This window comes from Caballeronia sp. LZ001 (assembly GCF_031450875.1).
In the GTDB taxonomy this organism is placed as follows: domain Bacteria; phylum Pseudomonadota; class Gammaproteobacteria; order Burkholderiales; family Burkholderiaceae; genus Caballeronia.
This window is the reverse complement of record NZ_JARTVX010000004.1, coordinates 5,359,219-5,415,434: the sequence shown is the minus strand read 5'-3', so window position 1 is coordinate 5,415,434 and position 56,216 is coordinate 5,359,219. Positions and strand designations below refer to the sequence as shown.

At 62.5% G+C, this 56,216-nt stretch carries 54 protein-coding genes, 1 tRNA gene and 3 pseudogenes (2 of these 58 only partly in view); 23 read left to right on the top strand and 35 right to left on the bottom strand.

All coding sequences use genetic code 11. The features are described from left to right. The 6 genes and pseudogenes from tnpC (P9292_RS36520) to tnpC (P9292_RS36495) all read right to left on the bottom strand — a co-directional run. Positions 1-942: the 5' portion of an IS66 family transposase gene (gene tnpC / locus P9292_RS36520; protein ID WP_309963958.1), read on the bottom strand. Its footprint begins 639 nt before the window's first position; 942 of the gene's 1,581 nt are visible here — the first part of the coding sequence; it begins with the start codon at positions 940-942; its stop codon lies off the left edge, out of view. Positions 943-973: 31 nt separating this feature from the next. Next, positions 974-1,327 carry an IS66 family insertion sequence element accessory protein TnpB gene (gene tnpB, locus P9292_RS36515; RefSeq protein WP_045463971.1) on the bottom strand — a complete coding sequence of 118 codons (354 nt, stop codon included), beginning with the start codon at positions 1,325-1,327 and terminating at the stop codon, positions 974-976. After that, the gene (locus P9292_RS36510) at positions 1,303-1,824 is read right to left on the bottom strand and encodes a transposase (RefSeq protein ID WP_309963956.1); all 522 of its coding nucleotides are present in this window, start codon (positions 1,822-1,824) and stop codon (positions 1,303-1,305) included. The genes tnpB (P9292_RS36515) and P9292_RS36510 overlap by 25 nt, the downstream gene beginning before the upstream one ends. Before the next feature lie 52 nt (positions 1,825-1,876). Next, positions 1,877-3,246 (bottom strand): IS3 family transposase gene (locus P9292_RS36505; RefSeq protein ID WP_309957764.1). Its coding sequence is split into 2 segments (ribosomal slippage): positions 1,877-2,769 and positions 2,769-3,246, totalling 1,371 coding nucleotides; the frame shifts between segments, so codons are not numbered across the junction. 237 nt (positions 3,247-3,483) lie between these two features. Then, positions 3,484-4,081: pseudogene (locus tag P9292_RS36500) on the bottom strand (plasmid pRiA4b ORF-3 family protein). A gap of 11 nt (positions 4,082-4,092) precedes the next feature. Further along, positions 4,093-4,656: pseudogene (tnpC, locus tag P9292_RS36495) on the bottom strand (IS66 family transposase); the annotation flags it as partial. Between the two features lie 870 nt (positions 4,657-5,526). On the opposite strand from tnpC (P9292_RS36495), the gene P9292_RS36490 reads away from it, so the two are divergent. The 3 genes from P9292_RS36490 to P9292_RS36480 are packed head-to-tail and all read left to right on the top strand — an operon-like array spanning position 5,527 to position 8,677. Beyond that, on the top strand, positions 5,527-6,696 hold the full coding sequence (locus tag P9292_RS36490; RefSeq protein ID WP_309963125.1) for a tyrosine-type recombinase/integrase: 1,170 nt from the start codon (positions 5,527-5,529) through the stop codon (positions 6,694-6,696). After that, positions 6,693-7,664 carry a tyrosine-type recombinase/integrase gene (locus P9292_RS36485; protein WP_309963127.1) on the top strand — a complete coding sequence of 324 codons (972 nt, stop codon included), beginning with the start codon at positions 6,693-6,695 and terminating at the stop codon, positions 7,662-7,664. Before P9292_RS36490 ends, P9292_RS36485 begins: the two co-directional genes overlap by 4 nt. Beyond that, positions 7,661-8,677 (top strand): site-specific integrase, encoded by a 1,017-nt coding sequence (locus P9292_RS36480; protein ID WP_309963129.1) that lies wholly within the window; start codon positions 7,661-7,663, stop codon positions 8,675-8,677. Before P9292_RS36485 ends, P9292_RS36480 begins: the two co-directional genes overlap by 4 nt. A 53-nt stretch (positions 8,678-8,730) precedes the next feature. On the opposite strand, the gene tnpC (P9292_RS36475) is transcribed toward P9292_RS36480, so the two are convergent. The 9 genes from tnpC (P9292_RS36475) to P9292_RS36435 form a co-directional block, all read right to left on the bottom strand. Next, positions 8,731-9,756, bottom strand: coding sequence for an IS66 family transposase (tnpC, locus tag P9292_RS36475; protein ID WP_309963954.1), 1,026 nt, complete (start codon positions 9,754-9,756; stop codon positions 8,731-8,733). 51 nt (positions 9,757-9,807) lie between these two features. Then, entirely contained in the window at positions 9,808-10,155 is a 348-nt protein-coding gene (gene tnpB, locus P9292_RS36470) for an IS66 family insertion sequence element accessory protein TnpB (RefSeq protein ID WP_080404084.1), read from the bottom strand. Continuing rightward, on the bottom strand, positions 10,152-10,571 hold the full coding sequence (tnpA, locus tag P9292_RS36465) for an IS66-like element accessory protein TnpA (RefSeq protein ID WP_309963950.1): 420 nt from the start codon (positions 10,569-10,571) through the stop codon (positions 10,152-10,154). Before tnpA ends, tnpB (P9292_RS36470) begins: the two co-directional genes overlap by 4 nt. A 530-nt stretch (positions 10,572-11,101) precedes the next feature. Next, positions 11,102-11,710, bottom strand: a complete 609-nt coding sequence (locus P9292_RS36460; RefSeq protein WP_309963947.1) for a hypothetical protein — start codon at positions 11,708-11,710, stop codon at positions 11,102-11,104. A 384-nt stretch (positions 11,711-12,094) separates the two neighbouring features. Then, a tRNA-Pro gene (locus P9292_RS36455) sits at positions 12,095-12,171 on the bottom strand. Positions 12,172-12,260: 89 nt separating this feature from the next. Beyond that, on the bottom strand, positions 12,261-12,677 hold the full coding sequence (locus tag P9292_RS36450) for a hypothetical protein (protein ID WP_244827712.1): 417 nt from the start codon (positions 12,675-12,677) through the stop codon (positions 12,261-12,263). Positions 12,678-12,860: 183 nt separating this feature from the next. After that, positions 12,861-13,757 carry a LysR family transcriptional regulator gene (locus tag P9292_RS36445; RefSeq protein WP_250508904.1) on the bottom strand — a complete coding sequence of 299 codons (897 nt, stop codon included), beginning with the start codon at positions 13,755-13,757 and terminating at the stop codon, positions 12,861-12,863. A gap of 125 nt (positions 13,758-13,882) precedes the next feature. Further along, positions 13,883-14,806, bottom strand: a complete 924-nt coding sequence (locus tag P9292_RS36440; RefSeq protein WP_309963945.1) for a LysR family transcriptional regulator — start codon at positions 14,804-14,806, stop codon at positions 13,883-13,885. Between the two features lie 75 nt (positions 14,807-14,881). Next, positions 14,882-15,694 carry an IclR family transcriptional regulator gene (locus tag P9292_RS36435; protein ID WP_309963943.1) on the bottom strand — a complete coding sequence of 271 codons (813 nt, stop codon included), beginning with the start codon at positions 15,692-15,694 and terminating at the stop codon, positions 14,882-14,884. A 220-nt stretch (positions 15,695-15,914) separates the two neighbouring features. Between P9292_RS36435 and P9292_RS36430 the strand changes: the two genes are divergently transcribed. The 6 genes from P9292_RS36430 to pcaC are packed head-to-tail and all read left to right on the top strand — an operon-like array spanning position 15,915 to position 21,092. After that, positions 15,915-16,619, top strand: coding sequence for a 3-oxoacid CoA-transferase subunit A (locus P9292_RS36430; RefSeq protein ID WP_244827716.1), 705 nt, complete (start codon positions 15,915-15,917; stop codon positions 16,617-16,619). Positions 16,620-16,631: 12 nt separating this feature from the next. Continuing rightward, positions 16,632-17,288: a 3-oxoacid CoA-transferase subunit B gene (locus P9292_RS36425; RefSeq protein ID WP_244827717.1), complete on the top strand. Its 657-nt coding sequence runs from the start codon at positions 16,632-16,634 to the stop codon at positions 17,286-17,288. Between the two features lie 33 nt (positions 17,289-17,321). Further along, positions 17,322-18,524 carry a 3-oxoadipyl-CoA thiolase gene (pcaF, locus tag P9292_RS36420; protein ID WP_309963941.1) on the top strand — a complete coding sequence of 401 codons (1,203 nt, stop codon included), beginning with the start codon at positions 17,322-17,324 and terminating at the stop codon, positions 18,522-18,524. Between the two features lie 4 nt (positions 18,525-18,528). Continuing rightward, the gene (locus tag P9292_RS36415; protein WP_309963939.1) at positions 18,529-19,887 is read left to right on the top strand and encodes a 3-carboxy-cis,cis-muconate cycloisomerase; all 1,359 of its coding nucleotides are present in this window, start codon (positions 18,529-18,531) and stop codon (positions 19,885-19,887) included. Positions 19,888-19,914: 27 nt separating this feature from the next. Beyond that, positions 19,915-20,709, top strand: a complete 795-nt coding sequence (pcaD, locus tag P9292_RS36410; RefSeq protein WP_309963937.1) for a 3-oxoadipate enol-lactonase — start codon at positions 19,915-19,917, stop codon at positions 20,707-20,709. Further along, positions 20,706-21,092 (top strand): 4-carboxymuconolactone decarboxylase, encoded by a 387-nt coding sequence (gene pcaC / locus P9292_RS36405; protein WP_244827721.1) that lies wholly within the window; start codon positions 20,706-20,708, stop codon positions 21,090-21,092. Before pcaD ends, pcaC begins: the two co-directional genes overlap by 4 nt. Positions 21,093-21,157: 65 nt before the next feature. Here pcaC and P9292_RS36400 read toward each other — a convergent pair whose 3' ends face one another. The 3 genes from P9292_RS36400 to P9292_RS36390 all read right to left on the bottom strand — a co-directional run bounded on the left by P9292_RS36400 (position 21,158) and on the right by P9292_RS36390 (position 23,424). Next, on the bottom strand, positions 21,158-22,477 hold the full coding sequence (locus tag P9292_RS36400) for a DUF3443 domain-containing protein (protein WP_309963936.1): 1,320 nt from the start codon (positions 22,475-22,477) through the stop codon (positions 21,158-21,160). Positions 22,478-22,491: 14 nt separating this feature from the next. After that, positions 22,492-22,965 carry a DUF2844 domain-containing protein gene (locus tag P9292_RS36395; RefSeq protein ID WP_244827723.1) on the bottom strand — a complete coding sequence of 158 codons (474 nt, stop codon included), beginning with the start codon at positions 22,963-22,965 and terminating at the stop codon, positions 22,492-22,494. Positions 22,966-23,106: 141 nt separating this feature from the next. Next, positions 23,107-23,424 carry a hypothetical protein gene (locus P9292_RS36390; protein ID WP_309963932.1) on the bottom strand — a complete coding sequence of 106 codons (318 nt, stop codon included), beginning with the start codon at positions 23,422-23,424 and terminating at the stop codon, positions 23,107-23,109. On the opposite strand from P9292_RS36390, the gene bamC reads away from it, so the two are divergent. Both bamC and P9292_RS36380 read left to right on the top strand, forming a co-directional pair. Next, positions 23,423-24,616 carry an outer membrane protein assembly factor BamC gene (bamC, locus tag P9292_RS36385; protein WP_244827724.1) on the top strand — a complete coding sequence of 398 codons (1,194 nt, stop codon included), beginning with the start codon at positions 23,423-23,425 and terminating at the stop codon, positions 24,614-24,616. The two genes, P9292_RS36390 and bamC, sit on opposite strands and share 2 nt — an antisense overlap. Positions 24,617-25,073: 457 nt before the next feature. Next, a complete protein-coding gene (locus tag P9292_RS36380; RefSeq protein ID WP_244827725.1) occupies positions 25,074-25,364 on the top strand; it encodes a putative quinol monooxygenase in 291 nt (96 codons plus the stop codon). A 39-nt stretch (positions 25,365-25,403) separates the two neighbouring features. Here the strand turns inward: P9292_RS36380 and P9292_RS36375 are convergent, their stop codons facing one another. The 3 genes from P9292_RS36375 to P9292_RS36365 all read right to left on the bottom strand — a co-directional run bounded on the left by P9292_RS36375 (position 25,404) and on the right by P9292_RS36365 (position 28,272). After that, positions 25,404-25,664, bottom strand: coding sequence for a DNA-binding protein (locus tag P9292_RS36375; RefSeq protein ID WP_244828011.1), 261 nt, complete (start codon positions 25,662-25,664; stop codon positions 25,404-25,406). A 168-nt stretch (positions 25,665-25,832) separates the two neighbouring features. Next, positions 25,833-27,449, bottom strand: coding sequence for a malate synthase A (gene aceB, locus P9292_RS36370; protein WP_309963929.1), 1,617 nt, complete (start codon positions 27,447-27,449; stop codon positions 25,833-25,835). 55 nt (positions 27,450-27,504) lie between these two features. Continuing rightward, the gene (locus P9292_RS36365) at positions 27,505-28,272 is read right to left on the bottom strand and encodes a haloacid dehalogenase type II (protein WP_250492253.1); all 768 of its coding nucleotides are present in this window, start codon (positions 28,270-28,272) and stop codon (positions 27,505-27,507) included. 138 nt (positions 28,273-28,410) lie between these two features. On the opposite strand from P9292_RS36365, the gene P9292_RS36360 reads away from it, so the two are divergent. After that, positions 28,411-29,313 carry a LysR family transcriptional regulator gene (locus P9292_RS36360; RefSeq protein WP_309963926.1) on the top strand — a complete coding sequence of 301 codons (903 nt, stop codon included), beginning with the start codon at positions 28,411-28,413 and terminating at the stop codon, positions 29,311-29,313. 67 nt (positions 29,314-29,380) lie between these two features. Beyond that, positions 29,381-29,815: a universal stress protein gene (locus tag P9292_RS36355; protein WP_244827729.1), complete on the top strand. Its 435-nt coding sequence runs from the start codon at positions 29,381-29,383 to the stop codon at positions 29,813-29,815. Between the two features lie 85 nt (positions 29,816-29,900). On the opposite strand, the pseudogene aceA reads toward P9292_RS36355, so the two are convergent. From aceA to P9292_RS36340, 3 genes and pseudogenes are all read right to left on the bottom strand, one after another. Further along, positions 29,901-31,209: pseudogene (gene aceA, locus P9292_RS36350) on the bottom strand (isocitrate lyase). A gap of 385 nt (positions 31,210-31,594) precedes the next feature. Beyond that, complete coding sequence (locus P9292_RS36345) at positions 31,595-33,241, bottom strand: DEAD/DEAH box helicase (protein ID WP_250464456.1); 1,647 nt, start codon at positions 33,239-33,241, stop codon at positions 31,595-31,597. A 467-nt stretch (positions 33,242-33,708) separates the two neighbouring features. Then, a complete protein-coding gene (locus tag P9292_RS36340; protein WP_244827732.1) occupies positions 33,709-33,978 on the bottom strand; it encodes an acyl-CoA-binding protein in 270 nt (89 codons plus the stop codon). A gap of 175 nt (positions 33,979-34,153) precedes the next feature. On the opposite strand from P9292_RS36340, the gene tsaB reads away from it, so the two are divergent. From tsaB to P9292_RS36320, 4 genes are read left to right on the top strand one after another with little or no spacing between them, the layout of a single operon-like run. Then, on the top strand, positions 34,154-34,939 hold the full coding sequence (gene tsaB / locus P9292_RS36335) for a tRNA (adenosine(37)-N6)-threonylcarbamoyltransferase complex dimerization subunit type 1 TsaB (RefSeq protein WP_309963922.1): 786 nt from the start codon (positions 34,154-34,156) through the stop codon (positions 34,937-34,939). Then, complete coding sequence (gene rimI / locus P9292_RS36330) at positions 34,936-35,430, top strand: ribosomal protein S18-alanine N-acetyltransferase (protein WP_244827734.1); 495 nt, start codon at positions 34,936-34,938, stop codon at positions 35,428-35,430. The genes tsaB and rimI overlap by 4 nt, the downstream gene beginning before the upstream one ends. Beyond that, the gene (locus P9292_RS36325; RefSeq protein WP_309963920.1) at positions 35,417-36,574 is read left to right on the top strand and encodes a uracil-DNA glycosylase family protein; all 1,158 of its coding nucleotides are present in this window, start codon (positions 35,417-35,419) and stop codon (positions 36,572-36,574) included. Before rimI ends, P9292_RS36325 begins: the two co-directional genes overlap by 14 nt. After that, positions 36,574-37,866 (top strand): DUF1853 family protein, encoded by a 1,293-nt coding sequence (locus P9292_RS36320; RefSeq protein WP_309963918.1) that lies wholly within the window; start codon positions 36,574-36,576, stop codon positions 37,864-37,866. Before P9292_RS36325 ends, P9292_RS36320 begins: the two co-directional genes overlap by 1 nt. A 23-nt stretch (positions 37,867-37,889) precedes the next feature. Here the strand turns inward: P9292_RS36320 and thiD are convergent, their stop codons facing one another. Genes thiD through lplT form a run of 4 tightly spaced genes read right to left on the bottom strand, consistent with a single transcriptional unit; the run spans position 37,890 to position 41,543 of the window. Then, positions 37,890-38,702: a bifunctional hydroxymethylpyrimidine kinase/phosphomethylpyrimidine kinase gene (gene thiD, locus P9292_RS36315; protein ID WP_250464463.1), complete on the bottom strand. Its 813-nt coding sequence runs from the start codon at positions 38,700-38,702 to the stop codon at positions 37,890-37,892. Between the two features lie 16 nt (positions 38,703-38,718). Then, positions 38,719-39,360 carry a thiamine phosphate synthase gene (gene thiE / locus P9292_RS36310; RefSeq protein WP_309963916.1) on the bottom strand — a complete coding sequence of 214 codons (642 nt, stop codon included), beginning with the start codon at positions 39,358-39,360 and terminating at the stop codon, positions 38,719-38,721. Positions 39,361-39,371: 11 nt separating this feature from the next. Continuing rightward, positions 39,372-40,187, bottom strand: coding sequence for a hydroxyethylthiazole kinase (gene thiM / locus P9292_RS36305; protein ID WP_309963914.1), 816 nt, complete (start codon positions 40,185-40,187; stop codon positions 39,372-39,374). A 48-nt stretch (positions 40,188-40,235) separates the two neighbouring features. Then, on the bottom strand, positions 40,236-41,543 hold the full coding sequence (gene lplT / locus P9292_RS36300) for a lysophospholipid transporter LplT (RefSeq protein WP_244827740.1): 1,308 nt from the start codon (positions 41,541-41,543) through the stop codon (positions 40,236-40,238). 294 nt (positions 41,544-41,837) lie between these two features. On the opposite strand from lplT, the gene alr reads away from it, so the two are divergent. From alr to P9292_RS36285, 3 genes are all read left to right on the top strand, one after another. After that, on the top strand, positions 41,838-42,908 hold the full coding sequence (gene alr / locus P9292_RS36295; RefSeq protein WP_244827741.1) for an alanine racemase: 1,071 nt from the start codon (positions 41,838-41,840) through the stop codon (positions 42,906-42,908). 42 nt (positions 42,909-42,950) lie between these two features. Continuing rightward, a complete protein-coding gene (gene radA / locus P9292_RS36290) occupies positions 42,951-44,339 on the top strand; it encodes a DNA repair protein RadA (protein WP_244827742.1) in 1,389 nt (462 codons plus the stop codon). A gap of 170 nt (positions 44,340-44,509) precedes the next feature. Next, on the top strand, positions 44,510-44,773 hold the full coding sequence (locus tag P9292_RS36285) for a DUF2866 domain-containing protein (RefSeq protein ID WP_244827743.1): 264 nt from the start codon (positions 44,510-44,512) through the stop codon (positions 44,771-44,773). A gap of 153 nt (positions 44,774-44,926) precedes the next feature. Here the strand turns inward: P9292_RS36285 and P9292_RS36280 are convergent, their stop codons facing one another. After that, positions 44,927-46,867: an ATP-binding cassette domain-containing protein gene (locus tag P9292_RS36280; RefSeq protein WP_309963913.1), complete on the bottom strand. Its 1,941-nt coding sequence runs from the start codon at positions 46,865-46,867 to the stop codon at positions 44,927-44,929. 144 nt (positions 46,868-47,011) lie between these two features. Between P9292_RS36280 and P9292_RS36275 the strand changes: the two genes are divergently transcribed. Then, positions 47,012-47,503 carry a glutathione peroxidase gene (locus P9292_RS36275; RefSeq protein WP_309843113.1) on the top strand — a complete coding sequence of 164 codons (492 nt, stop codon included), beginning with the start codon at positions 47,012-47,014 and terminating at the stop codon, positions 47,501-47,503. 4 nt (positions 47,504-47,507) lie between these two features. Here P9292_RS36275 and cls read toward each other — a convergent pair whose 3' ends face one another. From cls to dapC, 6 genes are all read right to left on the bottom strand, one after another. Beyond that, positions 47,508-49,022, bottom strand: coding sequence for a cardiolipin synthase (gene cls / locus P9292_RS36270; RefSeq protein WP_250492264.1), 1,515 nt, complete (start codon positions 49,020-49,022; stop codon positions 47,508-47,510). Between the two features lie 150 nt (positions 49,023-49,172). Beyond that, positions 49,173-50,060 (bottom strand): 50S ribosomal protein L3 N(5)-glutamine methyltransferase, encoded by an 888-nt coding sequence (gene prmB / locus P9292_RS36265; protein WP_309963910.1) that lies wholly within the window; start codon positions 50,058-50,060, stop codon positions 49,173-49,175. A 31-nt stretch (positions 50,061-50,091) separates the two neighbouring features. Next, positions 50,092-51,231 carry a succinyl-diaminopimelate desuccinylase gene (gene dapE / locus P9292_RS36260; RefSeq protein WP_250508921.1) on the bottom strand — a complete coding sequence of 380 codons (1,140 nt, stop codon included), beginning with the start codon at positions 51,229-51,231 and terminating at the stop codon, positions 50,092-50,094. A gap of 95 nt (positions 51,232-51,326) precedes the next feature. After that, positions 51,327-51,686, bottom strand: coding sequence for an ArsC family reductase (locus P9292_RS36255; RefSeq protein ID WP_370652105.1), 360 nt, complete (start codon positions 51,684-51,686; stop codon positions 51,327-51,329). 2 nt (positions 51,687-51,688) lie between these two features. Continuing rightward, the gene (dapD, locus tag P9292_RS36250) at positions 51,689-52,516 is read right to left on the bottom strand and encodes a 2,3,4,5-tetrahydropyridine-2,6-dicarboxylate N-succinyltransferase (RefSeq protein WP_309963907.1); all 828 of its coding nucleotides are present in this window, start codon (positions 52,514-52,516) and stop codon (positions 51,689-51,691) included. A gap of 43 nt (positions 52,517-52,559) precedes the next feature. Then, positions 52,560-53,810, bottom strand: a complete 1,251-nt coding sequence (dapC, locus tag P9292_RS36245; protein ID WP_309963905.1) for a succinyldiaminopimelate transaminase — start codon at positions 53,808-53,810, stop codon at positions 52,560-52,562. Positions 53,811-54,089: 279 nt separating this feature from the next. Here dapC and P9292_RS36240 point away from each other — a divergent pair, with 279 nt between their 5' ends. Together P9292_RS36240 and smc are read left to right on the top strand one after the other, a co-directional pair. Continuing rightward, positions 54,090-55,049 carry a DMT family transporter gene (locus P9292_RS36240; RefSeq protein ID WP_250525741.1) on the top strand — a complete coding sequence of 320 codons (960 nt, stop codon included), beginning with the start codon at positions 54,090-54,092 and terminating at the stop codon, positions 55,047-55,049. Between the two features lie 135 nt (positions 55,050-55,184). Continuing rightward, positions 55,185-56,216, top strand: the beginning of a protein-coding gene (gene smc / locus P9292_RS36235) for a chromosome segregation protein SMC (protein WP_309963903.1). Its footprint extends 2,484 nt past the window's final position; only the first 1,032 of its 3,516 coding nucleotides appear in the window; it begins with the start codon at positions 55,185-55,187; the stop codon falls past the right edge of the window.

The following is a 56,216-nucleotide window of genomic DNA, read 5'->3' as shown; positions in this document are numbered from 1 at the left end:
AACCGCGCCCTTGCGAATCCCCGTGAACAGCTTGTCGGCCAGCTTGGCGCCACGTCCGGGCGTATAGCTGAAGCAGCGGATGGGGATGCCTGAATTGGTCATCTGCGCCCAGAGGTAGCTCTTCGTTTGCGGCTTGCGCCCTTTCTCTTTCAGTACCTGGAAAGTTGTTTCGTCGCAGTAGATCAGCTCTGCCTCGAGCAACGCATCGCGCATCAAGTTGATCACGGGCTGGGTCGCGAGGCCAACGCGAACCATGCTGGCGGCGATCGTGTTTGACGAGATGTCGCCGCCGAAGCGACACAGCAAACCAGCCTGACGATACAGCGGCATGCCGAACTGATACTTGCCGGTCGCGATCCATGCAAGCGCCGATTCGCTCAACAGTCCGCGCGCGATGATGCGCGGCGGCGCCGGCGTGACCTTGATCCCGAGGTCACAGCAAGGGCACGCATATTTGACGCGCTGGTGTTGGATCACCCGAAGCTGCTCGGGGATCACATCAAGCTGCTCACTGATCTCCGCGCCTATCTCGACGAGCGCGTGCCCATCGTTCGTGCAGAAGCGTTCGGCTTCAGGCAGTTCGTGTCGAACGACCTCGCGCGGCAGATTCGGATCTAGCGGCTTGCGATGACCGCGCTTCTTGCGCTTGTGCGCGGCGACTGTCGTCTCCGGCGTGTCTTCCTGCGCGGGCGCGCTGTTCGCGCCGAGCGTCTCGGCTTCGTTGAACAGGCTAGGTTGATCAGAATCTCGTGCTTCACTCTTGGCGCCGAACAGTTCGCGACGATAAGCTCGGAGGCGCTCCTCGGCGAGATCGCGCTCGGCCGTCACGAGCCGCAAGGCGCCACGTAATGCCTCCTGTTCTTCTCGCAATGCACGCGCAGCATCGCGCTCGGCGAGCAACGCCTTCAGGTCCTCGGCGGTGATCGTGACGTTGATCGGCATGGCGGGTTAGACCCGCACGCCGTCTCACTGTTCAGCTCACGCGATGATATTCCTGCTTCGGATGCCGTCGAATCGCGGTGATGTCATCGCCGTCGAGTAGCGCGTGCAGCACGTTGGTGGTCATCGTCACGATCTCAGCCTTGTTGTCGGGCCAAATGAAGTGGCTTCTCTCCAATCGCTTTATGAGAAGCCAGAAACCACTGCCATCCCAGCCAAGGATTTTTATCCGATCGCGACGCCGGTTTCCGAAGATGTATAGCGAAGTGTCCATCGGATTCAGGCGCATCGACTGCTCGACGAGAATCGACAGGCTATTCATGCCGTAGCGGAAATCAACGGGATCGCGGTGCAGATAGACCTTCAGATCGTCGTCGAACCGGAACACGGCATCCTCCCCAGGATCTGAACCACGGTCGTCAATTCGTCGATGGTCGCGATTGCCCCGCCGAGTTCAAGCTCGACGCCGTTCGACAGACGCACATGCAAGGCAAGTGTCATCGATGGCGGTGTGGACGGTTGTGTCGGCGACGCTGAAACGACCGACACGAACGCAGACGGCTTTACCGCGACGGGGACGGGTTGGCGCGACCCTGGCAAATCGACGGCCACGTCATTAATCGACTCGTCGGGCTGAGGCGGGTTGTAATCGTCGTTGCCATGTTGCGACGCTGGCGAAATGCCTTTCTCGCGCTCCACCAGGTACTTCGCGATCCACTTGCGCAGCAGATTGGCGTTGATGCCGTGCTGCTGAGCCAGACCGGCGACTGATACTCCGGGACGGAGTGCTGCCTCAATCAAGGCGCGTTTACTTTTTTCGTCATAGCGGCGACGGCCATCGCTGCTGCGACGCACTACTGCCAACTCTGAGTTCATGCCAGTCATAGGTGTCCACCTCAAGATTGAAGTGACCCCCGAAAGTTGGACGGTGTGACAGCTATGCTGTTGCGAGCAGAGACCGGTATGCGACCGGGCTCACGCCTCCTAGCTTCATCTTGATACGTTTGTGATTGTAGTAGTGAATGTAGTTTTTCAGTCCGGCGTGGAGTTCATCAACGTCTCGAAACTTGTTTAGGTGGAAGAATTCTGACTTTAGTGTGCCAAAGAAGCTTTCCATCGCCGCGTTGTCGAGGCAATTGCCCCGGCGCGACATGCTTTGTTTGACAGAATGCTTGTCCAAAGCCTTCCGATAGACCGGCATTCGGTATTGCCAGCCTTGATCCGAGTGGAGTATGGGTCTGTCGTTCGGTCCGAGGCGCGCGAACGCTCTCTTGAGCATGGTCCCGACCATGTCGAACAGAGGTCGTCGGGCTATCTCGAAAGCGATAACCTCGGCGTTGTACAGGTCGAGAACGGGCGAGAGATACAGCTTCTCGCCACCGACATTGAACTCGGTGACGTCAGTTACCCATTTGTCGTTCGGACGCTTCGCATCGAATCGCCGTTCAAGAATGTTCGGTGCCGCAAGGCCCACCTCGCCTCTGAATGCACGGTACTTTTTCAACCGGACGTACGACTTCAGCCGAAGTTCACCCATCAGGCGCTGAATTGTCTTGTGGTTGATCTTGGTGCCTTCTTGCCGTATCACGGCAGTGATGCGGCGATAGCCATACCGCCCCTTATGCTCGTCAAAGATCGAGCGAATCCGGACCTTCAGGCTTGCATACTTGTCGGCAATCCCGAGCGCCTTCTTCTGATAGTAGAAGGTACTCCGTGCCAGGCCCGCCACCTTGAGCAAGCCAGCGAGTGGATATTGTTGCCTTAGTTCAAGCACGATTCGCGCTTTTACTGCTGCGCTTCTTGCTTCTTCGCTTGAACTAAGGCGTCGAGTTTTTTTAGGTATGCGTTCTCCATTCGAAGATGGTCCAGTTCTGCCAGCAACTCTTTGCGGCTAGGGGAGCTGCCATCATATGACTTCGGCTGAGGCTTTTTAGTTGACGGCTTTTTCATTCTTGGGCGGCGCACGGAAGCGTACGGCGACAAGCCGGCCATGCCGCCTTCGTCGTATGCGTGTTCCCAGTTGCCAATGATGTTGAAATTTCGGATGTCAAAGAGGGCTGCAACTTGGCGGTAGGACAATTCGTCATCTCGCATACGTTGCAAAACCGATAGCTTGAATTCTAAGCTATAGGTCGCTCTACGCTTCTCCTGCACACCTTCAGCGCCATGTACGCGGTAAAGCGCTGCCCATCTACGCAGCGATTCTACGTTGATGCCATGACGTCGCGCGACGACCTTGAGCCCGTGATGGCCAGCGCAATAATCCTTAACGGCAGCGAGCTTCGCTTGTTCTGTATATTTTCCCAAGACATTCCCCAAAGATAGGTGCAACCTTCGGGGGTCAGTTCAAGATAGGTGGACACCTATGGTCCTCGCTACTGTCGCTCACTGCCAGACGTCGAAGATGGACCGCTTACTAACAAGCGACGTATTGCACCGTCACGCGCTTCCGCAAATGCAGCCTTGCTAGGATAGGAGCTGTAAGTATGATGGGCCAGTAAATTCGTAATGTTCGTAAGCGTCAATCTGAGGCCGTCTTGACGATCAGAACTTGAGCTCTGAGAGCCGCTGATTCGTTAGCACGAGATCGAAGGCGGCGGGATCGAAACTGCCGCCACACCACTCGAGGAAGTGGTCGTGCTCCTCGTGCATCGGATCGGTGATCGCCTCGAGGAAGTCGGCATATCCTGGCACTCCACCGACGTCTTCCGGTGGACACGCATTCTGCCCGTCCAAGCACAGCGGCCGGCGCATGTCTGGATCAGGCACCAGCGCCTTCTCGACTTTGATCCGATGCTGCCAGTTGTCACCGTAGTCGTAGATGTAGGTAAATGACTTTAGGCCGCCCAGCGCCTTCGCCAGCGTGACCCGTGCTTCATTGAGCATCGGTAGATCGCTCTGGAATCCGAAGTCATCAGGTTCACCATAGTTGGTTTCGCCGAAGACGAACTCGTGCAGGTGACCGCCTTCCCAGCCCATGGCCAGTTGCAGCATGACATGCAGTTTGCCCAGCCGGATCGAGCCGGGAACGATGATTCGTCGCCAGATGGCCAGGCTTGATGTACTTCAGCTCAACGCGCAGTACGTAATCGGGCACTGGCGCCTTGACCAAGCGCACGGCAGGTTTGCGGGGCTGGACCATCGGATTGATTGTCAGGCGGCTTGCTGCTCGATGTGTGCAGCCGGCATCAGGCGCCACGGCAGCAACTCGTCGATGCGGTTGATGGGATGATCGGCGATGCGCTCAAACACCGTGCGCAGGTAGGCAAACGGCTCGATGCCGTTCAGGCGCGCCGTACCGATCAGACTATAGATCACCGCCGCGCTCTGGCCACCGCCGTCGGAGCCTGCGAACAGATAATTGCGCCTGCCGAGAACCAGCGGCCTGATCGCGCGTTCCGCCGTATTGTTGTCCACCTCGACGCGCCCGTCTTCGCAATAGCGTATGAGTGCATGCCAGTGCCCCAGCGAGTATCTAATCGCCTTCGCCAGCCCAGACTTCGCCGATACCTGTGACAGCGTGTGTTCAAACCAAGCCTTCAGTTCAGCGAGCAATGGAGCCGAGTGCAGCTGGCGCGCAGACAGGCGCACGTCCGGTGTCTGGCCGCGAACCTCGCGTTCAACGGCATATAGCGCCCCGATGCGGCGCAGTGCTTCCTCGGCAATTGGTGAGCTATCCAACTTGTACAGCTCGTAGAACTTGCGCCGCGCATGCGCCTTATGCCGAACTCGGCATAAGGCTCATTATCTCGAGTTGGGTTTTATGCGGCGAAACGGTTGTGCTGCAGCGAGCGGATTCAGTCAGAGCCGCGTAGCACTCGGCATAATATTCGTTGCGACGCGATGCGAACATGGCGTCCAAACGGAGGCGAGTGCAAGCATGCAAATTCCGCTGCGAACGCAATCCAGCGCCGAGAGATATATCGCCAGGCGTGAATGGGTCACGGCACGTCTGGAACGTTGTCCGTTACACCCCACAGGCGGATGCGGTTTTGCTCGCCATGGCACCTACCGCCGCGTGACGCCAGCGGGGATGCGCATTGCGCGGTGGTACTGTCCTCTGGTAGGCAAGACCTTTAGCCTTCTGCCCGATTTTCTCGCTGCAAGGTTTCCAGGGCTACTCGATTCAATCGATGCAGTCGTTGCAAGCGCGTCAAGCATGCGAAGTGTAGAGGCAGCAGCCGATGCGTTGCGATCGGACGACGTGAGTTTGTCAGCGGCCGCACGCTGGTTGCGCCGCCGTCTATGGGCAGTTCAAGCAGCGTTACGTGGGCTCGATCTCCTACCCCGGGCAACAACGCTCGGCACCAGGCGACAGAAGCCGGCCGGCGTATGTGATTCGCTGTTCGAACTGCGGCGTGCGCTTGCTCACCATACCCTCAACAATCTGCCGGCCCCGCTGGGCTTTCTGCCATCGCGGCGGAATGCTTCGTGCCTCAGCGCCGGCGTCCAACAAGAGATGGGGCATGACAGCAGCCGGGGACGAATTTACGCTGGATCGGGTAACAGCGAGGGTGCCGAATGCGACATCAATCTGCCGATCCGCCCCCATTCGACACATCTCCGACGACGACGGAGATCGTTCGCGTGTGGCACGACGACCGTTCTGTAGGCGACGGCGCTGGCAGACTGTACCTTTGGTGGATCCGGCGCTTCAGGGGATATTGCGAGCAGCGTGGGCTTGACGAGCGCGCTGAGCTGACTCGCGACGGTGCGCGTCGATTCTTTGACTGGTACGCTCGCAGGCACAGCGTCAGCCCTGACAGAGCCGCAATCTCCGGGACGGCTTTGTACGCGCTCAATCGGGTCTATTACGTGCTGGGAAGGGATCCGCCGCCGTGGCGTATCCAACCACCTTCTGCTCGACCGGCCACTGCGTTGCTACGCGCGTATGCGGACTATCTCATAGCGCATCGCGGTAACCCGATGGTGACCGTGCACAAGCGGCTGACGCACATAGGCTATTTTCTCCAACACCTGCGTGTCCTTGACCGAACCTGGCGTTCGATGACGCTTGTCGACGTTGACGCATTCCTGGTCGACTGTAGCCGTCGATATGCGCGTACCACTACGGCCGATATCGCCGGCAGTATTCGGTCCTTTTCCCGTTTTCTATTCGCCACCGGGCGCAGCTCGCGCAACCTCGCCGATTCGGTAATCGCTCCCGTCCAGCCACGATATGAGCGGCCACGCCGAGCCCTGCCATGGGAGGACGTCCAGCATTTACTGGCAGCGGTGGATCAATCAAATCCGCATGGCCTGCGCGACTACGCCATGCTGCTGATGATGGTGACCTATGGATTCGGAGCCGGTGAACTGATCCGGCTGCGACTGGACGATATCAACTGGACTTCGTCGTCGTTACAGGTTACGCGTCCCAAGACTGGCGCGGTCTTTACTCTGCCGCTTCTGCCGGTGGTCGCGAGGGCGCTGGTCCGCTATCTTCGCGGCGGAAGGCCCCCACATACCACAACCCGATATCTGTTCGTCCAGTTGAAGCTGCCGTTCGCGCCGCTCACGGGATCCTCAGCCGTCTGGCACGTCATCGCCAAACATGCGGCCGCAGCCGGGCTGACGGCGCAGTATCTCGGTAGTCACGTCCTGCGGTACTCTCACGCTGCTCGCCAGATCGACCTGGGAGCAGATCCGCGAATCATTTCAGAGATTCTCGGCCATCGCGACCCGGACTCCTTATCGGCATATGTGCGTATCGCAACGGAGACCTTGCGCGACGTCTCGCTTCCGGTCCCATCATGAGAACGCTCGTGACAGCAGCCGGTTTGGCACACGACGCTGCGAAGTTTCTGCGGTTTCGCCGGGCCATGGGCGTGCAATATTTGCGCGGCGAATTCGTGCTCAACGGTTTCGTCCAATTCGTCGCTGAACAATGGGGGTGGAGAGCCGACGTCGCCCTCGATGAGGCCATTGGGCGATGGCTCTCGCGTAAGACCGGGCGTAAGCCGGTCACGGTGGGGCTGGAATTCGGGGTAGTGCGCCAGCTATGTCTGTACCGACGTCGAGAGGATCCTTCCGGATATGTGCCCGAGCACGCGCTCGCGCCGGTCAAGGAATCGCACTATATCCCCTACATCTTCTCGCGCGATGAAGTGACGAGAATGTTGCAGGTGGCGAGCAGCCATCGTGGTCGATGGATCTGGGCACGGATGCTGCGCACGTTGATGCTGGTGCTGTACTGTACCGGCCTGCGACTGGGAGAAGCGGTACGCTTGCGTATGGAAGACGTAGATCTAAGGCGCGGTACATTCCTGATTCCACATAGCAAGGGACGATCGCGTATCGTTCCGTTTCGCCCCGACCTCGCGCAGGAGTTGCGTCAATACCTTCATGCGCGTCACGAGATTCTCGAGCGCCTCGGCGTTAGCGAGCCGCGAGCATTGTTTATTCGGCTCGACGGTACGCCACTCACCGTGAAGTCCGCGTCTGATGCGCTCCGCCGATTACTTCGTCAGTTGTCGATGAAGCCACCGGCAGGCAGAGTCGGCGCCAGACCTTACGAGTTTCGCCACGCCTTTGCCGTCCACCGTCTCACGGCATGGGCCGAAGCCAGAGTCGATATGCACGCGAAGCTCCCGTGGTTGTCGGCGTATCTCGGTCACCAAGATGTCCTCGGTACCGAGGTGTACCTGAAGGCGACGCCACAACTTCTCCAACTCGCCAGTCAACGATTCCGGCGTCATCTGCGCAGCGCGGGGCCAGTCGAATGAAGACCGTACCGTCAGCCGCGTTGTTCACGCGCGTCGAATCATTCTTTACCGACAACCTGCAGCACATGCGAGGCGCCAGCGAGCATACCGTGCATGCCTATCGCGACGCGCTGAAGCTGTTCTTTGAATTCGTCGCCGCGAACAAGCGATGCAGTCTTTCGGGAATTGCCCTTGACGACATGACCGCAGAGACCGTTAGCCAGTTCCTGCTTCATCTGGAGATGGATCGCTCGAACTCCGCAGCGACGCGCAATTGCCGGCGATCTGCTATTCGAAGCTTCTTCCGACACCTGCTGCGTACCGATATCGTGCACTCGCAACAGTATGCTCGAGCGCTTGCAATTCCGGCGAAGAAGGTGCGGCATCGCCCGGCGACCTATCTGGAAGCTGACGAGGTTCGCGCAATTCTCGCCAGACCCAACCCAGCAACGGTTGAGGGCGGTCGCGACTACGCGTTATTGCTGTTTCTCTACAATACCGGTGCGCGCGTTAGCGAAGCAGCGGACCTTTGCTGGAGCGACTTGCAACTGACTGCACCTCGGCTGGTTTGCTTGCATGGTAAAGGCCGAAAGGATCGACTCTTGCCGCTTTGGCGCGATACGGTCAATGCACTGCACCGTCTGCGGATGAACGCTCAACCAGATCGGCAGCAGCATGTCTTTCTCAACCGCCGGGGCGAAGCATTGAGTCGCGATGGAATCGCCTACATCCTGCGCCGACATGTACAAGGGGCTACGCAGGCTTTGCCCACGCTCGACCGGAAGCGCATTACACCGCATGTCCTGCGCCATAGCTGCGCCGTCGCGCTATTGCAATCCGGCACAGACATCACTGTAATTCGCGACTACCTTGGCCACGCGAGCATCGCAACGACAGGACGCTACGTTTCGACAAACCTCCAGATGAAACGTGACGCACTGGAAACCTTCTGGCAGCATGCCGGGATTCGGCCAGTCCGTGCAAAGGCATGGAAGCCTACACCGGACCTTCTGGCATTTCTGGACTCCCTTTGACTGACAGGATTTATGTAGTGTCCAGCGATGCACAGCCACTGTCGGTGCAACGTTCACGGCGTCAGAATCCACATAAAACTCGACTCGGGATAATGCGCCCAGCACCCGGCCTCGATGACTGTGCCGTCACGATACAGCGCGTAATACCCGCTGAAGGCATCCGCCTGCAGGATTCCTGTGTAGCCCGCCAGATGTTCCCGAGGTCGCTCACCTTTGCGGTCGGGTGAGTACCTGTACCAGACTGCTGGTGGCGCGCGGCTCCCTGCCGGGCGGTCATCCCGCACATAGGTCCACAGGCGCGCGGTGCGTGTCTTGCCACGCCCCGGCTCCAGCACCGGCACGGGCGTGTCGTCGGTATGGATCTTGTCTGCGGCGCGTACATAACCACCGAGTGCGTCGGACAGGGGTTGCAGCAGCGCCGCTGCTTCACGCACCCACGAAGCCAGTGTTGCCCGGTCCAGTTCGATGCCCGCGCGGCGATAGATACCGGCCTGCCGGTATAGCGGCATATGGTCAGCATACTTCGCGACGACGACCTGCGCGAGCAGCCCCGCACCCGCCATCGAGCGTGCTATCGGCCGCGAAGGTGCAGGCGCCTGTACTACTGCTGCACAGCGCGGGCAGCTCAGCTTCGGACGGACGTGACGCAGTACCTTGAAGTAGCCGGGCACATAGTCGAGCACCTCCGAGACGTCTTCACCGAGCGCACGCATCTGTTTGCCGCATTCCGGGCATCCGCAGTTTGACGGCGCATGCACAACCGTTTCGCGGGGAAGATGGAGGGGGAAGTGCCGTGACTTGCGGCGCAGCGGAACGACGTTCGTTGTGGCCGATGTATCCGCAGTCGCGTCGGCGTCAGGTACCTTCGCCGGTGCGGTCATATCTGGTTCATGAACAGGCAGCTCACCGAGCGCGAGCTGCAGCTGGTCCATCAGTTCTGTCATGCGCTCCGATGAGCGGCCATACTGCCATCGCTTCAGTCGCGAGATCTCGGCCAGCAACTGCGCGATGGTCTCGTCGCGCGAGGCGACGATGCGCTTGAGAGCGGCGATGTCATCGGGCAGATGGCTGGCTGGCATGCATGCCAGTGTAAATGAAGGCCACGCGCTTGTGGGCTCCCGCACCATGCCTTATGCCGCGTGTGTCGGCTGCCACGTCCGCTCGGGGTGCCGCCAGTCAATCCCTTCGAGCAGCATCGACAGTTGGGCGGCTGACAGATGGACTGTTCCCGAGTCCGCCTGCGGCCACACGAAGCGTCCACGCTCGAGTCGTTTCGCGTACAGGTTCATGCCGTCGCCGCTCCACCATAAAATCTTGATGAGGTCACCGCGACGCCCGCGAAACAGGAAGATGTGCCCCGAGAAGGGATCACGACCGAGTGCTGACTGCACCAGCGCGGCAAGTCCATCCATGCCGCGGCGCATATCGGTAACGCCCGCTGCCAGCCATACGCGGGTACCGCTGGGCGGAGCAATCATCCCGGCATCAGGCAGCGCAGCACGAGGCGCAACTGCACTGGATCGACCATACCCGTGACGCGCACACGGGCACCGTTCAGCTCGATCTCAATGCCCGACGCTGCCGGTACGCTCTCGCGATGTGGCTCGACAGGCTGTAGAGCGAGCGATGCCGGCTCTGCGGTCTCGCCGGTCGGTGCATCATGTAGCGCTACGGGCAGCAACACCGCTGTGCTGTGCGCCACTCCTTCAAACAGGCCCGCCCGCAGTTGCCGGCGCCACTTGAACACCATATTCGGATTCAGTCCGTGCGCCTGCGAGAGCTTGGCCACCGAAATACCCGGCTCGCACGCCGCGACGGCAACTTGCCGCCGGTACTCTGGTGTGTAATTCGGTCTGCCCTTGCGGTTCGATGATCGCGCATTCCGTGTGTCCAAAGTAGTCCCCATCACTTGAAGTAACGGACATTACTTTGGACACCGGCTTCAGCTCTGTCCATGCGGCCACGGAATGACGCTTACTAATGTTCAGCTTGTGTCGAATGTGCGATTTCAAACTTCTTCCATTATGCAGTCGCGAACCAGGCGGTTCCTGGCCGCTCGCAGATATGATGGTGACGTCGATACGCAGGGGAAACTAATTCCAATGCCGGAGTTGCACGCAAGAGCACGCCTATACGCCTCTAGGAGACTCTCAAGCGCGCTAGGCGACGCTGCTCGCACAGATCTACTCGCGCTGCTCACGACCCTCCATGCCGACAACCCGGTGCAGGCCAAGGAAGTGCCGGGACCGACCCGGGTCGTGGATAACTCCTGCCTGTATTTCAAGCCAGAGACGCCGACCGACGCTGATGTTCAGGCCATGTCCCGTGGCTTTTCTCGACCAGGTGAGCGCGAATTTGAAAATGGGAATCGCCCATTGCGGCTGGCAGATCGGTACATCATCGCGGTAGACAAAACTGGCTCGATCAAAGGCGCACGATCGACCTATATGCAGTCCAGCCGCCGGCGAAGAAGGACGCGAACGAACCGACGCCCAACGCGATCGACGCCCATTGAAGAGCCATTCCCCATTTCATCCAGTAAGGCGCAGGGTTTTGCTCGGCGGCATTTGCGTAGCAAGCCTGGGATAAATATCTGGCAGCCGTCGACACGCCCGACAATCCTGCACCAATCATGAAAATGAAAAGGGCGCCCCCGACTGATGTCAGAAGCGTCGTTCTCACTGGTTCGCGCAAGTTGGTAAGCGCGTTGCCAACGAATGCTAGCATCGCAACAGCGGCGCCTCCATTTAGCAAGGTAGCGGATTTAAGAGCTGTTTGGCCTGCCTCAACCACCGCTTTGAACATCTCTATAGTCATGCCCGACCGAGCGACTAGCTGGGTTTTCCAAATCTCCAACTGATGCTGCGCCTGCGCCTCCGAGATCGGGGCATTGCTAGACTCTCGTTCCTGAGTCGTTTTAAGCAAGCCGTCGAGATACATCTGCATACTTTGAACCGGCATTGCGGAGTTTCCGGTTTGCGCAAATTCATCAACAGCAGCCTTGATCTGTCCGACTACCTCAGAAGCTTTCATCGTCATGCTCTGAAAAGTTTTCTGTTCTTAACGGAGAAACTTGTGCGCCATCGTCATGCCCTGTCGCACGCGCCCAGAACGCACATCCGTATTCTAGCCGCGCAGTCACCTGCGTTCCTCTACCTCGCACGCAGACCGCGTGCTGTCCCTTCGCCACCTCACCGCCCCAGTGCTCGCACTTGCGGCAGTGACGGGTGTCCTTACCGCTCTTAAACAGGCCCGTGCGTCGCCGTCCAAATACTGTGTGGATGAACAGTATGGCACTCCGCAATCGGTTTGAGTATTAGGCGCGCCTAATAAATTGCCTAAAATTCACTGTATTTACGTACAGGTAGCAGACATGAAAAAAACCCGCGAAAGCCTAAGCTATCGCGGGTTTTAATCTGGTCGGGGCGAGAGGATTTGAACCTCCGACCACCTGCACCCCATGCAGGTACGCTACCAGGCTGCGCTACGCCCCGAAAGAGCGAAAGTATATCAGAGCGAAACGAATAGTAGAACTGCTTCGACGAAATTCGTGTTCGGACTCGTCGAATCTACTCGAAAATGCTCACAGCCTGAGTTCAGACTGCGTGTAAGGGGAAGTCTTGATCGAAACAGGCGCGTCATTGTTACGCAGCGTCGGCACGCGCCGCTTGCGCGCAAGCGCTGCGCGCTGACGCTTGCGAAAGCGCTGTGCCAACAACGCCGACACGACACAAGGAATCAGGTAACTCAGCACGCGTTCGCTCCACTTGCTCCGCGTTGCGATGCTTTCATACTGCGTGTGATCATGAAAACTCGCGGACGCAAAGACCATCGTCAGTACGAAGTCGAGAGCCATTGCCAGAAAGCAGAAGATGAAGAACACGAGTGCGCCATTCCACAGCAGCTTGCCGTGACTTGCGTTGATCGTGCGGCAGACGAACATCACCGCGCACAGAAGCAAGAGGTTGAACAACAAGGGGAGCCAGGGAAAGAAGTCCATGTGCGCTAAGCCAATGATGATGCGTGAAAGAGCCAGCCTCCGCAGCGGCGATCGTCACAATCCGTGATAACCAGATCGTGGAAGGCCAAACCGGGAATTGGGCGCGATATTCACACACGGCAAGCAGCGCTTGAATACGAGTATTCTTAATCTACGACTAATCCGAATTCTGTCGTGATTCGGTCACTTCCTTGGTTCTTGATCGCTCAGCGAGTCCGACAAGAAATCGATGAAGGTTCTGACCTTCGTCGTCATGTACTTGCGGCTCGTGTACACCGCATACACCGACGGCGCGAACGCTTCGTAGCCCGGCAGCACGCGCAGCAAGTTGCCCGCGCCCAGTTCGGGATCGACGATCCACGCCGGCAGATACGCCATGCCCATCCCGGCGCGCACGAGCTGGAGCGCCATCGACGTATCGTTGGTCTTCAGCACCGGCTGATTCCTGACCGTGAACGCGCCGTCCGCGCCCGTCAGCGTAACCGTCTCGATATTGGTGTAAGTCGGCAGCACGACGCGATGCCGCGCCATGTCGTTGGGATGCCGCACCGGCCCATGCCGTTCGATATACGCAGGCGATGCCGCCAGCACGAACGGCATCCGGCACAACGGCCGTACGATGAGCGAGGGCGACGGCTCGGACGTCGCGCGCAAGGCCATGTCGTAGCCTTCCTCGACCAGATCGACGAAGCGGTTCTCAAGACGCAGATCGACGAGCACATCCGGATAACGCGCCTGATAAGCCACCAGCAAATCCGCGAACTTACGATTGGCGAACCAGCCCGGCGCGGTCACCTTGAGCACGCCATGCGGCTGCGCCGTCTGCGTGCCGACCGCGGCTTCTGCCGCGCGCAGGATATCGAGCGCCTCGCTGCACTGTTCGTAATAAACGTTGCCGGCTTCGGTCAGGCTGAGATGCCGCGTCGTTCGATTCAGCAACCGCACGTTCAAATGGCGTTCGAGGTTGGCGACGTGTTTGCTCGTCATCGCGGTCGAGATGTCTAGCCGTTCGGCCGCCTTCACGAAACTCCCGGCTTCGACGACCTCGCGGAATACGCGAAGACTGGTGAGCGCATCCATCGATCATTTCCTTCGAGGAAACAAAACGCCAATGTTAGCCGGATTTATCCGCGGATGAGGGCCACTCGGACGCAAGCCGGAGCGGGCGTCTTAAACATCGCCGCACGTCGAGGAAAAGCTGCCCGTCACTTCGGCCATTCGTCGAGTGCGTCGTTGAAGAGCGAGGCGACGACGCCGCGCAGCCAGCTCGTGCGTGGATCGTTATGAAACTTGCGATGCCAATGCTGCCGCAGATCGAACCTCGGCAGCGCGAGCGGCGGCTCGGCGAGCGTGATCGACGCGTGTTCGGCCACATACGCGAAGCCGATCGCATGCGGCACCGTCGCGATGAGATCCGTGCGCGACAAAATGAACGGCAAGCTCATGAAGTGCGGCGTCTCCAGCACGGCGCGGCGCCGCACGCGTTCCTTGTCGAGATGATTTTCGAGGATCTCCTGACTGCGTCCCTCGGCGCGCACGACCGCATGGCCGCATGCGCAGAAGCGTTCGAGCGTGAGAGGCTCGTGCGCGAAGGGATGATCGCGCCGCATGAGACAGATGAACCGGTGCGAAAAGAGCCGCTGCTGGAAGAAGTTGTTGCCGCGCAGATCGGGAAAATAGCCGACCGCCAGATCGATCGAGCCGGCTTCGAGTCCGCGCTCGACATCGCCGTGTGAAGCCGACACAGACCGCAGATTCGCTTGCGGCGCCTCGGTTGCGAACGCCTGCAACAAGCGCGGCAGAAAGACGATCTCGCCGACATCCGACAGCGCTATCGAGAACGTGTCGGTGCTCGACGAGGGATCGAAGTGCTGCGTATCGAGCAAACCGCGTTCGATCCGCCCGAGCGCCTCGCGCGCCGCCGGCACGAGCGCCAGGGCGCGCGGCGTCGGTTCCATGCCGCGCGAGGTCCGCACGAACAGCGGGTCGTTGAAATATTCGCGCAACCGTCCGAGCGCCGTCGACACGCGCGGCTGACTCACGCCGAGCCGCTCGGCGGCGCGGCTCACGTTGCGCGTCTCCTCTATCGCGACGAGGAACGGGATCAGATTCAGGTCGAGGTCGGTCATGCGGCCGTCGTTATCGTCCGGCGATATAGTGCGTCATGCGGCATTCGCCTCGCGGATAATGGAGTGTCTCGCGGATCATCCACGCCGCGCAACCATGTCCGACACGCGCTGCGCCGCTTCCTGCAGCGGCGTCAGGAACGACTTCACCATTTGCTTCGCGCTCTTGCGCTGCGCGTTGCCGGAGAGGTTCAGCGCGGCGATCACGCGGCCTTGCCGGTCGCGAATGGGCGCCGATAGCGAGATCAATCCTTCTTCCAGTTCTTGATCGACGATAGCCCAGCCCTGGCGCCGCACGAGCGCGATCGATTCCCTGAGCGCAGTCTTGTCGACGATGGTGTGCGGCGTGCGCGCGACGAGTTCGCTGGCATCGAGTGCTTCGTCGAGTTGCGCGTCGTCGAGCGCGGCGAAAAGCACGCGGCCCATCGACGTGCAGAACGCGGGCAGACGGCTGCCGATCGACAGATTTTGCGTGATGATCTTGTGGGTCGGCACGCGCAGCACGTAGACGATCTCCGCGCCGTTCAACACCGCCGCCGAGCAGCTTTCGTGAACTTGCGCGACGAGTTCTTCCATGACCGGCTCGGCGAGATTCCAGAACGGCATCGACGTGAGATAGGCGAAGCCCAGGTCGAGTATCTTCGGTGTGAGCTGGAAGAGGCGGCCGTCGGCTTCGACATAACCGAGCGTCTGCAACGTAAGGAGAATGCGCCTTGCGCCCGCGCGCGTTAAGCCGGTCGCGGCGGCGACATCGGTGAGCGTTTGCGCCGGGCGGTTCGCGTCGAACGAGCGGATGACCGAGAGCCCGCGCGCGAACGATTGCACGTAGGCGTCGCCGGGACGCGCGGGGTTATCGGATGAATCCGCGTCGGCATTCGTTGGAGTGGACATATTGAAAGCGTGAAGACCCGTACAAACCCGCACTTCGCGCATGCTTCGTTGACACGACAAAGAACCGGGGACTAACATGCCAATGTTCGCTTAACGAATCCATGTTCGCATATCGAACATTTCGAAGCAAGCTTGTCGGCGCACAGGTAAACCCCGAGATGCGTTTGCTTCAAGCAGCCGCTGACACGCAAGTCGGTTCGACACAGGAGAAAGTACGGCAATGATCAACAAGATTTTCGACTCGCTCGCGTCGGCGGTGGCGGATGTGCAGGACGGCGCGACCATCATGATCGGCGGTTTCGGCACGGCGGGCATGCCCTCGGAACTGATCGACGCGCTCATCGAACAGGGCGCGCGCAATCTCACCATCGTCAACAACAACGCGGGCAATGGCGACACGGGTCTCGCCGCCTTGCTGAAGGCGAAGCGCGTCAGCAAGATCATCTGTTCGTTTCCGCGTCAGACCGACTCGCACGTCTTCGACGCGCTCTACCGCGCGGGCGAAATCGAACTCGAACTCGTGCCGCAGGGTAATCTCGCGGAGCGCATTCGAGCGGCGGGCGCGGGCATCGGCGGATTCTTCACGCCGACCGGCTACGGCACGAAGCTCGCCGAAGGCAAGGAAACTCGCGTGATCGACGGCAAGCACTACGTGCTCGAAGCGCCGCTACACGCCGACTTCGCGCTCGTGAAGGCCTATAAGGGCGACCGCTGGGGCAATCTGGTCTATCGTAAGACGGCGCGCAACTTCGGGCCGATCATGGCGAGCGCCGCGAAGACCGCCATCGTGCAGGTGTCGAAGGTCGTGCCGCTCGGCGAGCTTGACCCCGAGAACATCGTGACGCCGGGCATCTTCGTGCAACGTGTGGTCGAAGTGCCGCAGGCGGTGCATGCCGCCGAACTCGAAGCTGAACTTGCATCCTGAAGGATCGAAGCCATGAAGAAACTTTCCCGTGACGAAATGGCCCGCCGCGTGGCCGCGGACATTCCCGAAGGCGCGTATGTGAACCTCGGTATCGGCGTGCCGACGCTCGTCGCCAATCATCTCGCGGCGGATCGCGAAATCTTCCTCCATAGCGAAAACGGCCTGCTCGGCATGGGTCCCGCGCCCGCGAAGGGCGAAGAGGACGACGAACTCATCAACGCCGGCAAGCAGCACGTCACGCTCTTGACGGGCGGCGCGTTCTTCCATCACGCCGATTCCTTCGCGATGATGCGCGGCGGCCATCTCGACTTCTGCGTGCTCGGCGCGTTCCAGGTCTCGGCGACGGGCGACCTCGCCAATTGGCACACCGGCGCACCCGATGCGATTCCCGCCGTCGGCGGCGCAATGGACCTGGCCATCGGCGCCAAGCAGGTGTACGTGATGATGGAACTGCTCACGAAGCAAGGCGAGAGCAAGCTCGTGGCCGAGTGTTCTTATCCGGTGACGGGCGTACAGTGCGTGGATCGCGTGTATACGGACCTCGCCGTGTTCGACGTGACGCCGGAAGGCTTTGTCGTGCGCGAGATGGTGGAAGGTCTGTCGTTCGACGAACTGCAAAAGCTGGCCCAGGTGCCGCTGCAATACGTGCCGCTGTCCGAGGCTGCATAAACGCTTCGCCTGAGAGATAACTGGAGTTGACCGATGAAAGAAGCTTTCGTATGTGATGCCATCCGCACGCCGATCGGCCGTTACGGCGGTTCGCTGTCTTCCGTGCGTGCCGACGACCTGGGCGCCGTGCCGCTGCGCGCGCTCGTCGAACGCAACAAGGAAGTGGACTGGGAAGCCGTCGAGGAAGTGATCTACGGCTGCGCGAATCAGGCGGGCGAAGACAATCGCAACGTCGCGCGCATGTCGGCGTTGCTTGCGGGCTTGCCCGTGGGCACGCCCGGTTCGACGGTGAACCGCCTGTGCGGTTCGGGCATGGATGCGGTCGGCATCGCGGCGCGCGCCATCAAGTCGGGCGAGGCGAGCCTTTTGATCGCGGGCGGCGTCGAGAGCATGAGCCGTGCGCCGTTCGTGATGGGCAAGGCGACGAGCGCGTTCTCGCGTCAGGCCGAGATTCACGACACGACCATCGGCTGGCGCTTCGTCAATCCGCTGATGAAGAAGCTCTATGGCGTCGACTCGATGCCCGAAACCGCCGAGAACGTCGCCGACGACTACAAGGTGAGCCGCGCCGATCAGGACGCGTTCGCGCTGCGCAGTCAGCAGAGGGCATCGCACGCGCAGAAGGACGGCACGCTCGCGCAGGAAATCACGCCGGTCAGCATCGCGCAGAAGAAGGGCGACGCGCTCGTCGTGTCGCAGGACGAGCATCCGCGTGAGACGAGTCTCGAAACGCTCGCGAAGCTGAAGGGCGTGGTGCGTCCGGACGGCTCGGTGACGGCGGGCAACGCGTCGGGCGTGAACGATGGCGCCGTCGCCATGCTGATCGCCGACGAAGAAAGCGCGAAGCGTCATGGCCTCACGCCGCGCGCGCGCATTCTCGGCATCGCGACCGCGGGTGTCGAACCGCGCGTGATGGGTATCGGACCGGCGCCCGCATCGCAGAAGCTGTTGGCGCGCCTTGGCATGACGATCGACCAGTTCGATGTGATCGAACTGAACGAAGCCTTCGCCTCGCAAGGGCTCGCCGTGCTGCGCATGCTCGGCATTGCCGACGACGATCCTCGCGTCAACCCGAACGGCGGTGCGATCGCGCTTGGACATCCGCTCGGCGCGTCCGGCGCGCGGCTCGTGACGACCGCGAGCTATCAGTTGCAGCGCACGGGCGGGCGCTTCGCGCTCTGCACCATGTGCATCGGCGTGGGCCAGGGCATTGCGATGGTCATCGAGCGTGTCTAAGGACATGTTCGCCTCGACCGGTCGTCTCACGGATCTCATCTGCGGCAACGAGGCCGCCAACGCGCTATGGTCGGCGCGCGCGACGGTGCAGGCCATGCTCGATGTCGAAGCGGCGCTCGCGCGTGCGTCGGCGGAGCATGGCGTGATTCCGGCGAGCGCGGTCGATGCGATCGTCGCCGGGTGCAATGCCGACAACCTCGACGCCGGCGCGTTGATGACCGGCGCGGCCGCCGGCGGCAATCTCGCGATTCCGCTCGTCAAGCAATTGACCGCCGTGGTGAAGGCCGGCGACGCCGAGGCCGCGAAGTACGTGCATTGGGGCGCGACGAGTCAGGACATCATCGACACGGGCGTCATGCTGCAACTGCGCGCCGCATTCGAACTGATCGATGCCGATCTGCGCGAACTCGCGGCATCGCTCGCGCAGCAAGCGCAGAAGCATCACGCGACGCCGATGATCGGCCGCACATGGTTGCAACAGGCGCTGCCAATCACGCTCGGTCTCAAGTTCGCGCAATGGCTGGATGCGGTGACGCGTCATCGCGGGCGTCTGTACGAACTGAAATCGCGCGTGTTCGTGCTGCAATTCGGCGGCGCGGCGGGCACGCTGGCGAGTCTGCGCGACAAGGCCTTGCCGGTGGCGCAGTCGCTCGCCGATGAACTTCAGCTCGCCCTGCCCGCGCTGCCTTGGCATACGCAACGCGATCGCATCGCGGAGGCGGCGGCGTTTCTCGGCATGCTCACGGGCACGCTTGGCAAGATCGCGCGCGACATCTCGCTCATGATGCAGACCGAACTCGGCGAACTGGCCGAGCCGGCCGCGGCAGGCAAGGGCGGGTCGTCCACCATGCCGCACAAGCGCAATCCCGTGGGTTGCGCGGCGGTGCTGACTGCCGCGACGCGCGCGCCCAATCTCGTCGCGACGATTTTCGCGGGCATGGTGCAGGAACACGAACGCGCGCTCGGCGGCTGGCAGGCGGAATGGGAAGCGCTGCCCGATCTCGCGCGGCTTACGGCGGGCGCGTTGTCGAATATCAAGGGCATCGTGCCGGGTCTCGAAGTGAACGTCGCGCGGCTCGCGCGGAATCTCGACGCGACCAACGGTCTCGTGCTCGGCGAAGCGGTCATGCTCGCGCTCGGCGACGCCATCGGCCGGCTGGATGCGCACAAGCTCGTCGAGCAGTCGTCGAAGGCGGCGGTGGCAAGCGGCCAGTCTCTCTTCGAAGTGCTCGCCGCGAACGAAACCGTCACGCAGCATCTTTCGCAACAACAGTTGAAATCCTTGCTCGATCCGGCGAATTACGCCGGTCAGGCACAGGCCTTCGTCGACGCCGCGCTCGAGCTTCATCGCGCGAACGCGTGAGCGCACAAGATTCAGGAGCGATACAGCATGCCCCTTGCCGCTATCAACGGTACCCGGATTCACTATCGAGTCGATGCCCGCGCGGGCCATGACGCCCCGTGGCTCGTGCTGTCGAATTCGCTCGGCGCCGATGTCTCCATGTGGACGCCGCAAGTCGAAGCGTTCGCCGAGCACTACCGCGTGGTGCGTTACGACACGCGCGGCCACGGCCATTCGGACGCGCCAGCGGGGCCGTACACCGTCGATCAGTTGATCGGCGATGTCGTCGGGCTGCTCGATCATCTCGGTATCGAACGCGCGCATTACTGCGGTCTGTCGATGGGCGGACTCACGGGCATCGGGCTCGCCGCGCGTCATCCCGAACGTTTCTCGCGCGTGGTGCTGTCGAACACGGCGGCGCTCATCGGCTCGGATGCGGTGTGGACGCCGCGCGCCGCGAAAGCGCGTGAAGCAGGCGGCATGCCGTCGCTGACCGACGCCGTGATCGCGCGCTGGTTCACTGCGCCGTTCATCGAGCGCGAACAGCTCGTGCTCGCCAACATCCGCGATGTCTTCCGGCATACGGAGGGCGAAGGCTACGCGTCGAATTGCGAAGCGATCCGCGACGCCGACCTGCGCGCCGAAGCGAAGACCATCGCGCTGCCGGTGCTCGTGATCGCAGGCACGCACGATCTGTCGACGACAGCCGAGCAGGGCCGCGAACTGGCGGGTTATATCGAAGGCGCGCGCTACGTCGAACTGGACGCGGCGCATTTGTCGAACATCGAGAAGCGCGACGATTACACGCGCGCCGTGCTCGACTTTCTCGGAGAACAACCATGACTGATGACGAACGTTACGAAGCCGGCATGAAGGTGCGCCGCGCGGTGCTGTCCGATGCGCACGTGGACCGCTCGCTTGCCAACCGCACCGATCTCACCACGGATTTCCAGAACTTCATCACGCGCTATGCGTGGGGCGAAATCTGGACGCGCGATGGCTTGCCGCGTCATACGCGCAGCCTTCTCACCATCGCGATGATGGTCGCGCTCAATCGTGGCGAGGAACTCGCGTTGCATCTGCGCGCCGCGAAGAACAACGGCGTGACGCAGGACGAGATCAAGGAAGTGCTGTTGCAGACGGCCGTGTATTGCGGCGTGCCGGCCGCGAACTCAGCGTTCCATCTGGCGCAGAAGATCTTCGAGGAAGAGGCGCAGAAGAAGTAAGTAGCTTTCCGCCTGTTGCGGCATGTCAAGCCGAGGGCCGTTCATCGCGAACGGCCCTCGGCTTTTCAGAACGCGTAATACGGCCCGTTTCCTGCGGGCGTCGCGCGTCCTTCGAGCGCCGTGAACACGCGTCTCCCAAAGAAGAATGGCAAGCCCCAGTCGAAGTATCCGCTCGACGGTCCGGCGAGATTGCTGAACGCGAAATTGCCGCTTGCGATCAACGTGGTCGATTGCGCGACGCTGAACGAGACGTCGGTCGTGATGCCGCTCGTCGAACGCACGGTCGCGCTCAAGGCTTGCGTCGCCGCCGGGCAATACCACGCGCCGCATGTCGTGATGCTCGTCGAAGGGAAGAACAACCCATTCGATCCGCTGTCGATGAAGCTCGTCCCATACTGACTGCCGCCGAAGCTCGTCGACACATAGCCGGAAGACGAACTCGATTTCAACACCGTCGCCGAGCCAAGCAGATTGTTCGCCTGCGTACCGATGCCGAAGGTCATCGTCCCCGTGACCGCGGATGCGCCTGCGGCTGGAATGGCGGGGAGTTCGATCAGCACGCCGTTGTTGTCGGCGGCGAAATTGGCGACCGGATTGGTCACCTGCTGCGCAACCGGCAAGCTGCTCGCCGTGCAACCGCCGCCCGCGTTGCAGGTGTAGTACCAGCGTGGCATGGCGGAGGCGGCGCAGCCCGCGCCGCAATCGGCGGTGAACGGACCGACGCCGAGAATGCCGTTGCCGCGCAGCTTCGATGCGTCGAGCATCGGCAGGCCGGACTGTGCGCAATCGGCGGGCGCCGTGGGCGTCGATGCATCGGCGATCAACTGCACGGAGGTTGCCCCCGCGACTTGGCCGGCGAGCCGCACATCGGCGGTGCGCACGGCGCCCCATGTGTAGCCGGTGCCAAACACCGAGCATTCGGCGACGATCCCGTTCGAACCGCTTGCCGCGACGAGCGGCAGCGCGATTTGCGAGTTCAGTGCCGACGCCAGCACGCGCAGCCCGTGCGAGCCGGTATCGACCTGGATGTTGTCGATGGTCTGGCAAGTATTCGTGCCCGGCACGCAGATAGTGACGCTCGTCTGCAGCATGTTGCGCGTGCGAGTTGGCGTGCTGGTGACGGTGATGGTCTGCACGTTCGGCGTGGTCGATTGCACAACGGTGGTGGAGTCGGCGCTCGGTGCGGATGCCGCGCTGGCGCTGCTGGCGGCGCTTGCCGCGGCCGGGACGCTTGCCGTGCCCGGCGCGCTGGCCGTCGCGGGCGCGCTGGCTTGTGCAGGTGCCGCGGGTGCCGGCGTGGCGCTGTCGGAACCGCCGCCACCGCCGCATGCGGTCAAGGCCAGTGCGGTGACGATAAGAAGCGTGAGATGCGTGCGAATAGGCATGCGTGCCTCCAACGTCATTGAATATCGGCGGTGGATACGCCAACTGGAAGCGCGCTCACGAGCCATGCGCGGCCACTGAACTCACGCAGCCGCACGTGATTTTCGACGACGAGATCGCCATTCGCGATGCGCGTCGCGTGCAGACCGGCATCGCCCGACGAAGCGTTCGCGCCGTCCTTGAAGCGCTGAAAGTACGCGCCGAGCAGCGCTTCGGTGTCGGGCATGGCCGGTCCGCGCCAGGAGATTGCGTACACGGCGCCGCTGGCCGCGACGTATTCGCGCACGACGATGCCGTTCGCGTCCGTCGTTTCGACGTAATCGAGCAGGCCGTGCGTCGATCGATGCGCGACGACACCTGGCGAAAATACGGCGCTGCGCGCTATCGCGCCGAGTTGCGCTTGTGCAGGCGCGGCCATCGATCCGCCGAGCGCGATGCAGGCCGCCGCGAGGTAATGAGGATTTCTTAGCGTATGTCTTGGCGTAGTCACGTGTTCCTCTCTCAGTTTCACTCAGATAAGTCTTAATTTTGAGAGCGATTCTAGAGGGAAGAAGGGGATGGGCGATACCGTCGCCCGAGGCACTCGAAAGCCGCGAAAAGCCTTCGAAAGACGGGCGTGGTGCCTTGAAAATCAGTACGTTACGAAGCTCGAAAAGCCAAATCGCCTATTTTTGAGACTGTCATAAATTGTCATTTCGAGGCGAAGACGTTTTAATGGCTTGGGTGCATCCATGCCTTTTGACCGCAACAAAAGCGCATTCGCTGCCGATGGCGAATTGCCAACAAATCTCAGCGACAAAAGAGCAGCCAGTTTCCGTGGATCAATATCGCGACGAGCGTCGCAGAAAACGAAACCAGCCTCTTTTTGCCAGAGACACCGCCAGACCGGTAAAATGCTGGGTTGATCCACGGAAGAACCCGTGGCGTTGCGGAAGGACTTTCCAGACATGACAGATTTTCGTGTAACCAGGCGGGTTGCTGCGGTCGTCGCAGTGGCAGGAATCGTGGCGGGTTGCGGCACGTCTTCACCTAACGCGATCAACTACAAGAGCGATCAGCGCTCCAAGCAGGAAACCCTCGCGAATCCGCCGAACCTGCTCGACGAAGCCGTCGATCAGCGTTCGCTGCCGCCACAGGGCGGGCAGACATCCCTTTCCGATCTGCAGCAAGTCCAGAAGGTCGCACCCACCGCGCCCACGGTGGTGCCGCCGATCACGGGCATGCGCATTCAGCGCGATGGCGCCGAGCGCTGGCTCGTCGTCGACGACCGCGCGCCCGATCAGGTCTGGCCGCAGATCCGCCGGTTCTGGCAAGAGCAGGGCTTCTTGCTCGTCGTCGATCAACGCGATAAAGGCGTGATGGAAACCGACTGGAACGAAACGCATCCGCAAATTTCAGATGGCCTGATTCGCGACACGCTCTCCAAGGCCACGGGCAATTCCTATGTCACGGCCGAGCGCAACAAATACCGCACGCGTCTCGAAGCGGCGCCCAACGGCGGCACGTACGTGTTCATCAGCCAGAAGGGCATGCGTGAAGCGTTGACCGGCGTAAACAACGACACGAGCCAGTGGCAGGCGCGTCCGAACGACCCCGCGCTCGAAAACGAATACCTGCGCCGTTTGATGACTTCGCTTACCAACGCGGACACGCGTCAAGCGGGCGGCACGTCTTTGCCGGGCGCGACCGCCGCGGCGGCGAGCGCCAAGGCTGGCGACAAGAAGGCTGCATCGGTTGCCGCGCAGAACGCGGCCAACGCAGGCAACAGCCCCATTCGCAACGAAGCCGTACCCGAAGCCACGACATCGGAGCTGACCCTGCCCGAAGCTTACGACCGCGCGTGGCTGCGCGTGGGCATCGCGCTGGATCGGGCGAACTTCACCGTGGACGATCGCGACCGTGGGCGTGGCGTCTACTACGTGCGCTACGTCGATCCGAACGACAAGACATCGGCCGAGCAGGGCTTTTGGAGCCAAGTGTTCCACGGCCGCAAGGAAATGGTCGCGAAGCAATATCAGGTCAACGTGCGCGCGGTTACCGAACAGCAAACACGCGTAGCAATCGTCGACGACAAAGGTCAACTCGATTCGTCGCCGCAAGCGCGTCAGATCATGGCCTTGTTGGCCGGTCAGATCGGCTGATCATCGCGTTCGCAGCCTTCGGGCTGTCATCGTGTGCAAACCGCCTCGTTATCGAGGCGGTTTTTTTTCGTCAACCTTTCTCGGCGCGACAAGTTAAGCCGATAGCGAAAAAATCGGTCGTGCGATTGAACGCATATGCGAGCGTTCCGCGCTTATTGCGCAGAGGATTCTTTCTATCGCGCTATGTGCGCAAAAGCTTATAGAAAACGACCGAGTGGACAGTACATTACGTCATCGGCGAACACGGTACAGCGAAGCGCCGGTACAGGACAAACGAATAATGGTTCGCGTTCTCGCGAACCCCGATGGCCCCGTCGCCTATCCTCGTAGGGCGACGGTTTTTACCCGCGTTTCATTCGGAACGCGGGTTTTTTCTTTGTGGATCGAAAACGGCAAAGTGCGCCGCGCGCGGTTATGCTTCGCGTTCCATCCCAACATTGAAACGAGGAGAACACTTATGTCGGAAGTCGCAGTCGTCGCTATTTTTGTCGCGAAGCCAGGCAAGGAAGAGGAACTCAGGAAAGTGCTCGAAGCGAATGTGGAGCCGACTCGCAAGGAACGCGGCGCGTTGCAATACGACTTGCATCGCGATGTGAAGGAACCGCGCCGCTTCATCTTCGTCGAGCGTTGGGAAAGCGAAGAGGCACTCGCCGAGCACGGCAAGTCCGCGCATATCCAGGCGTTTCGCGCCAAGTCGCCGGAACTGGCCGAGCACGGCGAGGTTCACGTCGCAGGCAAGATTCTCTGAACTGCGGCGTGAATGAACGGCGCGGATGCCGTTGGGTCGTTAGTGCGTTTCGTGCGGGACGTCGAGGATCAGAATGATGGTCCAGTCCGCATCGCCGTCGTGATGATATTGACGCTCGGCCACGATAAACGGTTGCTGCTTGCCTGACGGCCCGAGGAAAAGCACATCGCCTTCCATCGGCAAACATTCGACCGGCGGCAGTGCCAGATAGGCGTCCTTGCTGGCGTTGCGCGGCATCAGTTTCTCGATTTTGCGCGATGCCGCCTCGGTCCATTCGATATCGAGCTGGATATTGCTCATGCTGTCGTTCGCACGGTCAGTGCGCTCCACGGTTGAATCGTTAAAAAGACGATGCGCAATGTAGCACACGCCATGCGCAATTCGTTCGCCACGTCTCAATGAACAAACGGCCCGCAGGCCGTTTGTTCGCAATGCACGTTTCGCGATGAACGACTCAACCTTCGCGGGTCAGATCGCCTCGTAAAGCGGCAGGGTCAAAAATTCGGTGAACTGCGCCGAAGTCGACATCTCTTCGAAGATCTTGGCCGCGCGTTCGTAAGGCTTGGTATCGCTGCCCGCGCCGCCGACCAACTGCTTCACCTTCTCGAGTTCATCGATGGTGATCTCCCGCACCATCGCTGCCGTGACCTTGCGGCCATCGTCGAGCTTGCCCTTCGGCGAACGAATCCACTGCCACACTTGCGAACGCGAAATCTCGGCGGTCGCGGCATCTTCCATCAGATTATGGATCGGCACGCAGCCATTGCCCGCGAGCCACGAACCGAGATAGTGAATGCCCACGTTCACGTTATTGCGCAAACCGGCTTCGGTGATTGGCTCTTCCGGACGGAAATCGAGCAGATCGTGTGAGCTCACCCGTACGTCGTCACGCTGCTTCGCGATCTGATTCGGCTTGTCGCCGAGCACTTTCACGAATTCTTCCATCGCAATGGGCACGAGTCCCGGATGCGCGACCCAGCCGCCGTCGTAACCGTCGGTGGCATCGCGCGCCTTGTCGGAACGTACGCCGCCCATCGCTTTTTCGTTCGCGGCGGGATCGTTCTTGATCGGAATCAGCGCCGCCATGCCGCCGATAGCCGGCGCATTGCGCTTGTGGCACGTCTTCAGCAATTCGAGCGCATATGCGCGCATGAAGGGCACGGTCATCGTGATCTTGGCGCGATCGGCGAGGCAGAAGTTTGGATCGTTCTTGAACTTCTTGATCGCGGAAAAGATGTAATCCCAGCGGCCTGCGTTCAGGCCGGAGCTATGTTCGCGCAGTTCGTACAGAATCTCGTCCATTTCAAAGGCGGCGAGAATGGTTTCGACCAGCACGGTCGCGCGAATCGTCCCGCGCGCAATGCCCACGCTTTCCTGCGCCGCGATGAAGATGTCGTTCCACAGACGCGCTTCGAGATGGCTCTCCATCTTCGGCAGATAGAAGTAGGGGCCGCTGCCGCGCGCGATCAGTTCCTTCGCGTTGTGATACAGGAACAGCGCGAAGTCGAAGATGCCGCCCGAGACGCGCTCGCCATCGACCGTCACGTGTTTCTCATCCAGATGCCAGCCGCGCGGACGCACGATCAACGTGGCGACCTGGTCGTTGAGCTTGTATGACTTGCCGTTCTGTTCGAGCGAGATGGTGCGGCGCACGGCCTCCATCAGATTGAGCTGGCCGGTGATCTGGTTGTCCCAACTCGGCGCGTTCGAATCCTCGAAGTCGGTCATGTACGAATCCGCGCCGGAGTTGAGCGCGTTGATGATCATCTTGCGCTCGACCGGACCGGTGATCTCCACACGACGGCATTGCAGGTCCTTCGGCAACGGCGCCACTTTCCAGTCGCCTGCGCGAATCGATTCGGTCGATGCGAGGAAGTCGGGACGCTCGCCTGCATCGAGCCGCCGGGTACGGTCGATACGCGCGGCGAGCAGTTCGCGGCGACGCGGCTCGAAACGGCGATGCAGCGATGCAACGAGCGCGAGCGCCTCGGGCGTGAGGACGGTTTCGAAGCCCGGCTTGATCTCGGCCGCGATGCGCATGCCTTCGGGCAACGAGAGCGGATGCGATTGCGATGTCTGCGTCATGTTCAAATCTCCTTGGTCGGTCAGACGGTTTTGCTTGTAGCGGTAAAGCGGTAAATCAGTTGCGCGGCGCCCGGCGCGCACCACGTAAGGGAATGTCCTGTGGCTTGCATCCACCTTCGATGAATTCGATCAGTTCGGCCATGCCGCGTCCCGTTGCACGTGGCGCGAGCCCGAGTTCTTCCACCGGCAAGCCGGCGCGATTGATCCAGAACGTTGTGTAGCCGAACCAGGTCGCGCCCGCGATATCCCAGCCGTTCGACGACACGAACACGATCTCGCGCGCCGCCACGCCGAAAGCGCGCGTGCCGAGTTCGTACGCGGCGGCGGCGGGCTTGTAGGCGCGCACCGCATCGACGGAAAGCACGTGGTCGAAGAGGCCCGTCATGCCCGCGCTTTTGATGGCGATATCGAGCATCGGCGGATTGCCGTTGGACAGGATCGCGAGGGGAATGCCTGCGCGCTCGCGCCATTGTTTGAGCGCGGTCACGGTATCGGGGAACGCGGACAGGCAGGCGTATTCGTCCATCAGACGCTTCTCGGCGGCGCTGGTGAGCGCATCGGCAAGACCGAGGCGGGCGGCGGCGTGGCGCAGGGCATCGATCGTGATGTCCCAGAACGGCGCGTAATGGCTACCCGACGGATCGGCGAGCGTGCGCAACTGCGTGTATTCGATCTGCTTTTGCCGCCAGAGCTGCGAGAGCGGCTCGCCCTTGCCGGGAAACAGTTGCTCGGCCACCGAGACGACCGAGTGAACGTCGAAGAGCGTGCCGTAGGCATCGAAAATCACTGCGCGGGGAGATGGGTGTGTCGTTATGGCCGACATAGCCGTGCGCTCCATGTAGAGGTCGGGTTGGATTGTATTGGTGATCGTAGTGAAGGAAAAAGCATCGCCGGATCACTTGATCTTTTACTTTTTAATACCTAATCTGAGCGCGAGTCCCGCATTTGACGAAAAAAACGCATGGATCGATTCAAGCAGATTGAGACGTTCGCGGCCGTTGCGGCAAAAGGCAGCTTGTCGGCGGCAGCGCAGGCGGAAGGCATCGCGCCCGCGGTAATAGGCAGGCGGCTCGACGCGCTGGAAGAACGGCTCGGCGTCAAGCTGCTCGTGCGCACGACGCGCAAGATCACGCTGACGTTCGAAGGCTCGGCGTTTCTCGAAGACTGCCAGCGCATCATCAACGACATGCAGAACGCGGAATCGAGCGTGTCGGCGGGCGGCGTGAAGGCGAGCGGGCATCTGCGCGTGTCGGCGCCGGCGGGCTTCGGGCGGCGTCACGTCGCGCCGCTCGTGCCGAAATTCACGTCGCTGCATCCGGACGTTTCCGTGAGCCTCGATCTCACCGACCGCATGGTCGATCTCGTCAACGAAGGCTTCGATTGCGCCGTGCGTCTCGGCGAGTTGCCGGATTCGTCGCTCGTGTCGCTCAAACTCGGCGAGAACCGGCGCGTGTGCGTGGCGTCGCCCGACTATCTCGCGAAATTCGGTGAACCCGCGGACCTCGCGGCGCTTGCGCATCACAACTGTCTCGCGCTTGGGGCATCGGCGAATCAGCAGCGCGGCTGGGTGTTTCAGCAAGATGGCAAGGTAGTGACGATCAAAGTCTCCGGCACGATGGAGTGCTCGGACGGCGCCGTGCTGCACGAGTGGTGCATGGAAGGGCGCGGGCTCGCGTGGCGGTCGTGGTGGGAGGTGGGCGAGGATATCGGCGCGGGACGCCTCGAGAGCGTGCTCGATGCGTTCGCCGCGCCGCCTATCGGCATCCACGCCGTTTTTCCGCAACGCCGGCACTTGCCGTTGCGTGTGCGTCTTTTTCTCGATCTGCTCAAGCATACGTATAACGCTTCGGGATACTGGGGATGAACCGCCCTTGATCGCGCGTTTGCGGCACTAGAATGAAAGCACGCACCGACGCCCGAAGGAGGACGCCATGTTCAAACACATCCTTGTGCCGACGGACGGTTCCGAACTGTCGCAAAAGGCCATCGACGGCGCGATCGACCTCGCGCAATCCGTTGGCGCACGCATCACGGCTTACGCGTGCCTGCCGCAATACCCTTATTCGCCTTTCGCCGATGTCGCCGTCGAACCACCCGACGACTTCCACACGCGCGCCGAACGCGAAGCCCGCGATCATCTGCGCGCCGTCGAACGCGCGGCGATCGCGGCAGGCGTGGCGTGCGACAGCGTGACGAGCATCGACGCGGCGCCGTATATCGGCATCATCGAGGCGGCGGAGGGCAACGGCTGCGACGTGATCCTGATGGCCTCGCACGGCAGACGCGGGCTTGGCAGTCTCCTGATCGGCAGCGAGACACAGCGCGTGCTCACGCATACCAAGATTCCGGTCATCGTCTATCGGTGACAGGTCACGGTGAAATGAAAAACGGCGGCCATGTCGCCATGGCCGCCGTCGGTTTCACTGCGCTCCCTGATTCAGCCTGCCGCTTTTACGCGACCTTTTTGTCGAAGAACTGCTCGTCTTCCGTCGATCCATGCAGCGCGGTCGTCGATGCGTCGCGTTCGACCGTTTGCGTGACGGCATCGAAATAGCCAGTGCCCACTTCGCGTTGATGCTTGACCGCCGTGAAACCCTTGTCAGCGGCAGCGAATTCGGCTTGCTGCAGTTCGACGAAGGCGCTCATCTGCGAGCGGGCGTAGCCGTGCGCGAGGTTGAACATCGAATAGTTCAGCGCGTGGAAACCCGCGAGCGTGATGAACTGGAACTTGTAGCCCATTGCGCCGAGTTCGCGCTGGAACTTGGCGATGGTCGCGTCGTCCAGATTCTTCTTCCAGTTGAACGACGGCGAGCAGTTGTACGAGAGCATCTTGCCCGGGAACTGCTTGTGGATGGCTTCGGCGAATTTCTTCGCGTATTCCAGGTCCGGCTTGCCGGTTTCGCACCATACGAGGTCCGCATACGGCGCGTAGGCGAGGCCGCGCGACACTGCCTGATCCAGCCCCGGACGCGTGCGATAGAAGCCCTCCACGGTGCGCTCGCCGGTCAGGAACGGCTTGTCGTTGTCGTCGATGTCGGACGTGACGAGATCGGCGGCTTCGGCATCCGTGCGCGCAATGACGAGCGTCGGCGTGCCGCAGACGTCGGCGGCAAGACGCGCGGCCGTCAGCTTCGCGACGTTCTCACGCGTGGGCACCAACACCTTGCCGCCCATGTGGCCGCACTTTTTCACCGACGCCAACTGGTCCTCGAAGTGCACGCCCGCTGCGCCGGCTTCGATCATCGCCTTCATCAGTTCGAAGGCGTTGAGCACGCCGCCGAAACCGGCTTCGGCATCCGCGACGATCGGCGCGAAGTAATCGACGTCAGCCGGCATCGCCCGGATTCTTGCCTTCGGACCATTGAATCTGATCGGCGCGCGTAAGCGTGTTGTTGATGCGCTTCACGACGAGGGGCACCGAGTTCGCCGGATACAACGACTGATCCGGATACATCTCGCCCGCGACATTAGCATCGCCCGCGACTTGCCAGCCGGACAGGTAGATGGCCTTGAGGCCGGCTTTCACCTGCTGCATCGCCTGATTGCCAGTCAATGCGCCAAGCGCGTTGACGAACGGCTCTTCATGAATCGACGCCCACAGCTTTTCAGCGCCACGCCGCGCGAGCGTGTGCTCGACCGGCACGGAGCCGCGCAGACGCACCACGTCCTCCGCCGAATAGCTGCGCTTGACACCTTTCCAGCGCGAATCCGTTTCCCATTCCTGATGGAGTTGTTGGGCTTGCTGTTGACGTGAGGTCATGGCGTTTCTCCTTGAGATTGAACTGAGTTCCTTGGCGATTTGAGCTTCGTGCGCCGACGTCGGCGGTTTCGTTTGCTCAACTCTTATATAAGAGTCTAGGCAAATTGCCGCCCGCAACACAGTCCCTGCAGAGAGATTTGCGTATAAATATTTTCGTTAAAATACAGGGAGATGGAATAATATTTCTACGATGCGAAATACGGTTTTCCATCTTGCAATGCCCGACGTTGTGCCGCGCAGCACGTCTTTTGCGACGCAAAAGATCATTGCACATCGTGAAATATGGCGAGCGGACGAAAAAAAACCGACGCGCGAGGCATCGGTTTTTTTTGTGCAATCGGGCAAAGGGCTTTTATAGCCGCTCTGCCCTTTAAGCGATCAAGGCTTAGCTGCCGCGGCGCGGGGCGCGCGGACCATCGCTGCGGCGGGCGAAACCGTCGCGCTGGCCACCGAAACCGCCATCGCGCGAACCGCCACGATAACCGCCTTCGCTGCCGCCGGCGTTGGTGCCGCGATAGCCGCCGCCTTCACCGCGATACCCGCCTTCGCGCGAACCGGTGCTCGGCTTGTTACCGTATCCGCTGGCGTTGGATGCGCCGTACCCACGGCCACCGCCGTTACCGCTGCCGCCATTGCCACCGCCGCTGCCGAAGCGACGACCGCCGCCATTGCCGCCGCCCGGACGACCACGGCCGCCAGCGCCGCCACCGAAACCACCCTTAGGCGGCGACTTGCGCGGCTCGAAGCCGACCACGACGTTCACCGGCAGCGGCGAACGCACGAAGCGCTCGATACGCTTCAGCGCGCCGATTTCAGCGTAATGCACGAGGCTCACCGCGATGCCGCTGCGGCCCGCGCGACCCGTGCGGCCGATACGGTGCACGTAGTCTTCCGCGAACTTCGGCAGATCGTAGTTGAACACGTGCGTGATGCCGGGAATGTCGATACCGCGTGCAGCCACGTCGGTCGCGACCAGCACGCGAACGCGCTTTTCGCGCAGCGCGCGGATCGTGCGATTGCGTGCACCTTGCGGCAGGTCGCCGTGCAATGCGGCGGAATCGAAGCCAGCGTCCGACAGACGGTTGGCGATCAGGTCCGCGTCGCTCTTGGTCGCCGTGAAGACGATTGCCTGATCGAGGCCTTCGTCGCGCAGCAGATGGTCGAGCAGACGATCCTTGTGATCGCGGTCATCGACGTAATGCACGTGTTGCGCGATGTTGTCGCGCGCTTCGAGCTTCTGAACGATCTCGATGCGCTCAGGGTCCTTCAACAGACGGCCGGTAAGTGAAGCGATCTTGCCGTCGATGGTGGCCGAGAACAGCAGCGTCTGACGCGAAGCTGGCGTGGCGGCAACGATCGTTTCGATGTCGTCGATGAAGCCCATGTCCAGCATGCGGTCGGCTTCGTCGAGCACGAGCATGTCGAGAGTCGACAGGTCGATACGGCCACGTTCGAGGTGATCGATCAAGCGACCCGGCGTGGCGACGAGAATCTCAGGGTTCTTCGCAAGCAGCATCAATTGCTGGCCGTAAGCCACGCCGCCGAGAATGCTGACCGTGCGCAGACGCTTCAGATGACGGCCATAGGTCGTCGCGGCAGCGGAAACCTGCATGGCGAGTTCGCGGGTCGGCGTGAGCACGAGCAGACGCGGGCGCGCGACGGGTTGCTGACGGCGCACCGGCTTGGCATTCGGGTCACGCGGGGCGCGCGGTTGCTGCGCCTGGAGCTTCTCCATTTGCGCGAATTTTTCGATGGCGGGCAGCATGAACGCGGCCGTCTTGCCCGAACCGGTCGGGCTGGAGACGAGCAGATCGCGGCCGGCGAGCGCTGCGGGAATCGCGCGCTGCTGAACCGGCGTCGGCGACTGATAGCCTGCGGCGGTCAGCGCGGAGACGATGTCGGCGGACAGGCCAAGCGACTCGAACGTCGGGCCTTCGGGTTGTGCCACGGCTTGTACTGCGGGTGCTGCGGGGAGGTCTAGTGCTTGTGCTGCGATGTTGTCCAACGGGCTGGGGGTAATGCTCGAAGTCATGTCGATCCTTGAAACGGGAAATGAGGCGTCGGCGCCAATCGGCATACCCAGGTCGTTGGATTCAGCGAGCGAAGAAACAGCGAGCAAATCGAAAAACGGGGGCCACTCGCACGCATAAGCGGCGAGAATCTTTTTAGAAGCTGTATAGGATACGGCAGACCCGAGGGGCGCTGACGTCAGCCTGATGCATGACGGGCCGATAGATGCGAACAACACAACGCGCGAATACAACACGCAGACGGCCTGGCAGGGAGGGGACAGTTTCTAAACTGGATTGGGGCAAAACGCTACGAAACGCTTTGTTGCTCGGAGGATCACCGATCTTGCTTGGGTCTTTCTCGGGTGATGCAACTTACAGTCAAGCGCTGACCGCTAGTATATCGTAGTTTGTTGCACCGCGCCACATGATGAAGCACCTGCGCGCCAATTTCGGGCATTAAAGCGCGCCGGCATACTTAGCTCGTGAATTAGTCAGCGTCGCCGCGTCTGAGCGAATCGACCAATTCCACGTAACGCCGCTTGGCGTCGTCGGCGGGTGTGCCTTTGAGCGCGGCCCAGGCTTCGTACTTGTACTTGCCGGCGATATCGGTGAAGCCTGGCTTGTCGCCTTGAACGTCGCCGAGACTGCCTTGCTTGAATAGCGCATACAGGCGCAGCAGCGTGAGATTGCCGGGGCGCTCGGTCAACTGCGTGACATCATTCTGCGCCTGGGCGAATTGCTGATCGATCTCGGTCATGCGCGTTTCTCCTGCGAGTCTTTGGGCTGCCGATCTTAGCAAGCGCATTCTCCCGAATGGGTCGAGGTTTTCTTCGAACCGAGCGAAGCCTCCAGAGCCCACGCATCGCCGAAAACGCGTCGCGCCGATTCAGATGGCGCGAAAGCGTCGCGGGTCCCGCATTACAATACCGGCTATGACACGCACCGTTCTGCTCGCCCTCGATACCTCGACGGAGTTCTGCTCCGTTGCGCTCTTGCTCGCCAATTCTTCTTCTCCTTCCGATACCGTCGCCCCGCAATACGTACACGACGACCTACGCGTCTGGTATCGCCACGAGGCGACGGGCGCGGTATCCAGCACGCGGCTGCTGCCCGCGGTGCGCGAGTTGTGCGAGGACGCTGGCGTCACGCTTGCAGAATGTTCGGCGATCGCGTTCGGCGCGGGTCCGGGCTCCTTCACGGGATTGCGCACCGCGACAGGCGTCGCGCAGGGTTTGGCGTTCGGCTTGAACGTGCCGGTCGTGCCCGTGAGCACGCTCTTCGCATGCGCACAAGCGGCGCGCCTGCACGACGCAGCGCTGCCAGCGCGCGTGCTCGTCGCACTCGATGCACGCATGGACGAAGTCTACTGGGCCGACTTCGAGTTCGACGATGCAACGGGCGCATGGCGCACGCTGCATCCCGCATCGCTCGATGCACCGGCGGCCGTACCGCTTCCCGATGTCCCCTTTGCGCTCGCGGGCAACGCTGCAACGGCTTTTGGCGAGCGTTTTCCCGCGCTTGCAGCCGCGACGGTCGTCGATCGTCATGCCTTGCCGCACGCGCTTCCCGTCGCGCTGATCGCGCTTCGCGAATGGCGCGCGGGACGGGCGATTGCACCTGAACTGGCCGCACCCGACTATATCCGCGACAAGGTGGCGCAAACGACGGCGGAGCGCATGCAGGCGCGCGCCGCATCGGGCGAGGGGGCGCTGCGGTGAGCGGCGTGCTGCTGGCGGACCGGTATCTGACGCCGATGACCGAGGCCGATCTCGACGAAGTCGCCGCCGTCGAAAAGATGGCGTACGAGTTTCCGTGGAGCCGCGGCAATTTTCAGGACTCGTTGCGCAATGGTTATTACGGCGTGTGCTTGCGGCATGTGACGGGCACGCTCATCGGCTATTGCGTGCTGATGCCGGTCGTCGATGAAATGCATCTGCTCAACCTGTGCGTCGCGCCGAGTGCGCAGCGCGCTGGAGCGGGGCTCACGCTGTTGCGCGAGGCGGTGCGCATCACGCGCACGGAAAAGCTCGAAGGCGTGTTGCTCGAAGTGCGGCCGTCGAACCCGCGTGCCATTCAGCTTTACGAGCGCTTTGGCTTCGTGGCCATCGGGCGCCGGAAGAATTATTATCCCGCGCGGCACCGTTCGCGCGAGGACGCAATCGTCATGCGTCTGTCGTTTCCGAAGGAGAGTGCGCATGGCGCTCGATGATCTGCTTGTGGAAGAACTCGGCTTCGGGCCGGTGTGGGTGCGGCGGCGGGTGAGCGACGCGGGTGGCGCGTCTTCGGCTTCCTTGACGTTGCCATCGGAAGTTGCAGTCGAGGCGCGGCTTTCGCGTTCGTCGCGTGGCGAAGTGGCAAGTCCGGATGCAGATAAGGCGGCATCGTTGGCTTCGAAAACATCGGAGGCGCGGTTGACGCCTCTTCCGGCGGCCAATCCACACGACGCATCGGCGACGCATCAGGGAAATGTGGCGAGCCCAACCTCGCGCGATTCGCTGCCGAATCAAGCGCCTGAGGGTCGTGCGCAAGACGCATCGCCTGATGCCTTGGCCCACCAACCGCGCTTACGCGAAGCCGAAGCCGTCACTCGCGCCGATCGCGAACCGGCACGCGCCGCACGCGAACCAAGCCCGCCTCAAGACCACGAAGCCCCTTTCGAAGCCTACGACGATCTCCCGTGGACCGACGATGCGCCGTTTTACGCACCGTCGCCCGCCGCAGCCGACGCCCCGAGCGACATCCATACGCTCGATTGGGACACGCTCGCCGCGCGCGTTGCCGGTTGCGAACGCTGCCGCCTGTGCGAGCGCCGCACCAACACGGTGTTCGGCGTCGGCGACCGCGAAGCGGATTGGCTGCTCATCGGCGAGGCGCCCGGCGAGAACGAGGACAAGGAAGGCGAACCGTTCGTCGGCCAGGCCGGCAAGCTGCTCGACAACATGCTGCGCGCGCTCGAACTGTCGCGCGAGTCGAACGTCTTCATCACCAACGTGTTGAAGTGCCGTCCGCCCGGCAATCGCAATCCGGAACCCGAGGAAGTCGCGCGCTGCGAGCCTTATCTGCAACGTCAGGTCGAGCTCGTGAAGCCGAAAATCATCGTCGCGCTCGGGCGCTTCGCGGCGCAGAGTCTTCTCAAGACGGACGGCAGCATCGCGTCGATGCGCGGCCGCGTGCATGAATATCGCGGCGTGCCGGTGGTGGTCACGTATCACCCCGCGTATCTGCTGCGCAGCCTGCCCGACAAGGCCAAGGCCTGGGCGGATCTGTGCCTCGCGCGCGGCACGTACCGGGATGCGCTCGCCGCGCTCGGCGTCGAGGCGGGCGCGCAGGAAGGACGAAAGGGCGGCCGCTGATGTCGGCGCCATCGCCGGATTTCGCGCGCATCGTCGATGGTTTCGGCGACACGACGGTGCGGGATCTGGCGTGGCTGCTACTCTCGCCGGACTTGCTCGACGAGCATCATGCGGGCGCGCGGCTCGCTCATCCCTTCGACTCGGAAGCAATGCGGCGAACGACGCTCGCGTGGCTCGCCGAACTCGATGCCGCGCCCGACGCGCTCCACGCCCACACGCGCAACCCAAAGAGCACTCGGCTCGGCATCTATGCGGAAAGCCTGCTGGAATTCTTCCTGGCGCACGGGCCGGCGGCGCGCCTGATCGCCGCGAACGTGCAGATACGGCGTCAGCGTCGCACCATCGGCGAATGCGATTTTCTGCTCGAAACGGCGGACGGCGCGCGGCTGCATTGGGAACTCGCGGTGAAGTTTTATCTGCATATCGGCGAACCTGTCGCGCAAGGCGGTGCCGATCTCGACGCGTCGTTAGGCGCGCGTCTGCCGGATCGCTTCGTCGGTGAACACGCCGCGCGAGGCGGTGTCGATATCGACGCGTCGTCCGGCGCGCGTCTGCCGGATCGCTTCGTCGGTGAACACGCCGCGCAAGGCGGTGGCGATCTCGACGCGCCGTCAGGCGCGCGTCTGCCAGGCCGCATTGTCGGTGAACGCGCCGCGCAAAGCGGTGGCGAGATCGACGCGCCGTCCGGTGCGCGTCTGCCGGATCGCTTCGCCGGTGAACGCGCCGCGCAAAACGGCGACGCTGACGCCGCGTCGCCAAGTTCACGACTCTCCGACTACGTGGGACCGAACTTGCAGGATCGCTTCGATCTGAAACATGCGCGCTTGCTGACGCATCAGTCCACGCTGACGGCGCGTCCTGAGTTCATCGCGCTGGGTTACGAAGGACCGTGGGAGCCGCGCTTGTTCATCAAGGGGCGGCTCTTCTATCGCGATGAAGGCGTCGCGAGCGCGCCTGAGATCGGCGAGCAGCATTTGCGCGGCTGGTGGATGACGGCATCCGACTGGCGCGAGAAGCGTGGCACGGCAAGCAATGCCCACTATGAGCGCGCGTGGATCGTGCAGCCACGACTCGCGTGGCTGGCTTCGCGGCGGCTCCGCGCAGACGATGCGAACGCGTTGTTGGCCGAGGCATCGGTGATTCATGCGCGTCTGCAAGAGATTGCCATGCCGACGATGATCGCGGCTTATCGACGCGATGATGCGGGCAACTGGAGCGAGGAATCGCGCGGCTTTATCGTGCCGGACGACTGGCCGGAGCGCGCGCGGATCTTTGCGGCGGCGCGGTTATAGAGCGTTCAGGCGCGCGCCGACCGCTACCACCAGCGATAAAAATGATGCACCGGCCCGACGCCGTGCCCGACATCGAGCCGCGCGCTCGCTTCGATCGCGCCCGTGAGATAGCGCTTCGCTTCAGCCGCCGCGCTCGCGAGATCGTCCGTTTGCGGAATCAGCGCCGCAATCGCCGACGACAACGTGCATCCCGTCCCGTGTGTATTCTTGAGCGGCACGCGCGCACCGTTAAGCCGCATCGAACCGCTTGCCTCGACGAGCCAGTCGGGACTATCGGCCGAAACAAGATGGCCGCCTTTCATCAGCACCGCGCGCGCGCCGAGCGAGCGCAACGCTTCGCCCTGACGGACCATTTCGTCTTCGTCGACGGCCGGCGTCGAGCCGAGCAGCGCCGCCGCCTCCGGCAGATTCGGCGTCACCAGCGTGGCAAGCGGAAGCAGTTCGTCGCGCAACGCCGCCACCGCTTCCGGCGCGAGGAGCGCGTGATTGCTCTTGGAAATCATCACGGTATCCAGCACGACATGCGTCGGCTTATGCCGCCTGAGCGCATCGGCGACAGCGCGCACGATATCCGCGTTCGCCAGCATGCCGATCTTCACCGCGTCGATGCGAATGTCGTCGAACACGGCATCGAGTTGCGCGGTGATGAACGCCGCTTCCGGCGCATGCACGGCCGTGACGCCGCACGTGTTCTGCGCCGTGAGCGCCGTGATGACGCTTGCGCCGTACGCGCCGAGCGCGGAGAACGCTTTCAGATCGGCCTGGATACCCGCGCCGCCGCCCGAGTCGGAACCGGCGATGGTGAGCACGTTGGGGATGGTTTTCGTATCGGCCATAAGGTGACGGTGAGGTTCAGGCGCGTTCGATGATCTCGCGCAAGACGCGCGACGCGTCGCGGGGATCGGCCGCCTTGCAGATTGCGGAGACGACGGCAAGACCCGCGGGTTTCGCGCGCCTGACATCCGCGGCATTGTGCGTCTGAATGCCGCCGATCGCCACCGTGGGCAAACGCGCATCGGCGACGAGCGCAGCCAGGCCATCGATACCGCATGGCGCCGATGCATCGGTCTTCGTCGGCGTGGCGTACACCGGTCCCGCGCCGAGGTAATCGACGGTTCCTCGTAGCGCGTTCGCCGCGTCGAGTTCGGCGCGATCGGCCACCGACAAACCGATGATCGCATCCGCGCCCAGCAAGCGCCGCACGGCGTCGGCCGGCAGATCGCGCTGCCCGACATGCACGCCATCGGCCCCGACTGCAAGCGCGACATCCACCTGATCGTTGATGATGAGCGGCACGCCATGCGCACGCGTGAGCGGCAGCAGATCGCGCGCGAGCTCGTACCACGCGCGCTTGTGCCACTCGGGCGCGCGTAATTGCAAGATGGTCGCGCCGCCTTCGAGCGCCGCGCGCGCCACGGCAAGCGCCGCAGCGTGTCCGCCGCACTGCGCGGGATCGAGCACGAGATAAAGCGAAAGATCGAAGGAAGGCCGCATTTGCCGAGCGATCAGGAAAGCGCGACGTCGCGCATGACGAGCGTCTGCCCGAACGCGTTCTCGTCGAGTGAGGCCAGCCGGTCGAGATACGCGACCGCGAAACTGCCGGGCAGGGCGGCATCGCGCGCGGCGAGTTCGCCCGCAATCGTCGTACAGGCGATGGCCGCGACCGTCGCCGCGAAGTGTTCATCGCGCGATGTCGCGGTGGCGATGAACGCCGCGACCGTCGCCGAGAGCGCGCAGCCCACGCCGGTTACGCGCGTCATCAGCGGCGAGCCGTTCGAAAGCGCGACGACCTGCCGGCCATCGGTGATGTAGTCGGTGGCACCCGTCACCGCGACGACTGCCTGCGTCCTGAGCGCGAGGATCTGGGCGGCGTCGAGCGCGGCGTCGGTGGCGGCGGTGCTGTCCACGCCGCGTCCGCTTGCAGCGCCGCCCGAGAGACTGATGATCTCGGATGCGTTGCCGCGTATGACCGCTGGCGTGAGATCGAGCAGTTCGAGCGCGAATTCCGTGCGGAACGTGAGCGGGCCGACCGCGACCGGGTCTAGCACCCACGGCTTGCCGGCGCCGTTGGCGGCATCGACGGCGGCACGAATCGCGCGGGACTGCGGGACATCGAGCGTGCCGAGATTGACGGAGAGCGCGCCCGCGATCGGCGCGAATTCACCGACTTCCTCGCGCGCGACGACCATGGCCGGCGCGGCGCCGATGGCAAGCAGCACGTTGGCCGTGAAGTTGGTGACGACGAGATTCGTCAGGCAATGCACGAGCGGCGCATGACCGCGCACGCGCGTGACGAAGGAATAGAGATCGGCGGAAAGCATGATGGAAGAAGATTAGCCGATGCTACGAGCAAAGCGTGCCGCGCGCCTTCAATGCCGCGCTTCGCCGATCAGCGCGACGGAATCGAACGCGCGCTGGTTCGCCTGATGCCGCCGCATGACGAAGTACATCATCAGGCACACGAAGGTGCCGAACAGCACGATCACGAACTGGATCGGCACGTCGAGCCACACCAGCACGGCGTAGAGGCACAGCATGACGAGCACGGAGAGATTCTCGTTGAAGTTCTGCACGGCGATCGAATGGCCCGCCGACAAGAGCACGTGCCCGCGATGCTGGAGCAGCGCGTTCATCGGCACGACGAAGAAGCCCGACAAGCCACCGACGATCATCAGGAACAAATAGGCGACGAGCAGATACCCCGGAAAGTGCATCTTGCCGAAGTAGATGCCCCAGTGCGCGGGAAAGAGGTGGCGCGTGTAGAACGCCATCAGCATGACGGCGATACCCATCATGATGCCCACCGGCAACACCGACAGCGAGCGCTTGAGCGGCACGCGCGCCGCCGCGAGCACCGCGCCGACCGCGACGCCCACCGCGATCACCGCCTGCAAGATGGCGGCCTGCGAGAGCGTCATGCCGAGCGACACTTCGGCCCATTTCAGCACGATGAACTGCAAGGTCGCGCCCGCGCCCCAGAAGAGCGTGGTGACCGCGAGCGAGATTTGTCCGAGCTTGTCGTGCCAGAGCGTCACGAAGCAACCGGCGAAATCGGTGATAAGCTTGATCGGCCGCGTTTCCTGCTTCGGATAACGCGCGCCAGTGTCGGGAATGCGCAGGTTGAAGATCGCGGCGATCACATACATCAGCACGATCACGAGCATGGCGGCTTCGGCGGGCGTATTGACTTTCGGAATGTGCAGACTGAGCAGATGCCCGGCGATATGCGGACTGATGAGCGCGCCGCCCATGACCGTGCCCAGGATGATCGACCCGACCGTGGTGCCTTCTATCCAGCCATTGGCGGCAACGAGCCGGTCGGCGGGCAGCAGTTCGGTGAGAATTCCGTACTTCGCGGGCGAGTAGGCCGCCGCGCCGAAGCCCACGATGCCGTAGGCCAGTAGCGGATGTGCGCCCACCAGCATGGTGATGCAGCCGACGACCTTGATGGAATTGGTGACGAACATCACCCGGCCCTTGGGCCGCGAGTCCGCGAAAGCGCCGACGAAAGCCGCGAGTACCACGTAGGAGAGCACGAAGAACAGCTTCAGGAGCGGCGTCATCCAGTTCGGGGCGTGAAGGTCTTTCAGCAGTGCAATGGCAGCAATCAGGAGAGCGTTGTCAGCCAGCGATGAGAAAAACTGCGCGGCCATGATGGTGTAAAAACCTTTTTTCATCTGATCCGAAGCTTTCCTCACTGCGGGTGATCCGCCCCGCCCGCCGGACATGCCGCTTGTCTTGCGATCGGGCTTATGCCTTTCGAAATGGGTTGTGCGCACGGCTTTATAACACGAAAATAGGCGCATTCTGACTAGCAGTAATCTCGATGACGCTCGAAAAACAGACGATCGTCCGCGAGTTTGTTCTTAAGATACTGATTCGCAAGGCGTCTTTGAGACCCGCAGCACGCAATGCCACGCTGGCGTATGCTCGCCCTTCCGACTGCCCGAACCGCAATTCCACACACGCTCATGCCGCGCCCCCTTTCCGCCACCATTCACACCGCCGCACTCGCCAACAATCTCTCCGTCGCACGAAAGCACGCGCCGAAATCCAAAATCTGGGCTGTCGTCAAGGCCAATGCTTATGGCCACGGACTTGCGCGAGCGTTCCCCGGACTTCGGGCAACGGACGGCTTCGGGCTTCTGGACCTCGAAGAAGCCGTAAAGTTGCGTGAATTGGGTTGGGCCGGGCCGATTCTTCTGCTCGAAGGCTTCTTCCGGCCGACCGATATCGACGTGATCGACCGCTACAGCCTGACCACGGCCGTGCATTGCGACGAGCAATTGCGCATGCTGGAAATGGCGCGGCTGTCCAAGCCTATCAATATCCAGTTGAAGATGAATAGCGGCATGAACCGGCTCGGCTACGTGCCCGAGCGGTTCCGCGCGGCGTGGGAGCGGGCGCGGGCGGTGCAGGGCATCGGGCAGATCACGCTCATGACCCATTTTTCCGATGCCGACAGCGAACGCGGCGTCGCGCATCAGCTGGCGGCGTTCGAACGCGGCGCGGAAGGCATTGCGGGGGCGCGCAGCCTGTCGAACTCGGCGGCGGTCCTGTGGCATCCGGCCGCGCACTTCGACTGGGTGCGGCCCGGCATCATTTTGTATGGCGCGTCGCCGTCGGGCGTGACGGCCGATGTCGCGAATCTCGGGCTGCGTCCGGCCATGACGCTTTCGTCCGAGCTGATCGCCGTGCAGACGGTCGAGGCGGGCAGCAGCATCGGTTACGGTTCCACTTACACGGCGGGACAGGCCATTCGCATCGGCGTGGTGGCGTGCGGTTATGCGGACGGTTATCCGCGCGTGGCGCCGGAAGGCACGCCCGTTATCGTCGATGGCGTGAGGACGAAACTCGTCGGCCGCGTGTCCATGGACATGCTCACGGTCGATCTCACGCCGGTTCCGCATGCGGGCATCGGCTCGCGCGTCGAACTGTGGGGCCCGAATCTGCCTATCGACGATGTCGCCTCTTCGTGCGGCACCATCGGCTATGAATTGATGTGCGCGATCGCGCAACGCGTGCCGGTACGCGCGGAATGACCCAGGCATCGAACTTCAACCGGACTTATAGCAAGGCAGCGCGTGGCAAAAGCAGCGAAAGCAAAGACGCTCTATATCTGTAGCGAATGCGGCGGACAAGCGCCGAAATGGACCGGCCAGTGTGCCGCGTGCGGGGCGTGGAATACGCTCGTGGAGTCGGTGGAGCAGGGCGCTTCGGCGCATCGCTTCCAGGCGCTCGCGAAGAGTTCGCCGGTGCAGCGGCTCGCCGACATCGAGGCCTCCGACGTGCCGCGTTTCACCACGGGCGTCGGCGAATTCGACCGGGTGCTCGGAGGCGGTCTCGTGCCCGGCGGCGTGGTGTTGATCGGCGGCGATCCGGGCATCGGCAAATCGACGTTGCTCTTGCAATCGCTTGCGGAAATCGCCCGCGAGCGGCGCGCGCTCTACGTGAGCGGCGAAGAATCCGGCGCGCAGATCGCGTTGCGCGCGGCGCGGCTCGGCCTGACGGGCGCGCGGGACAGCGCCGTCGGCGACCTCGGCTTGCTCGCGGAAATCCAGCTCGAAAAAATCCAGGCGACCATCGACGAGCAACGGCCGGAAGTCGCGGTCATCGATTCGATTCAGACCATTTATTCCGAAGCGCTCACCTCCGCGCCCGGCTCGGTCGCGCAGGTTCGCGAGTGCGCGGCGCAGTTGACGCGCATCGCCAAGCAGACCGGTACCGCGATCATCATGGTCGGCCACGTGACCAAGGAAGGCAGCCTCGCGGGGCCGCGCGTGCTGGAACATATCGTCGATACGGTGCTGTACTTCGAAGGCGATACGCACTCGTCGTTCAGGCTCGTGCGCGCCTTCAAGAACCGCTTTGGCGCGGTCAACGAACTCGGCGTGTTCGCCATGACCGAGCGCGGCTTGCGCGGCGTGGCGAATCCCTCGGCGCTCTTTTTGTCGCAGCACGAGCAGAGCGTGCCGGGGTCGTGCGTCCTGGTGACGCAGGAAGGCTCGCGGCCCTTGCTCGTCGAGGTACAGGCGCTCGTCGACACCGCGCACGTGCCCAATCCGCGACGCCTCGCGGTCGGGCTCGAACAGAACCGGCTCGCGCTCTTGCTCGCGGTGCTGCATCGGCACGCGGGCATCGCGTGTTTCGATCAGGACGTGTTCCTGAACGCCGTCGGCGGCGTGAAGATCACCGAACCCGCGGCCGATCTCGCCGTGCTGCTCGCCATCCATTCGTCGATGCGCAACAAGCCGCTGCCGAAGGGCCTCATCACGTTCGGCGAAGTGGGACTCGCCGGCGAGATCCGGCCTTCGCCGCGCGGACAAGACCGGCTCAAGGAAGCGGCCAAGCTGGGCTTTTCGGCCGCGCTGATTCCGAAGGCCAACGCGCCGAAGCAGCCTATCGACGGGCTGAACGTGATCGCGGTGGATCGGATCGAGGAAGCGATCGACCGCGTGCGCGACCTGGAGTGAGCTCCTGGCGCGCTTGGTCGGAGCTTCGTAATGCGGCGTAAAAATGTCGCGTCGATATGTAACCTGATTCGCGCGCGATCTTCTTATCCTTACAGGGCTACGGAACCGGCCGGCTTCGTCTGCTGTCTCGACACAGGCGAAGTGATTGCAAGGATCGAGAGGACCACGCTTTGAACCACATCAAATCAACGCGGCCCAAGCCCGCGTTTCATCTGCGCGGGTGCCGTGTCTCCGCGCCGCTGCAGCAGCCTTTCGGTGGCGGATGCCGGATCGTCGAATGGATCGACGGTGAAGGGCAGATTTCGCGCCGTGTCGTCGCGGCCGATGCCACCGAGGACGAAGTCGTCGCGACTATCCGCCGCCATGTGACGGGGCGCAAGCACGTGCTCGTCGATGACGAACGGCAACCAAGGCAGACCTTGCCGCGAAGGTGAAATTCGTGGCGGCGGCGTGGGTGAACGTGTTGCGTGTCGATCAGTGAAGGGTTCGCGCTTCCTACGAAGCACGGTGGCGTTCGAAGGCTTGCGGCGCGCCAGGCACGCGAAGCTACGTGAGTCCGGCCGCTCGATCAGCACGCCGCAAAGTCATCACCCGATCTGCTCAAGCTCTTCATGCGCTTCCAGCCACTCCATTTCGAGCGCCTCCAGCCGCGCGCCGACTTCGCCTTGCCGGCGAATGGTGTCGGTTAGCTTCGTTTTCATCGCGGCCTCGTAACTCGCGGGATCGGCCACGAACGCATCGAGCGTGGCTTTCTCCGCGTTCAGCGCATCCATTTCCTTTTCTATCTTCGCAATGCGCGACTGCAGCGGCTTCTTCAGATGCGCGAGCTTCTGCCGCTCCTGCGCCTCCAGACGGCGCTGTTCCTTGCGGTTCTGCGCGCTGTCCTGCGTGTCTGCGTTCGTGGACGACGCGCCATTCGCGTCCTTTGCCGCCGCGCGCGTTTCGGCGGCGTGTTGCAGCAGCCAGTCGCGATAATCGTCGAGATCGCCGTCGAACGGACTCAGACGATGCTTCGCCACCAGCATGAAGGTGTCGGTCGTCGCGCGCAGCAAGTGCCGGTCGTGCGACACGAGGATCAGCGTGCCTTCGAACTGCGCGAGCGCCATGGTCAGCGCGTGGCGGGTTTCGAGGTCGAGGTGATTGGTCGGCTCGTCCAGCAGCAGCAGATTCGGCTTCTGCCAAATGATGAGCGCCAGCGCGAGCCGCGCCTTTTCGCCACCGGAAAACGGCGCGATCTTCGCGGTCGCCATTTCGCCCGAAAAGTTGAAGCTGCCGAGAAAGTCGCGCAGTTCCTGCTCGCGCGTGCCGGGCGCAAGCCGCGCGAGATGCTGAAGGGCGGAGTCGTCGGGACGCAGCGTTTCGAGCTGATGCTGCGCGAAGTAGCCAATCTGCAAGCCCTTGCCTTGCCGCACGCTGCCCGACAGCGCGGCAAGCGTGCCGGCGAGCGTCTTGATGAGCGTCGATTTACCCTGCCCGTTCGCGCCGAGCAAGCCGATGCGCTGACCGTTTTGAATCGACAGCGTCACGCCTTCGACAATCGGAATCTCGATGTCCTCGGTGCGATAGCCGCAGCGCACGTCTTCCATGACCATCATCGGATTGGGCGCGGCGTCGGGCGCGCGGAACTCGAACGTGAACGGCGAGCTCGCATGCGCGGGCGCGATCAGCTCCATCTTCTCCAGCGCCTTGACACGGCTTTGCGCCTGCTTGGCCTTGGTCGCCTTGGCCTTGAAGCGGTCGATGAAACTCTGCAGATGCGCCACCGTTCTCTGCTGCTTTTCGTAGGCGTTCTGCTGCAAGGCGAGCTGCTGCGCGCGCAGCACTTCGAACTGGCTGTAGTTGCCGCCGTAGCGCTTGATCTGACGATTCTCAAGATGCAGCGTGACATTGCAGACCGCGTCGAGAAATTCGCGGTCGTGCGAAATCACGACGAGCGTGCCGGGATAACGGCCGAGCCAGTCTTCGAGCCAGATGATTGCATCGAGGTCCAGGTGATTCGTGGGTTCGTCGAGCAGCAAGAGGTCGGACGGACACATCAGCGCCTGCGCCAGATTCAGGCGCATGCGCCAACCGCCCGAGAAGCTCGTCACCGGTTCGCGTGTCTGCGCGAGCGTGAAGCCCAGGCCGAGCAACAGCGTTTCGGCGCGCGCGGGCGCGGTGTAGCCGTCGGCATCGGCGAAAGCGGCGTGGGCTTCGGCTTCGGCCGCGCCGTCATGCGCCGCCGAAGCCGCCGCGATGCGTGCCTCGATAGCCCGCAGTCGCGTGTCGCCGTCGAGCGTGTAGTCGAGCGCCGTGCGGTCCACGGCGGGCGTTTCTTGCGCGACATGCGCAATGCGCCACGAAGGCGGCAGCGCGAAATCGCCGCCGTCCGCGTGCAACTCGCCGCGCAACACGGAAAAGAGCGTGGATTTGCCCGCGCCGTTCGCGCCGACGAGACCGGCTTTCTCGCCCGGATTGAGCGTGAAACTGGTCTCTTCGAAAAGCGGCTTGGTGCCGCGGGAGAGGCTGAACTGGTTGAAGCGAATCACGGGAGATGGCGGCGCGGCATGAGGGAAACCGCTATTTTAGACTGCGGCCACGAAGCGCCGGGGGTCGTCCGTTCGGCCAATGGCGGTAAGTGGCGCGCGGTAGTAGCATCGCCTTTCTTCGAATCTTTCCAGCGGGAGCAACTCATGAGTGCAGCAAGCGACGACATTTACGCGTTCAAGGCCGAGACGCTGGGCGGCGAGACGGTGGGCATCGACCAGTATCGCGGCAAGGTGCTTTTGATCGTGAACACCGCGAGCGAATGCGGCTTCACGCCGCAATACAAGGGTTTGCAGGAAGTCTATGAGCGCTTCGCGGCGCGCGGTTTCGAAGTGCTCGGTTTTCCCTGCAACCAGTTCGGCGCGCAGGAACCGGGCGATGCCACGCAGATCGGCAGCTTCTGCGAAAAGAACTACGGCGTCACGTTCCCGATGTTCGCGAAGATCGACGTCAAGGGGCCGAATGCGCATCCGCTCTTCAAATATCTGACATCGAAGGAACCGGGCGTGCTCGGCACCGAGGTCATCAAGTGGAACTTCACGAAGTTTCTCGTGAACCGCAACGGCGACATCCTGAAGCGCTACGCGTCGCTGACGAAACCGGAGTCGATTGCCGAGGACATCGAAAAACTGCTGTAGCGCCTTAGAGGATAGGCGAGAAGAGGCGCGCGACATGCATGGCCATGCGTCGCCAGGACGCCGCGCCGCGATAGTCCTCGCGGTCGATCTCATACGAGAGCGCGAAGTCGGCGAGCAGCATGCTTTCGACTTCACGCGCGAAAGCGTTGTCGACGGTCAGCACCATGACCTCGAAGTTGAGGCGAAAGGAGCGGTTGTCGAGATTGGCGCTGCCTATGGCCGCGCCGACATCGTCGACGAGCACGACCTTTTGATGCAGAAAACCCGGCTTGTAGCGGAAGATGCGCACGCCCGCCTGCAACAAATCGTAGGCATACAGCTTCGATGCCGCGAACACCACGCGATGATCGCGCCGGCTCGGAATCAGGATGCGTACATCGACGCCACGCATCACGGCAAGGCGCAGCGCGGAGAACACGGCTTCGTCGGGAATCAGATAGGGCGAGGTGATCCAGACACGTTGGCGCGCCGCGTTGATCGCCTCGACGAAGAAGAGCGAACAGGTCTCCTGTTTGTCGGCCGGGCCGCTCGACAACACCATGCAGTGCATGTTTTCGTCCGAATGCGGCGCGGGGCCGAGCTCGGGCAGGCGTTGCGTGGCCCAGTACCAATCTTCCGTGAAAACGAACTGGATGCTCGCCACGGCAGGGCCGCGCACTTCGACGTGGGTATCGCGCCAGGGCGTGAGGCGTGGATTGCCGCCGAGATACTCGACGCCCACGTTATGTCCGCCGACGAACGCGCGCTTGCCGTCGACCACCACGATCTTCCGGTGATTGCGGAAGTTGATCTGGAAGCGGTGCACGAACTTGCGCTTGGCCGCGAACGGATGCGCCTGTACGCCGCTCGCACGCAGCGCATTCACGTAGCGATGCGGCAAGTCGAAGCTGCCGATGCTGTCGTAGAGAAAATAGACGCGCACGCCCGCTTTCGCCCGCGCGATGAGCATTTCCTTGAGCAACTCGCCGAGCGCATCGGCGCGCACGATGAAGAACTGCACGACGACATAGTGCTCGGCCGCTTCGATGGCGGAGAGAATCGCGGAGAACGTGGCGTCGCCGTTGACGAGCACGCGCACCGAGTTGCCGCGCAGGAACGGCATGCCCGAGAGGCGCTGCAAAGTGCGAATGGTCGGATTGCCGAGATAGCTCGCCGGTCCCGGCGCGATCTCGCCGCGCACGCCTGACGCGTCGAGCAGCGCGCCGGCTTCGTCGCGATGAATCGGGAGCGGCTGAGGCGCGTCGCTGCGATCCGTCGAGTCCCATTCGGCGGGTTTCGAGCGGCTGCGCAGAATCTCGATTTCGAGCCGACGCGCGTCGATATAACCCGCGAACTTGCTGCGGCCGAGAAACAGATAAGGAATGAGCGTGAAGTAAGGCATGGCCACGAGCGACACCGCCCACGCCACCGCGCCCTGCGAGGTGCGCGTATTGATGATGGCGTGAATCGCCGCGATCACGCCGAGCACATGCGCGGCTATCACGAGCGTGCCGAGGTGTAGCCAGTCTGCTGCTTGCATGGAATGCCGTTGGTCCGATGACGACGCGTGCAGCCTGCACGGCGCGACAGCAAATGCGCTGCCGCGAGGATGCGTCATATTACCGAACCTTGGGCGCAAGTCGCGGCCCGAAAAGGACCGCGCTTGCGTTGAAACAACGCCGCTGAAGGCTCAGGCCGGCAGGTCGGCGGCCTGGATCAGGAACACGTTGTCGTCGCCAGCGCTGGTCGAGAGCCAGATCAGATCGAGACCGCCGAGCGCCGCTTCGACATTGGCGCGTTCGTTGCCGATCTCGACGACGAGCACGCCGTCTTCGGTCAGCCACTTGCTCGCCTCGTGCACGATACGCCGCACCACGTCCATGCCGTCCGCGCCGCCCGCGAGCGCGAGTGCCGGCTCGTGGCGATATTCCTCGGGCAGCGACTGCATGGCGGTGGCGTTGACGTATGGCGGGTTCGTGATGATCACTTCGTAGCGCGCGTCTTGCGGCAGCGGCGCATACAGGTCGCCTTCGTAAAGCGAGATGCGTTCGTCGAGTTCGTAGTCGTCGACGTTGCGGCGCGCGACCGCGAGCGCATCGGCGGAGATGTCGACGGCATCGATATCGGCGTTTTCGAACGCCTGCGCCGCGAGCACCGCGAGGCAGCCCGAACCCGTGCAGAGTTCGAGCACGCGCGTGACCTGGTCGGGGTCGGCCACGTAAGGCTGCAAGCCGTCCTGCAGCAATTCGCCGATGAACGAACGCGGCACGATCACGCGCTCATCGACGTAGAAACGGTGTCCGTGCATCCACGCTTCCTGCGTGATGTAGGCGGCGGGCACGCGTTCCTTCGCGCGGCGCTCGATCACTTTCATGACGGCGTCGATTTCGGTGTCGAGCAGGCGCGCGTCGAGAAACGGGTCGAGCGTGTCGAGCGGCAGATGCAGCGTATGCAGAATCAGATACGCGGCTTCGTCATAGGCGTTGGTCGAACCGTGGCCGAACGAGAGTCCGGCCTGTGTGAAGCGCGTAACGCCAAAGCGCAGCAAGTCGCGCAGGGTGGTGAAGGGCAGCGCCATCGAATGGCTCCTTGTGTGACGGGTAGAGGCTTTAAGCGACGAGTTGTTCGAGCACGCGGCGGTAGATGTTCTTCAGCGGCTCGATGAATCGCACTTCGACATGTTCGTCGATCTTATGGATGGTGCCGTTCGGCGGACCGAATTCGATCACCTGTTTGCAGATGCGCGCGATGAAGCGCCCGTCCGACGTGCCGCCCGTGGTCGACAGTTCCGTCGCAACGCCGGTTTCGTCGCGGATCGCTTTTTCGAGCGCCTCGGAGAGTTCGCCGCGCGGTGTCAAGAAGGGCAGGCCGCTCACCGTCCAGGTCAGGTCGTAATCGAGGCCGTGCTTGTCGAGAATGGCTTGCACGCGGCTTTGCAGACCTTCGACCGTGCTCGCGGTCGAGAAGCGGAAGTTGAACATCAGGTCCGCGTGGCCGGGAATGATGTTGGTCGCGCCCGTGCCGGAATGCAGGTTCGAGACTTGCCATGTGGTCGGCGGAAAGTATTCGTTGCCGTCGTCCCAGCGCTCCGCCACGAGTTCGGCAAGCGCCGGTGCGAGCGCATGCACCGGATTTTTCGCGAGATGCGGATACGCGATATGCCCTTGCACGCCCTTGACGACGAGCTTGCCTGTCATCGAGCCGCGCCGGCCGTTCTTGACCATGTCGCCGAGCGTGGCGTTCGAAGTCGGCTCGCCGACGATGCAGTAATCGAGTCGCTCGCCGCGGGCCTTCAAGGCTTCGACGACCTTCACGGTGCCGTCGGTAGCGGGGCCTTCTTCGTCGCTCGTGATGAGAAAGGCGAGCGAGCCGCGATGCAGCGGATGGTTCGCGACGAACTCTTCGCTCGATACGACGAACGCCGCAAGCGAGGCCTTCATGTCCGCCGCGCCGCGCCCGTAGAGCTTGCCGTCGCGCTGCGCCGGGGCGAACGGCGGCGAGGTCCATTGTTCGAGCGGGCCGGTGGGCACGACATCGGTGTGGCCGGCGAAGGCAAGCAGCTTGCCTTGCGATCCGTCCGTGCCGCGCTTGACCGCCCACAAGTTCGTGACGCCGCCCGAGGCGATGGTTTCGCAGTGAAAGCCGATCGCGGCGAGGCGTTCGATCATCAGCGCCTGACAATGCTGGTCGTCGGGCGTGACGGACGCGCGTTCGATCAATGCTTCGGTGAGGGATAAGGTGCCGGACATGGTGTCTTGACGTTGATGCGATAAAAAATGCCGGCGCAGGGGGCCGGCACTCGTGGCGCGTCAGTGACTCGGAAGAGCGAAGTCACCGCACGCGATCATGCGAAGATCGTCTCGTACTGCTCGGCCGAAAAGCCGAGCGTCTTCACGCGCCCGTTCACGACGACGACCGGCCGCTTGATGATCGACGGCTTGTGGATCATGAGCGCAATGGCGCCCGAGGTGGTATCCGCTTCGGCCTTGTGCACGTCCGACAGCCCGCGCCAGGTCGTGCCGCGCTTGTTGATGAGCTGGTCGAGCGGCACGTCCTTCAGCCAGTCCTGCACCAGCGCGTTCGACACGCCGGCTTTCTTGAAGTCGTGAAACTCGAACGGCACGCCATGTTCCTCCAGCCACACGCGTGCTTTCTTCACCGTGTCGCAATTGGGAATGCCGTACACGACCGTTGTCTTCGCCACGATCAGTCGCCTCGCAGCAGTTCGTTCAGGCCAACCTTGGCGCGCGTCTTGGCGTCGACCTTCTTGACGATGACCGCGCAATACAGGCTGTGCGAACCGTCCTTCGAAGCCAGGTTGCCCGCAACCACCACCGAGCCCGCCGGAATGCGGCCGTAGCTCACCTGACCGGTTTCGCGGTCATAGATCTTGGTGCTCTGGCCGAGATACACGCCCATGGAAATGACCGAATTCTCCTCGACGATCACGCCTTCCACCACTTCCGAGCGCGCGCCGATGAAGCAGTTGTCTTCGATGATGACCGGATTCGCCTGTAACGGCTCCAGCACGCCGCCAATGCCCACGCCGCCCGACAGATGCACGTTCTTGCCGATCTGCGCGCACGAACCGACGGTGGCCCAGGTATCGACCATGGTGCCTTCATCGACATAAGCGCCAATGTTGGTGTACGAGGGCATCAGCACTACGTTCTTCGCGATGAACGAGCCGCGCCGCGCGATGGCCGGCGGCACCACGCGGAAACCGCCTGCCGCGAAGTCTTCGGGCGTGTAGTTCGCGAACTTCGAGGGCACCTTGTCGTAGAACTGCGAGTAGCCGCCGGCGGGCATCGGCGCGTTGTCTTCCAGACGGAACGACAGCAGCACCGCCTTCTTCAGCCATTGATTCACGACCCAGTCGCCGTCGCGCTTTTCGGCGACACGCAACGCGCCCTTGTCCAGTTGTTCGATGGCATGGGCAACGGCTTCGCGGACTTCCGCGGGCGCGGCCTTGGGCGACAGTTCAGCGCGGTTTTCCCAGGCTTGATCGATGATGCTCTGAAGTTGTTGCGACATAGTTGGTATCGAGGATGATGGAGAGATGGACTGGCCGCGCCCGTCACGGCGAGGCGGGTGCCGTGACCGGCGACAGCGTGCGGCAGAATTCGACGATACGGCGGGCGCCTTCGACACATTCCTCGACGCCGGCGACGAGCGCGATGCGCACGAAGCCTTCGCCCGGATTCGTGCCGTGCGCCGTGCGGGCGAGAAAGGACCCCGGCAGGACCGTCACATTATAGTCGGCGTACAGACGCGCGGCGAACTCGGTATCCGTGAGACCGGTCTTGGCGACGTTGGCCCACAAATAGAACGCGGCGTCGGGCAAACGTACGTCGAGCACCTCGGCGAGCATGGGCGTGACGGTTTCGAACTTCCGCAGATACTTCGCGCGATTGTCGCGAACGTGCGTTTCATCCTGCCACGCGACCACGCTCGCTTTCTGAAACACCGTCGAAAGCGCCGCGCCATGATAGGTGCGATACAGCAGGAAACTTTTGAGGATAGCGGCGTCGCCAGCGACGAAGCCCGAGCGCATGCCGGGCACGTTCGAGCGCTTCGACAAGCTCGACAGCATGACGAGACGCTCGAAACCGCGATTCAGCTTGTGCGCGGCTTCGAGGCCGCCGAGCGGCGGATTGGCTTCGTCGAAATAGATTTCCGAATAGCACTCGTCGGAGGCAATCACGAAGCCGTGCTTGTCCGACAGCGCGAAGAGTTCGCGCCAGTTGTCGAGCGTGAGCACGGCGCCTGTCGGATTGCCCGGCGAACACACGTAGAGCAGTTGCGTGCGCGCCCAAATTGCTTCGGGCACCGTCGAGTAATCGCACGCGAAGTTGCGCGACGGGTCGCTATTGACGAAGTAAGGCTCGGCGCCCGCGAGCAGCGCCGCGCCTTCGTAGATTTGATAGAACGGGTTCGGACAGAGTACGATGGGCGGCTCGCCCGATGCCGCCGCGTGACTCGCGCCGCGGCTGTCGACAACGGTCTGCGCCAGCGCGAACAAGGCTTCGCGCGAACCGGAAACGGGCAGCACTTCGGTGGCGGGATTGATCGAAGGCAGACCGTAGCGCGTCATTACCCACGTGGCGATGGCTTCGCGCAAGGGCGCGCTGCCGAGCGTTGCCGGATAGCTCGCCATGCCGTCGAGCGAATCGATGACGGCGTCGCGTATCAGCGCGGGCGTGGGATGCTTTGGCTCGCCAATACCGAAGCTGATCGGCGTGAATCCGGCGCGCGGCTCGATGCCCTGAAAAAGCAGACGCAGCTTTTCGAACGGATACGACTGAAGTTTCTGGAGTAGTGGATTCACGGCGTGACCGGTTTGCGGTTATGCGGTTAAGCGTCTGTACGTATGTATGAGCGAACGGCATCCGACGCATGCGTGCAGCGGGCTTGAAGAAGAGCTTCGTCGCGACACGACGAACACGCGAAATGCACACGCAAGAGCACGAGATTATAGCGCGCGGCCTTATGCCGGACGCGTTGCAGCAAAGGACAAACGAATAATGAGCCTCATGAAAGGCGCACTGGTACAGCCGGTTGATCACGATGAGATGCGCGCAATCGCGCAGCCGGCCGGAGTAACACGATGAGCAGCCGCTTCCACGACGCCGGCCCGACGCTCGCCATCATGATCGGCGCATCGGTCTGGGGCCTCGTGTGGTATCCCATGCGCATGCTCGCCGCCATGGGCCTTTCCGGCACCGCCGCCAGCGCAAGCACGAGCGCAGTCGCCTGTCTCTTCGTGCTGCTGTTCCGGCATCGCTCGATCAAGAGCCTTTCGTGGCATTGGCTGCTCGTCGCGCTTGGACTCGCGGCGGGCGTGACGAGCATCGGCTTCGTCTGGGGCGCTATTCACGGCCAGGTGATGCGCGTGCTGCTGCTGTTCTATCTCACGCCCGCCTGGACCGCGATCTTCGCGCACTTCATCCTGAAGGAACGCCTGACTCGCGTGGATGCCGCGCTGTCCTTGCTGTCGCTCGCGGGCGCGGTCACCATGCTGTGGTCGCCCGAACTCGGCCTGCCGTTGCCCGCCAATCTCGCGGAATGGGCGGGGCTCATGGGCGGCATGGGCTTTTCCATCAGCAACGTGCTGGTGGTGCGCATCACGCGCACGCTTCCGGCAATGAAGCCGGAGATGCGCACGGCGGTGATCTTCGGCGGCGCGGCTATCGTCGCTTCGCTCGTCACCGTGTTCGAGCCGATGCCCGCGCCGCCTTCAGCCGCGCAATTGGGCACGGTCGCGTCGATCGTGCTGGGCCTCGGCGTCGTGCTCGCGGTGAACAACATGATCGTGCAGATCGGCCTGGCGCGCGTGCCCGCCAATCGCGCGTCGATCATCATGCTGTTCGAACTCGTCGTCACCGCGCTCTCGTCGTGGCTCTTCGCGCATGAAGTGCCGGGCCCGCGCGAATGGGCCGGCGGCGCGTGCATCGTGGCGGCTTGCGTGCTGTCGGCATGGGTGCATCGGCAGCGAAAAGAAGCCGCTGAAAATACATCGCGCGATGAAGGCGCAGGCAAAAAGAAATCGAGACGGGCGATGGTATGATGGTGACCGCTCGCCGGGTAGGGCTTTAAGCTCATGCCCGGGCCTCGACTGCCCTCAAGGCGAGCATGATCGACGGGCCGCTGTGCGGCCTGTCTGCTATTTACCTCCGTATTCATCTCAAACAGCGAAATCGCCGTGCGTCTGACCTCGATCAAACTCGCTGGCTTCAAGTCCTTCGTCGATCCCACGCATTTCCAGGTCCCCGGCCAGTTAGTCGGCGTGGTCGGTCCGAATGGCTGCGGCAAGTCAAACATCATCGATGCCGTGCGCTGGGTGCTCGGCGAATCGCGCGCGTCCGAACTGCGCGGCGAATCGATGCAGGACGTCATCTTCAACGGCTCTACGGCGCGTAAGCCGGGCAGCCGGGCAAGCGTCGAACTGATCTTCGATAACGGCGACGGCCGCGCCGCCGGGCAATGGAGCGCATACGGCGAGATCGCGGTCAAGCGCGTGCTCACGCGCGACGGCACCTCCAGCTACTACATCAACAACCTGCCCGCGCGACGCCGCGACATCCAGGACATCTTCCTCGGCACGGGCTTAGGTCCGCGTGCTTACGCGATCATCGGCCAGGGCATGATCGCGCGCATCATCGAGGCCAAGCCTGAAGAACTGCGCGTGTTTCTGGAAGAAGCCGCGGGCGTGTCGAAGTACAAGGAGCGCCGCCGCGAGACGGAGAATCGTCTGCACGATACACGCGAGAATCTGACGCGCGTGGAAGACATCGTCCGCGAACTTGGCGCGAATCTCGAGAAGCTCGAAGCGCAGGCGGTCGTCGCGACGAAGTACAAGGATCTGCAGGCCGAAGGCGAGGAAAAGCAGCGCCTGTTGTGGCTTTTGCGCAAGAACGAAGCGGGCAACGAAGCCGAGCGGCAGCAACGCGCTATCCGCGACGCGCAGATTGAACTCGAAGCGCAGACCGCGCGTCTGCGCGAAGTGGAAGCGCAACTCGAGACGCTGCGTGTCGCGCACTACAGCGCGAGCGACGCCATGCAAGGCGCGCAAGGCGCGCTCTATGAAGCCAACGGCGAAGTGAGCCGGCTGGAAGCGGAGATTCGCTTCATCGTCGAATCGCGCAATCGCGTGCAGGCTCAGATCGCCGCGCTCAACGCGCAGCGCGAGCAATGGCAAATGCAGGCGCAAAAGGCGCGCGACGAAATCGAGACG

What these genes read in the sequence shown, in the direction of transcription:
- P9292_RS36510 (WP_309963956.1), bottom strand. Translation starts at nt 1,824, where the DNA reads ATGACTGGCATGAACTCAGAGTTGGCAGTAGTGCGTCGCAGCAGCGAT.
- P9292_RS36485 (WP_309963127.1), top strand. Translation starts at nt 6,693, where the DNA reads ATGAGAACGCTCGTGACAGCAGCCGGTTTGGCACACGACGCTGCGAAG.
- P9292_RS36480 (WP_309963129.1), top strand. Translation starts at nt 7,661, where the DNA reads ATGAAGACCGTACCGTCAGCCGCGTTGTTCACGCGCGTCGAATCATTC.
- tnpC (WP_309963954.1), bottom strand. Translation starts at nt 9,756, where the DNA reads ATGCCAGCCAGCCATCTGCCCGATGACATCGCCGCTCTCAAGCGCATC.
- tnpB (WP_080404084.1), bottom strand. Translation starts at nt 10,155, where the DNA reads ATGATTGCTCCGCCCAGCGGTACCCGCGTATGGCTGGCAGCGGGCGTT.
- P9292_RS36460 (WP_309963947.1), bottom strand. Translation starts at nt 11,710, where the DNA reads ATGAAAGCTTCTGAGGTAGTCGGACAGATCAAGGCTGCTGTTGATGAA.
- P9292_RS36450 (WP_244827712.1), bottom strand. Translation starts at nt 12,677, where the DNA reads ATGGACTTCTTTCCCTGGCTCCCCTTGTTGTTCAACCTCTTGCTTCTG.
- P9292_RS36445 (WP_250508904.1), bottom strand. Translation starts at nt 13,757, where the DNA reads ATGGATGCGCTCACCAGTCTTCGCGTATTCCGCGAGGTCGTCGAAGCC.
- P9292_RS36440 (WP_309963945.1), bottom strand. Translation starts at nt 14,806, where the DNA reads ATGACCGACCTCGACCTGAATCTGATCCCGTTCCTCGTCGCGATAGAG.
- P9292_RS36435 (WP_309963943.1), bottom strand. Translation starts at nt 15,694, where the DNA reads ATGTCCACTCCAACGAATGCCGACGCGGATTCATCCGATAACCCCGCG.
- P9292_RS36430 (WP_244827716.1), top strand. Translation starts at nt 15,915, where the DNA reads ATGATCAACAAGATTTTCGACTCGCTCGCGTCGGCGGTGGCGGATGTG.
- P9292_RS36425 (WP_244827717.1), top strand. Translation starts at nt 16,632, where the DNA reads ATGAAGAAACTTTCCCGTGACGAAATGGCCCGCCGCGTGGCCGCGGAC.
- pcaF (WP_309963941.1), top strand. Translation starts at nt 17,322, where the DNA reads ATGAAAGAAGCTTTCGTATGTGATGCCATCCGCACGCCGATCGGCCGT.
- P9292_RS36415 (WP_309963939.1), top strand. Translation starts at nt 18,529, where the DNA reads ATGTTCGCCTCGACCGGTCGTCTCACGGATCTCATCTGCGGCAACGAG.
- pcaD (WP_309963937.1), top strand. Translation starts at nt 19,915, where the DNA reads ATGCCCCTTGCCGCTATCAACGGTACCCGGATTCACTATCGAGTCGAT.
- pcaC (WP_244827721.1), top strand. Translation starts at nt 20,706, where the DNA reads ATGACTGATGACGAACGTTACGAAGCCGGCATGAAGGTGCGCCGCGCG.
- P9292_RS36400 (WP_309963936.1), bottom strand. Translation starts at nt 22,477, where the DNA reads ATGCCTATTCGCACGCATCTCACGCTTCTTATCGTCACCGCACTGGCC.
- bamC (WP_244827724.1), top strand. Translation starts at nt 23,423, where the DNA reads ATGACAGATTTTCGTGTAACCAGGCGGGTTGCTGCGGTCGTCGCAGTG.
- P9292_RS36390 (WP_309963932.1), bottom strand. Translation starts at nt 23,424, where the DNA reads ATGTCTGGAAAGTCCTTCCGCAACGCCACGGGTTCTTCCGTGGATCAA.
- P9292_RS36380 (WP_244827725.1), top strand. Translation starts at nt 25,074, where the DNA reads ATGTCGGAAGTCGCAGTCGTCGCTATTTTTGTCGCGAAGCCAGGCAAG.
- P9292_RS36375 (WP_244828011.1), bottom strand. Translation starts at nt 25,664, where the DNA reads ATGAGCAATATCCAGCTCGATATCGAATGGACCGAGGCGGCATCGCGC.
- aceB (WP_309963929.1), bottom strand. Translation starts at nt 27,449, where the DNA reads ATGACGCAGACATCGCAATCGCATCCGCTCTCGTTGCCCGAAGGCATG.
- P9292_RS36365 (WP_250492253.1), bottom strand. Translation starts at nt 28,272, where the DNA reads ATGTCGGCCATAACGACACACCCATCTCCCCGCGCAGTGATTTTCGAT.
- P9292_RS36360 (WP_309963926.1), top strand. Translation starts at nt 28,411, where the DNA reads ATGGATCGATTCAAGCAGATTGAGACGTTCGCGGCCGTTGCGGCAAAA.
- P9292_RS36355 (WP_244827729.1), top strand. Translation starts at nt 29,381, where the DNA reads ATGTTCAAACACATCCTTGTGCCGACGGACGGTTCCGAACTGTCGCAA.
- P9292_RS36345 (WP_250464456.1), bottom strand. Translation starts at nt 33,241, where the DNA reads ATGACTTCGAGCATTACCCCCAGCCCGTTGGACAACATCGCAGCACAA.
- P9292_RS36340 (WP_244827732.1), bottom strand. Translation starts at nt 33,978, where the DNA reads ATGACCGAGATCGATCAGCAATTCGCCCAGGCGCAGAATGATGTCACG.
- tsaB (WP_309963922.1), top strand. Translation starts at nt 34,154, where the DNA reads ATGACACGCACCGTTCTGCTCGCCCTCGATACCTCGACGGAGTTCTGC.
- P9292_RS36325 (WP_309963920.1), top strand. Translation starts at nt 35,417, where the DNA reads ATGGCGCTCGATGATCTGCTTGTGGAAGAACTCGGCTTCGGGCCGGTG.
- P9292_RS36320 (WP_309963918.1), top strand. Translation starts at nt 36,574, where the DNA reads ATGTCGGCGCCATCGCCGGATTTCGCGCGCATCGTCGATGGTTTCGGC.
- thiD (WP_250464463.1), bottom strand. Translation starts at nt 38,702, where the DNA reads ATGGCCGATACGAAAACCATCCCCAACGTGCTCACCATCGCCGGTTCC.
- thiE (WP_309963916.1), bottom strand. Translation starts at nt 39,360, where the DNA reads ATGCGGCCTTCCTTCGATCTTTCGCTTTATCTCGTGCTCGATCCCGCG.
- thiM (WP_309963914.1), bottom strand. Translation starts at nt 40,187, where the DNA reads ATGCTTTCCGCCGATCTCTATTCCTTCGTCACGCGCGTGCGCGGTCAT.
- lplT (WP_244827740.1), bottom strand. Translation starts at nt 41,543, where the DNA reads ATGAAAAAAGGTTTTTACACCATCATGGCCGCGCAGTTTTTCTCATCG.
- alr (WP_244827741.1), top strand. Translation starts at nt 41,838, where the DNA reads ATGCCGCGCCCCCTTTCCGCCACCATTCACACCGCCGCACTCGCCAAC.
- P9292_RS36275 (WP_309843113.1), top strand. Translation starts at nt 47,012, where the DNA reads ATGAGTGCAGCAAGCGACGACATTTACGCGTTCAAGGCCGAGACGCTG.
- cls (WP_250492264.1), bottom strand. Translation starts at nt 49,022, where the DNA reads ATGCAAGCAGCAGACTGGCTACACCTCGGCACGCTCGTGATAGCCGCG.
- prmB (WP_309963910.1), bottom strand. Translation starts at nt 50,060, where the DNA reads ATGGCGCTGCCCTTCACCACCCTGCGCGACTTGCTGCGCTTTGGCGTT.
- dapE (WP_250508921.1), bottom strand. Translation starts at nt 51,231, where the DNA reads ATGTCCGGCACCTTATCCCTCACCGAAGCATTGATCGAACGCGCGTCC.
- dapD (WP_309963907.1), bottom strand. Translation starts at nt 52,516, where the DNA reads ATGTCGCAACAACTTCAGAGCATCATCGATCAAGCCTGGGAAAACCGC.
- P9292_RS36240 (WP_250525741.1), top strand. Translation starts at nt 54,090, where the DNA reads ATGAGCAGCCGCTTCCACGACGCCGGCCCGACGCTCGCCATCATGATC.